The organism is Streptomyces griseoloalbus, from assembly GCA_014650015.1.
GTDB lineage: Bacteria > Actinomycetota > Actinomycetes > Streptomycetales > Streptomycetaceae > Streptomyces > Streptomyces griseoloalbus.
Genome location: BMUD01000025.1, coordinates 1 through 56,703, shown reverse-complemented (window position 1 = coordinate 56,703; position 56,703 = coordinate 1). Strand labels below are relative to the sequence as shown.

Sequence of the window (56,703 nt, the reverse complement as noted above, 5' to 3'; positions counted from 1 at the left end):
GTGGCTTTGTTTTTACGGGGCGGGGCACCATCATTCGCCTACGCGCGGTAAGTTTCTGGCCATGCCACGTGGACGTCACCGTCATTCCCCGCCCCTGCACAGGATGCTGCCCCCGTCGGCGATCGCGGGCGTCTCCCTCGTCTGCGCCCTGGGGCCCTGGGTGTTCACGCAACCGATGGTGCTTCGCGTCCTGGCCGCGGCCGCCGCGGCCACGGCGGTGGCCGGCGCCGTCGTCATGCGGCACTGGGACACCCAGGCGGGCAAACGCGTCGCCGATCTCACGCGCGCGCGTGCGAGTGACGAGTGGCGTTTCGAGGAGCGGGTCGCCGAATTGGAGTCGGACCTCGAGGAGTCGCGCGAGCTGCGGACGAAGCTGGAGCAGCGGCTGCGCGCCAAGCGCGCCGAACTCGCGGGACTGCGCAACGAACACGCGGCGCTGCTGCGGCGGTACGCCGCGGCGGAGGTCGACCGGGCGAGCGCCCTGGAGGAACGCCGGGTGCTCGAGATAGAGGCCGCCGTTCCGGCCCCCGCGCTGCCGGCGGGGCCGTCGACGGCATCCGACGCGGAGGCACCCGCGGGGGCACCCGGGACGGAGACGGTGGCGGCGAGCGGGAACGAGACCGCTGCCCAGGCGGAGCCGACGGCTCCGGCGGTCTTCTCGCCGGAGGGGTCCAAGCTGTACCTGCGGGCCGACGGGGCACTGGCGCGGCTCGCCGGGGACGCCGGGGCAGCCGCGGACGGGAATGCCGGGGACGCCACGGACCAGAACCCCGGGGACGGCGCCGACGCCGTCGGCCCGGCGGAGAAGGCCACCGCCGACCGGGCCGCGCGGACCGCGGACGCCGACCGGGCGGCCGGTGCTGCGGCCGGGGCCGAGCGCTCCCCGAAGCGGAACGGCCCCTCGAAGGGTGACGGCAGCCCCGAGGACGACGGCCCCGAGCCCACGAAGAAGTCCAAGCCAAAGCCGGCGCAGGAGGACGACGCCGAGGGGCGGTCCGAGGCGGTCGGCGATCACGAGCGCACGGCCGCCTCCCCCGCGGCGGACGCTCCCGCGGCCCAGCCCGTGCGGCAGGCCTCCGGACACTTCACCGTGCCCACCGCGGTGGCCGTCGTACCGCCGACCGCGCCCGCACGGCGGCAGGTGTCCGAGGGCGGGTTCGACTTCTTCGGGACGAAGAAGGACACGGGAGGGTCCGGCCTGGACGCCGTCCAGAACGAGGACCTCGCCGATGTCGTCGGCCAGGAGGCGCTCGCGCTGCACAAGGCCGAGGCCGAGGCGGGGTTCAAGCCCGCCGACGAGGACGCGCGCGGCATCGGTCAGGTCATCGACCTGACCGCACACGACGAGACGGAGCACATCGACGTCCAGGGCCTGCGCAGCGCGGCGTCCTGACGGTCCCGGACCACCGGCCACACCCGACGGGGCCCCGCGCACACACCGCGCGGGGCCCCGTCGGCGTTCTTCTCACGCCATCCAGCGGTCCGGGCGGGCGTCCCCGCGGCCCGTGCGGGACCTCTCCGCCTGGGCCCGCAACAGGTCCGCCGCCTCGTCGGCGTCCCGGAGGCGGGCCGTGACCGACTTGTTCGCGCCGGTGTCCACATGCACGTCGGCGACGCCCCGGGCCCGCTGCCAGGGGCCCTGGACCAGCCGTACGCTCTGCACCTTGGCGTGCGGCACCAGGGACAGGCTGCGCCGCAGCAGCCCGTGGCGGGCCGCGAACACCGCGTCGGTGACGGCCAGCCCGTAGCCGCGCCACCACACCGGCACGCACCACCGCGCGCGTCGCGGCGGGCGGCCGATCGCCTCGCGCGGCGGCACACTCACCCCGGGCAGCACCCGCGCGACGACCGACTCGGCGATCTCGCGCGGAGCGACCGGCAGCAGCAGGGAGTTGGACGACCCCGCCACGTCGAGCTCCACGCGTACCCAGCCGCGCCGCCGCCACAGCAGCGGCTCGACGAGCCGCACGGTCTGCACGCGCCCCGGTGGGACCGTCTCGTGCGCCCGGTCCAGCAGCCCGTGGTCGATGCGCAGTCCGTCCGGCGACTCGCCGAGGGTCCAGTCGTACTCGGCGACGAACCGGCCCACACTGCTCGCGCCCGCCGCGCCGAGCAGCGGCACGGCCGCGGCGAGCACGGTCCACAGGCTGTGGGTGGCCATCCACAGCAGCGGCACCACCACGGCGGCGACGAGGAGCCAGCCCCAGGTCGCGCCGGTGAGCACGAGGGAGACGGCGAGGACGCCCGGCGGCACCCGCAGCATCTCCCGGGACGGCGCCTCGCCGACCTCGTGCGCGGTCTCCGGTGCGAAACCCGCCGCCCGCGCGAGGAGCTCCGCGCGCAGCGCCCGCGCCTCGTCGGCGCCCAGGAAGGCGAGCTCGTCCTTCTTGTCGGTCCCTATGACGTCGAGTTTGAGTTTCGCCACGCCCGCGACCCGCGCGAGCAGCGGCTGGGTGACGTCGATGGCCTGGATCCGCTCCAGCCGGATGTGCGCGGTGCGCCGGAACAGCAGTCCGGTACGAATGCGCAGTTCGCTCTCGGTCACCGCGAAGTGGGTGTACCACCAGGTCAGGAATCCGTAGAGGGCGGCGGCCGGGATGAGCACGGCCAGGGCGAGCAGCAGGGTGGTCGTCGTCAGCCGGGCGAGCTGGCGCTGCGCCTGGTCGGGGTCGTGCAGCGCCCACCCGATCAGCACCGCGACGGGCGCCCACGCCCGTCTGAGCGGCGTGACGGGGTGCAGCCGCCGCTCGGTGACGGGCGGCCGCCCGCAGACGCCCTCGTGGACGTCCGGGGACGTCACAGCCCCGCCGATCGGGCCTCGCCGAGCTCCGTGAGCCGGTCGCGCAGCCGTTCCGCCTCGGCCGGCTCGAGGCCGGGGATGGTGGCGTCGGTCGCCGCGGCCGCCGTGTGCAGCTGCACACTGGCCAGCCCGAAGTGCCGTTCGACGGGCCCCGAGGTGACCTCGACCAGCTGCATCCGCCCGTACGGCACCACCGTCTCCTTGCGCCACAGCACGCCCCGGCTGATCAGCAGGTCGTCGGCGCGCTCCGCGTACCGCCAGGACCGCCAGTTCCGCTCCAGCAGCACCCAGCCCCAGATCAGCAGGGCCAGCGGCAGCACCGCGAAGGCGGCCCAGACGGGCCCGGCCAGCAGCCCCGGCACCAGCCCGGTGGCCAGGGTCAGCAGCCCCAGCCACACCGCCAGCATCAGCCGCCGCACCTTCAGCAGCCCCGGCGGCAGCGCGATCCACACCGGCTCGTCCCCCGGGACCACCGGCCCCCGCGTCTGCGCGCCACCGGACGCCTCCGCGTGCCCGCCCGTTCCCGCTGTCCCCGTGTCGTGCGGGCTCCCCGTCTCCATGAGGCCAGCGTACGTAGGAGAGACTGTGTTCATGACTCCTACGACGGAGACCATGGTCGGTATCGGCGGCGCGGCGGAGAGCACCGACATGGTGCTCAACATCGGGCCCCAGCACCCGTCCACGCACGGCGTGCTGCGGCTGAAGCTCCTCCTGGACGGTGAGCGCATCACCCGCGCGGAGCCCGTGATCGGCTATATGCACCGGGGCGCGGAGAAACTGTTCGAGGCCCGCGACTACCGCCAGATCATCATGCTGGCCAACCGCCACGACTGGCTGTCGGCCTTCTCCAACGAGCTGGGCGTGGTCCTCGCCGTGGAGCGGATGCTCGGCATGGAGGTCCCCGAGCGCGCGGTGTGGCTGCGCACGCTCCTCGCGGAGCTGAACCGGGTGCTCAACCACCTGATGTTCCTCGGCTCCTATCCGCTGGAACTCGGCGGCATCACCCCGATCTTCTACGCCTTCCGGGAGCGCGAGGAACTCCAGCACGTCATGGAGGAGGTCTCCGGCGGGCGCATGCACTACATGTTCAACCGCGTGGGCGGCCTCAAGGAGGACCTGCCGGCGGGATGGACCACACGCGCGCGCGGCGCCGTCGCCGATGTGCGCTCCCGCATGGACCGCTTCGACGACCTGGTGCTCGGCAACGAGATCTTCCGGGGCCGCACGCGCGGCGTCGGCGTGCTGTCCCCCGAGGCCGTGCACGGGTACGGCGTGAGCGGGCCGATCGCGCGCGGCTCGGGCGTCGACTTCGACCTGCGCCGCGACGAGCCGTACCTCGCCTACGGCGAACTGGGCGACGTCCTGAAGGTGGTGACCCGCGAGGAGGGCGACTGTCTCGCCCGCTTCGAGTGCCTCCTGGAGCAGACCCACAACGCCCTCGACCTCGCCGAGGCCTGCCTCGACCGGCTCGCCGAGCTGCCCCCGGGCCCGGTCAACCAGCGGCTCCCCAAGGTCCTCAAGGCGCCCGAGGGGCACACGTACGCCTGGACCGAGAACCCGCTCGGCATCAACGGCTACTACCTGGTCAGCAAGGGCGAGAAGACCCCGTACCGGCTGAAGCTGCGCTCGGCGTCCTACAACAACATCCAGGCGCTCACCGAGCTGCTGCCGGGGACGCTGGTCGCGGACATGGTGGCGATCCTGGGGTCGATGTTCTTCGTGGTGGGCGACATCGACAAGTGACCCCGGCCGGGGTCAACCGCCGAGCACGTCGGCGATTCCCACCGGCTGCACCAGCCACCCGAAGTCGCCGAGCCCGCCCGGCGCGGTGAGTTCGGCGGCCTCTCCGGCGCTCGCGAGGGCGCGTACGTACCCGGCGGGGTCGGTGGACGCCAGCGCGAGCGGGGGGCGTGCGCCGCTGAGCCCCAGGGCGCGCAGGGCCTCGCGTTGCGGCAGCAGGCGTGCGCCGGGAAGCGCGCAGGCCGTGGCGCACGCGTCCAGGGCGACATGGGCCGTGAGGTCGCACGACCCGTCCGGCACGGGCGTCGTCTCCCGCCCCTCCCGGAACGCCGTGAGCGTCCCGAACGGCGGGCGCGCGCCGGCCGTGTGCGCGTAGTCCACGGCGACGGCGAGCCCCCGCGCGAGCGTTCCTGCCGCCGCCGCCCAGGCCCGGTCCCGGGGCAGCCCGATCTCCGCGCGCAGCCCCTCCCGCGCCCCCAGCGGCCACCACCGTGCCAGCCACTCGGCCTCCGCGCCCGAGACCGGCTCCCCGAGCCGTTCCGTCCCGTCCGCCCGCACCAGCACCAGCCGGGGTACGCCGGCGGAGTCCACCTCGACGACCTCGACGGGCACGTTGTCCAGCCACTCGTTGGCGAAGAGCAGCCCCGTGATCCGCTCCGGGGGTTCGGTGCGCCACTCGATCCGGTGATCGAGTCCGGCGGGACGCCCGGCGAGGTCGACGGCGCGGGCACGCGCGCGTGCCGCCACGTCGGCGGGCAGCGCGGCGAGCACGCCGGTGACCAGTTCGCCGCGTCCGGCCGCCATGTCCACGAAGTCGAGCACCGCGGGCCGCCCCAGCGCCTCGTCGACCCGGCACAGCAGCCGCGCCACGGCGGCGGCGAACAGCGGGGAGGCGTGCACCGACGTACGGAAGTGCCCGGCCGGACCCTCGGGCCTGCGGTAGAAGCCGTCCGGCCCGTACAGGGCGGCCTCGGCCGCCGCACGCCAGCCGCGCCAGTCGCCTTCCGCGGCCCCTGCCGTCACCGGTTCCACGCGCCCGCCGTCTCCGCTGTCACCCGCCCAGGTTAAGCGGGTGGGGAGGCCGGTCCTCCACCTTGCGGAGTACACGTACCGACCGGGGATCGGCCCTCCGGTTGACCCCTGCACGCATTTCCCTTCCCTACGCTGGGTTACGTGCAGCGCCTCTATGACTTCCTCCGCAGGCACCCGGCATGGGTCGACGGCTTCTGGGCCGCGGTCCTGTTCGGGATTTCGGTGATCGGCGGAGCGAACCTGGAGGAGGCCCAGGGGACGGAACTGCCGGCCCTCGTCGTGCCGGTCATGCTGCTGCTGTCCCTGGTCGCCGCGCTGCGCCGGCGGATGCCCGAGCGGATGCTGATCCTCGGCGTCGCGGTGGGCGCGGGCCAGCTGATCACGGACGTGGCGCCGCTGCCCGCCGACTTCGCCCTGCTGGTGATCGTCTACACGGTCGCGGCGGTCGGTGCCCGCTGGGCCTCCCGCCTCGCGCTGACCGCCGGTCTGTGCGCGGCCCCGCTGGCGCAGTTGCGCTGGCCCAACGACGACACGAGCGCGGCGGGCAACATCGCCATAATGATCTTCCAGGCCGTGCCGTTCGCCCTCGCCTGGGTGCTCGGCGACTCCATCCGCACCCGCCGCGCGTACTTCGCGCAGCTGGAGGAGCGCGCCGCCCGGCTGGAGAAGGAGCGCGAGGCACAGTCCAAGGTCGCGGTCGCCGCCGAACGCGCCCGGATAGCCCGCGAGCTGCACGACGTCGTCGCGCACAACGTGTCGGTGATGGTGGTGCAGGCCGACGGCGCCGCCTACGTCCTCGACGCCGCCCCCGACCAGGCGAAGAAGGCCCTGGAGACCATCTCCTCCACCGGCCGCCAGGCCCTCGCCGAGATGCGCCGCCTGCTCGGCGTGCTGCGCACCGGCGAGCACCAGGAGGCCGGGGAGTACGTGCCGCAGCCGGACGTGCAGCAGATCGAGGACCTCGTCGAGCAGTGCCGGCAGTCCGGACTGCCCGTGGACTTCAGGATCGAGGGCACCCCGCGTCCGCTGCCCAGCGGTGTCGAGCTCACCGCGTACCGCATCGTGCAGGAGGCGCTCACCAACACCCGCAAGCACGGCGGCTCCGACGTGGGTGCCAGTGTGCGCCTGGTGTACTTCGACGACGGGCTGGGCCTGCTCGTGGAGGACGACGGCAAGGGCGCGCCGCACGAGCTGTACGAGGAGGGCGGCTTCGACGGCCAGGGCCACGGCCTGATCGGCATGCGGGAGCGGGTCGGCATGGTCGGCGGCACGCTGGACGCGGGTCCGCGCCCCGGCGGAGGATTCCGCATCAGTGCCCTGCTGCCGCTCAAACAAGCGCATTAGACGTCTACGCGCGCCCTTTGTTGACACCTGTAACGACCTTTGAGACCACCTGCTGAACGGAAGAGGCCCCGATGACGATCCGCGTGATGCTCGTCGACGACCAGGTGCTGCTGCGCACCGGATTCCGGATGGTGCTCGCCGCCCAGCCGGACATGGACGTCGTGGCGGAGGCGGGCAACGGCGTCGAGGCCCTGGAGGCGCTGCGGTCCACCGCCGTCGACGTGGTGCTGATGGACGTCCGTATGCCCAAGCTCGACGGCGTGGAGGCGACCCGCAGGATCTGTGCGGACACCGACCCGCCGAAGGTGCTGATCCTCACCACCTTCGACCTCGACGAGTACGCCTTCTCCGGGCTGAAGGCGGGGGCGTCCGGCTTCATGCTCAAGGACGTGCCGCCGGGCGAACTGCTCGCCGCGATCCGCGCGGTGCACAGCGGCGACGCCGTGGTCGCCCCCTCCACCACCCGCCGGCTCCTGGACCGCTTCGCGCCGATGCTGCCCAGCGCGGGCAAGCAGCCCGCGCACAAGGAACTGGAACGGCTCACCGAGCGCGAGCGGGAGGTCATGGTGCTGGTCGCGCAGGGCCTGTCCAACGGCGAGATCGCGGCCCGGCTGGTGCTCTCCGAGGCGACCGTGAAGACCCACGTGGGCCGCATCCTGACCAAGCTGGGCCTGCGGGACCGGGTGCAGGTGGTCGTCCTCGCCTACGAGACGGGGCTGGTTCGGGCCGGCGGCCACGGCTGAGCGGATGCTCCGGCGCCGGTAGGGTCTGCGCATGCTCCTGTGGATCAACGGCCCCTTCGGGGGCGGCAAGACACAGACCGCACACGAGATACGCCGCCGCCTGCCGGGCAGCGTCATCTGCGACCCGGAGCACGCCGGGTTCGGCCTGCACCGCATGCTGCCGCCCGACCTGCGCGGGGACTTCCAGGACTTGGCGTCCTGGCGGCAGGGCGTCGTCGAGGTCCTCGACCTCGCCCTCACCCGGCGCGACGGCGTGGTGATCGTCCCCATGACCGTCACCGACTCCGGCCACTTCGCGCAGACCGTCGGCCGACTGCGCGAACTCGGCCACGACGTACGCCACTTCACCCTCCTCGCCGAACGCGCGACGGTGCTGCGGCGGCTGCGGGAACGCGAGGTCGGTCACCTTCTCGGGTCCGTCATGGGCAAGGCCGGTCCGCGCCGGGAGAACTGGGCGGTGAAGCAGCTCGACCACTGTCTGGAGCGGCTGGCCGAGCCCGAGTTCGCCGAGCACCTGTGGACCGACCACACGACGGTGCCGAAAACGGCGGACCGCATCGCCGTCCTGGCCGGGCTGACCCTGCGGCCCAACCACGAGGGACGGCTGCGGACCCGGCTGCGGCAGGCGGGCGTCGGCCTGCGGCACATCCGCTTCGACTGAGGCACGCGGGGTGCGCGCTCCCAGGGGACGCACGCGGTGGCCCGGGGGACGCACCTGGCGCGCGCCCTCGGCGGACGGACGCGGGTGCGCGCCTCAGCGCAGGATCCCCTCCAGGAAGTCGCTGCCGAGCCGGGCCACGACCGTCACGTCCAGCTGGTGCAGTACGTACCGCCCGCGGCGGCGCGTGGTGATCAGCCCGGCCTTCTTCAGCACGCTCAGGTGCCGGGATATCTCCGGCGCCGTCACGCCGTGCACCTGGGCCAGCTCGCTGGTGGTGTAGGCGCTGCGGGCGAGATGGCGGCACATGCGCATGCGGACCGGGTGGGACAGCGCGGTCATTCGCAGGGCCAGCTGCTCGACCGTCGGCGGGGCGGCCAGCTCGGGGGAGCCGACCGGGTAGTGCAGCACCGGCTGCCAGCCGTGCCGGTGCAGCACCATCAGGTGCGGCCAGCCGAGGCTCGTCGGGATCAACAGCAGTCCGCCGTCGCCCGTGGCGGTCCGGCCGTCGCCCAGCTTGTCGACGGTGATCCGGTCGCCGGTGCCGTCGAGTGTCACCGCGGGGGACACCGCGGCCAGCGCTTCGGGCAGGCCCTTGTGCCGGAGCAGGTCGGTCTTGAGTCGGGTGTCCGCGGCGAGCTGGTGCCGCAGCCGGGACCACGTCTCGGCGAAGAACGCCTCGTCGCAGTCCTGGAGGAACTGCCGCAGCCAGGCCCTGATCCGCGGCGGGTCGGCCAGCAGCCGCTCGGTGAACAGCACCTGCCGCGGCCCTCGCGCGGCGGCCAGCTCCAGCGAGCGGCGCCGCAGCCCCTCGTCGGTGAGCGGGCCGGGACCCGGCAGGCTGTAGGGGAGGGCGCAGGTGAACTCCAGGGCGGCGTCCACGAACTGCTCGTCCGACAGCTTGTCCAGCAGGTCCAGCTCCTCGGCGAGCGTGGCGCCCGGGAGCGTCCTGCGGCCCGGGATGCCGGCGCTCGGCAGGAACAGGTCCGAGAACGTCGTCCGCCACAGGAAGTCCGCCTCGCACATCCGGTCCGCCAGGTGCGGGTCCAGGCGCGCGGTCACGCCCGTCACCCAGCCCTGGAGCCCCGGGTGGTGCCCCGGCTCGGACAGCGCGTGCAGCGCCATGCCGAGCTCGGCCAGGGGTGAGGGCACGACGGCGGTCCTCTCCGGCCGCAGCCCCGCGATGTCGATGCTCACGCTCATGCCCACATGGTGCACCCCGCCACTGACACCGCGGCCCTCGATTGACGGCCGCGGTCAATCGGCGGGACTTCACGGCGGGGGCGGCGCAACCTGGGGCGGCATGAGCCTCACTCAGCAGTACCTCCTCGACACCTACCGGGCCCGGCAGCACGGCGAGCCGCCCCCGCCCGCGCCGGGCGTGAACGACTGGCAGGTCGTGCGCGAGCTCCGCGACCACGGGCGCCTGCGCGCCGTCCTGGCGGGCCGCCCCGCCCGTGGGCGCCTGCGGAACGCCCTGCGCCGGTGGCTGCGCGGACGCTCGCGGACCGCGTCCTGACCACGCGGCGCATGCGGCCGGCGGGCGCGGCCATCCCGCGCCCGGCCGCGCCGGCGGACGCTCCGCGGTGTCACCTGGCGGCGGCCTGCCCTGCCTGTGGCCGGTGGACGGTGCTGCCTCGCCGGGTCGGCTGACGATCCGCCCTGCCGGGTCGGTTGGCGACTCGTCCCGCCGGGTCGGTCGGCGACTCGCCCTGCCAGGTCGGTCGGCGACTCGCCCTGCCAGGTCGGTTGATGGCCTCGCTCCGTCGGCCGGGCGGCGGCTCCGTGCGGCGGCGGCTCCGCGTGGGCTGCCGCGCCGTCTCCCGGGTCAGCCGCTCCGCGGTCGCCGGGCGGCGGCCTGTGCTGCCGGGTCGGTTGGCGACTCGCCCTGCCGGGTCGGTTGGCGACTCGTCCCGCCGGGTCGGTGGATGGCCTCGCCCCGTCGGCCGGGCGGCGGCTCCGTGCGGCGGCGGCTCCGCGTGGGCTACCGCGCCGTCTCCCGGGTCAGCCGCTCCGCGAACTGCGCTGCGGCCTTCCGTACGTCCTCGGCCGTCCACTCGAGGGCCTCGGCCCGTACGTACACCTCCGTGCAGGCGAGCCCCGGGCCCTTCTGGTGCCAGTGGTTGGCGAAGAGCACGGTCCCCGTCTCCTCGGCCGACCTGATGGCCGCCTCCACGACGACCTCGGCGTCGTACGGCAGCCAGACCTGGAAGTCGTGGGTGTGCGGCACCCCGGGGTGGACGCGGGACCAGGGCAGCCCGGCTGCCGCCAGACCCTCGCGCAGGGCGGTGGCCACCACGCGCGCGTGGGTCACGTACTCCGGCAGCCGGGGCAGTTCCCGGTCCAGGCCGACGAGGGCCGACAGGGCGGTGGGGAACTGCTGGAAGACGTTGCCGCCGTACCGGTGCCGCCAGGCCCTCGCCTCCTCCACCAGCGTCGCCGGACCGGCGAGCGCAGCGCCGCCATAGGCGTTGAGGGACTTGTAGAACGAGACGTAGACGCTGTCCGCGAGGCCCGCGATCTCGTCCAGCGGCCGGCCGAAGTGCTCGGTGCACTCCCACAGCCGGGCCCCGTCGAAGTGCACGACCGCGTCGCGTTCCCGCGCGGCCTCCACCACCTCGGTCAGCTCCTCCCACGTGGGCAGCACGAAACCGGCGTCCCTGAGCGGCAGCTCCAGCATCAGCGTCCCGAAAGGCTCCTCGAAGTCGCGCACCTCGGCGGCGGTGGGCAGCCGGGGTTCGCTCGTGATCCGTACCGGCCGCAACCCGCTGACCTGGCTGAACGCGTTCCGCTCATGCACTTCGGGGTGACTCAGCGCGTGCAGGGCGACGGCCGGGTCGCCGGTGCGGCCCGCCCAGCACCGCAGGGCCACCTGCTGGGCCATCGTGCCGGTCGGGAAGAACGCGGCGGCCTCGGTGCCGAGCAGACCGGCGACGCGCTGCTCCAGGGCCTCCACGACACCGTCGCCGTAGATGTCGGACATCTCGTCGAGGTCGTACACGCCGCCCGCCGCCTCCAGCAGGGCCAGCCGCTCCTTGAGCGGGGCGACGAAGCCCAGGCGCGCGAGCACGCGCGGGGCACGGCGCCAGGCGGCGATCCGCCGTTCGCGCGGCGTGGGGCCCCGCCCGTCGCCCGCCCCGGGCCCGGTCCGCCCGTCGCGCCCCGCCGTGTCCTTCGTGCCGTCCGACGTATCACTCATGCCCGCGATCATCCCCCGCGCCCGTGCGCGCGGGCACCCTCATTTCCGCACGCGTGTGTGCCACGCGACCGCACGGAAACCCACAGCCTGTGGACAACCGACCGCCCCCGGAACCAATCGCGTTAACATGACGAGAAATCGTCCGGTACCCCGAGCGGACTGGAACGGGAAGGCCCCCGTCGCGTGAACACAACCCCACAGCCAGATCCCAGGGACCGCCCCGCGCGGCTCACCGTCGGCGTCGTCGGCGCCGGACGCGTGGGCCCCGCCCTGGCCGCGTCCCTCCAGCTCGCCGGGCACCGTCCGGTGGCCGTCTCCGCCGTCTCCGACACCTCCCGCAGGCGCGCCGAGCAGATGCTCCCGGACGTGCCGGTGCTGCCGCCCGCCGACGTGCTCCAGCGGTCCGAGCTGGTGCTGCTGACGGTCCCGGACGACGCGCTGCCCGAACTGGTGGCCGGGCTCGCCGACACCGGCGCGGTGCGGCCGGGCCAACTGCTCGTGCACACCTCCGGGCGGTACGGCGCGAAGGTGCTCGACCCCGCCCTGCGGGCCGGCGCGCTCCCGCTGGCCCTGCACCCTGCGATGACGTTCACCGGCACCCCCGTCGACGTGCAGCGCCTCGCCGGGTGCTCCTTCGGCGTCACCGCCCCCGACGAGCTGCGGCTGGCCGCCGAGGCCCTCGTCATCGAGATGGGCGGCGAGCCGGAGTGGATCGCCGAGGAGAACCGTCCGCTGTACCACGCGGCCCTCGCCCTCGGCGCCAACCACCTGGTCACCCTGGTCGCCCAGTCCATGGAACTCCTGCGCACCGCCGGCGTCGAGGCGCCCGACCGGATGCTCGGGCCGCTGCTCGGCGCCGCCCTGGACAACGCCCTGCGCTCCGGCGACGCCGCCCTCACCGGCCCGGTCGCGCGCGGCGACGCGGGCACGGTCGCCGCACACGTCAGCGAGTTGCGCCGGCACGCCCCGCAAACCGTCGCCGGCTACCTCGCGATGGCCCGCGCGACCGCCGACCGCGCCCTGGCCCACGGCCTGCTGAAGCCGGAACTCGCCGAGGACCTCCTGGGAGTGCTCGCCGACGGAGCCGACGGAGCCGACGGAGCCGGAAGCGCCCCGGGGGAGAACCGATGAGCGGCACCCACCGACCCCCCGCACACCCCCGCCGTACGAAGCGTGCGTCCCGGAACGGAGCCGCCCGATGACCGCCACCCTGCTGCGCACCGCCGCCGAACTGCACGCACGCGCGCGCACGGGCCGCCGCACCGTCGTGATGACCATGGGCGCCCTGCACGAGGGCCACGCCACGCTGATCCGTACGGCGCGCGCGGTCGCGGGCCCCGACGGCGAGGTCGTGGTCACCGTCTTCGTCAACCCGCTGCAGTTCGGCGCGGGCGAGGACCTGGACCGCTACCCGCGCACCCTGGACGCCGACCTCGAACTCGCCGGGCTGGCGGGCGCCGACACCGTCTTCGCCCCCTCCGTGGACGAGGTCTACCCGGGCGGCGAACCCCAGGTCCGCATCAGCGCCGGGCCCATGGGCGAACGCCTGGAGGGCGCCGCGCGGCCCGGCCACTTCGACGGCATGCTCACGGTCGTCGCCAAGCTGCTGCACCTCACCCGCCCCGACGTCGCCTTCTACGGCCAGAAGGACGCCCAGCAGCTCGCCCTGATCCGCCGCATGGCGCGGGATCTGAACTTCGGCGTCGAGATCGTCGGCGTCCCCACCGTCCGCGAGGAGGACGGGCTCGCCCTGTCCAGCCGCAACCGCTACCTCTCGCCCGGTGAGCGGCGCACCGCCCTCGCCCTGTCCCAGGCCCTGTTCGCGGGCCGCGACCGGCACGCGGCCCAGCAGGCGCTGCGCGCGCGTGCCCAGGAGATCCCCGCCACGCGCGCGCGTGCCGAGGCCCTCAGCGCCATAGGGGAGTCCCGCGCGGCGGCCGACGCGCACGCCGTCGCCACGACCGCCGGCGGCCCGGCCGCCATCCGGGCCGCCGCCCGCCTGGTCCTCGACGAGGCCGCCCGCCTCGACCCGCCGCTCATCCTGGACTACCTGGCGCTGGTCGACCCGGACGACTTCACCGAGATCGGCGACGACTTCACCGGCGAGGCCGTCCTCGCCGTGGCCGCCCGGGTGGGCACCACCCGCCTGATCGACAACATCCCGCTGACCTTCGGAACCTTCGGAGCCGCCGCGTGACCAGCACAGGCATACGACTGCACGCGCCCGCGCCCGGGTGGTCCATCGCCGCGGACGTCGTGGTCGTCGGCTCCGGCGTCGCCGGCCTCACCGCCGCCCTGCGCTGCGAGGCCGCCGGCCTGACGACGGTCGTCGTCACCAAGGCCCGCCTCGACGACGGCTCCACCCGCTGGGCCCAGGGCGGCATCGCCGCGGCCCTCGGCGAGGGCGACACCCCCGAGCAGCACCTGGACGACACCCTGGTCGCCGGCGCGGGCCTGTGCGACGAGGACGCGGTCCGCCTCCTCGTCACCGAGGGCCCCGACGCCGTACGCCGCCTCATCGAGACCGGCGCGCACTTCGACGAGTCGACCGACGGCGGCCTGGAACTCACCCGCGAGGGCGGCCACCACCGCCGCCGCATCGCCCACGCGGGCGGCGACGCCACCGGCGCGGAGATCTCCCGCGCCCTGGTCGAGGCGGTCCGCGCGCGGGGACTGCGCACCATCGAGAACGCCCTCGTCCTGGACCTCCTCACCGACGCCGACGGCCGCACCGCCGGTGTCACCCTGCACGTCATGGGCGAGGGCCAGCACGACGGCGTGGGAGCGGTCCACGCGCCCGCCGTGGTCCTGGCGACCGGCGGCATGGGCCAGGTCTACTCGGCGACCACGAACCCCTCCGTCTCCACGGGCGACGGTGTGGCCCTCGCCCTGCGCGCGGGCGCCGAGGTGAGCGACCTCGAATTCGTCCAGTTCCACCCCACGGTCCTCTTCCTGGGCCCGGACGCGGAGGGCCAGCAGCCCCTGGTCTCCGAAGCGGTCCGCGGCGAGGGCGCCCACCTGGTGGACGCCGACGGCGTGCGCTTCATGGCGGGGCAGCACGAGCTCGCCGAGCTCGCCCCCCGGGACATCGTCGCCAAGGGCATCATGCGCCGCATGCGGGAGCGGGACGCCGAGCACATGTACCTCGACGCCCGGCACTTCGGCGCCGAGATGTGGGAGCACCGCTTCCCCACGATCCTCGCCGCCTGCCGCGCCCACGGCATCGACCCGGTCACCGAGCCCGTCCCGGTCGCCCCGGCCGCCCACTACGCCTCCGGCGGCGTCCGCACCGACTCCCACGGCCGCACCACCGTGCCCGGCCTGTACGCGTGCGGTGAGGTCGCCTGCACCGGCGTGCACGGCGCCAACCGCCTGGCCTCCAACTCCCTCCTCGAAGGCCTGGTCTACGCCGAGCGCATCGCCGCCGACATCGCGCTGAGCGAAAACACCCGCCACGCGCCCGTGCCCCAGCCCCTCCCGCAGTCCGACCGCCCCGCGCACCCCCTCCTCCCCCCGGAGGCCCGCTTCACCATCCAGCGGATCATGACCCGGGGCGCGGGGGTGCTGCGCTCCGAGGCCTCCCTCGCCCAGGCGGCCGACCGGCTCCACCAGCTCCACACCGACGCCCGCGACGCCCTGGACGAGAACGGCAAGACCGCCGAGCCCGGCGTCGACACCTGGGAGGCCACCAACCTCATGTGCGTGGCCAGGGTCCTGGTCGCCGCCGCGCGGCGGCGCGAGGAGACCCGCGGCTGCCACTGGCGCGAGGACCGTCCCGAGCGCGACGACACCGCGTGGCGCCGCCACATCGTCGTACGGCTGAATCCGGACCGCACGCTGGCGGCGCACACCACCGACACCACAGACTTCCCCCCGACCCTCCCCCAGGCCCAGGAGCAGTGACAGCAGTGACCACCCCCGACCTTCCCCTCGTCCCCTCCGGTGGCTGCGGCGACGGCTGCGCCTGCGGAGCGGACACCGACGAGGCATACCTGGAGTGCGGCCTCGACCCCGCACTCGCGCAGCTCCTGGCCGACGCGGGCCTCGACCCCGTGGAGGTCGAGGACATCGCCAACGTCGCCCTCCAGGAGGACCTGGCCCACGGCGTGGACGTGACGACGGTCGCGACCATCCCGGAGGACGCCGTGGCGACCGCCGACTTCACCGCGCGGGAGGCGGGCACCGTGGCGGGCCTCAGGATCGCCGAGGCGGTCATGTCGGTCGTCTGCACGGACGAGCTCGAGGTCGAACGCCACGCGGAGGACGGCGACCGCGTCGAAGCCGGCCAGACACTGCTGTCCATCACGACCCGTACCCGCGACATCCTCACCGCGGAACGCAGCGCCCTGAACCTCCTGTGCCGCCTGTCGGGCATCGCGACCGCCACGCGCGCGTGGGCGGACGTCCTGGAGGGCACCAAGGCCAGGGTCCGCGACACCCGCAAGACCACCCCCGGCCTGCGCAGCCTCGAGAAGTTCGCCGTGCGCTGCGGCGGCGGCGTCAACCACCGCATGTCCCTGTCGGACGCCGCCCTGGTCAAGGACAACCACGTGGTCGCCGCCGGCGGGGTGTCCCAAGCATTCCGGGCGGTACGCGAACGCTTCCCCGACGTCCCGATCGAGGTCGAGGTCGACACGCTGCACCAGCTCCGCGAGGTCCTGGACGCCGGCGCGGACCTGATCCTGCTGGACAACTTCACGCCGGGCGAGTGCGAGGAGGCGGTGGCCCTCGTCGACGGCCGCGCCGCCCTGGAGGCCTCCGGCCGCCTCACGCTCACCAACGCCAAGGCGTACGCCGACACGGGCGTCGACTACCTGGCCGTCGGGGCCCTCACCCACTCCTCGCCGATCCTCGACATCGGCCTCGACCTGCGAGCGGCGGAGTAGGACCGGCCATGCTGCTGACGATCGACGTAGGCAACACACACACCGTCCTGGGCCTCTTCGACGGCGAGGACATCGTCGAACACTGGCGCATCTCCACGGACGCGCGCCGCACGGCCGACGAGCTCGCGGTCCTCCTCCAGGGCCTCATGGGCATGCACCCGCTCCTCGGCGACGAGCTGGGCGACGGCATCGACGGCATCGCGATCTGCGCGACCGTCCCCTCGGTCCTGCACGAACTGCGCGAGGTCACCCGCCGCTACTACGGCGACGTCCCCGCGGTCCTCGTCGAACCGGGCGTCAAGACGGGCGTCCCGATCCTCACCGACAACCCCAAGGAGGTCGGCGCGGACCGCATCATCAACGCGGTCGCCGCGGTCGACCTCTACGGCGGTCCGGCCATCGTCGTCGACTTCGGCACGGCGACGACGTTCGACGCGGTCAGCGCGCGCGGGGAGTACGTCGGTGGCGTCATCGCGCCCGGCATCGAGATCTCCGTCGAGGCACTCGGCGTCCGCGGCGCACAACTGCGCAAGATCGAGGTGGCGCGTCCCCGCAGCGTGATCGGCAAGAACACGGTCGAGGCGATGCAGTCCGGCATCATCTACGGTTTCGCCGGCCAGGTCGACGGCGTCGTCAACCGCATGGCCCGCGAGCTCGCGGACGATCCCGACGACGTGACGGTCATCGCCACGGGTGGGCTGGCGCCCATGGTGCTGGGGGAGAGCTCGGTCATCGACGAGCACGAGCCGTGGCTGACGCTCATCGGACTGCGCCTGGTGTACGAGCGGAACGTGTCGCGGACGTAGACCGCCCGGCGGCGTCGGGATGGGCCGGGGGTGCTCGCGCAGCCCGGCGTGTGCGGGGTGCCGCCGCGCCCACCTCCCCCCCTCTCGGCTTCGCTCGGGCGGGGGGACCCCCATCGCCCCAGCGGCACGACTGCCCGCGGTTGTCGGCAGTGGCTGCCCGCGGTTGGCGCCACGCATGCCCGCGGTTGGCGGCAGTGACAGCCCGCGGTGGGCGGCCGTAGCTGTCCGCGATGGGCGGCGATGGCCGCGTACGGCGCGAAGGGGACGGGGCGGGGGTGTTCGCCCGCAGTGGCCGGCGCGTCCGCACCCCCGCTTCTCAAGTGACCGATTCCGCGCCGGTCCGAGGACGGACACCCCCGACCCGGCCCCGACCCACCCACCACCCACAGGCGCTACACACGCCCCCACCGAACGGAACGCTGCGCCGCAGGCAGACAACCCGCACCCCCACCAAGCCGCCGAACGACGCCGCGCCGCACCCGCACCCCCACCAAGCCGCCGAACGACGCCGCGCCGCACCCGCACCCCCACCAAGCCGCCGAACGACGCCGCGCCGCAAGCGTTCCCCCCACCCGAGTGGCACCCCACGCCACACCCGCCGCCCATACGCGATGTTTGTCTGATTAGCGCGTATCGTCGCAGTATGCCCACGCCCTACGGATCCCGCGGCGGCATGGCGTTCGGCGCCGAGGAGCTGAGCGTGCTCCGCCGCGCTCTCGCCCTCGCCCTGCACCCCACCCCCGCTTCGGCCGACGACATCCAGGACTGCGTCCGCCTCGCCGACTCCCTCGACGAGGCCACGCGGGAAAGTGCCCGGCTGCGCGCCTTCCTCGTGGCCGACCTCGGCCGCTACCGCGCAGCCCTCCCCGGCACCGCCGCCGGCTATCTCACGCTCCTGGAGGAGGCGCTGGGCGCCGGATACCGCCCCCACCCCGACGATCTGGCCGCCCTCCGGGCCCTGCGCGGCAACCCCATCGCCGCCGCCCTCCTGCACGACTGCCGGCGCAGCCACCTCCAGGCCCTCCCCGGAGGGCGCGGAGCCGCTCGCGGGGAGCAGGAGGAGAAGAAGCCCGCCCAGAGGCCACCCGCCACCCCCCAGCCCCACCCCGCCCCGAATCCCGCCCCGAACCCCACCCCGAACCCCACCCCGGCCCCCGCTCCCGCCCCCGGCACCCCCAAGCCCACCCGCCCCATCCCCACACCGGGCGAGGTCTTCCCCCGCCGCAAGCCCACCCCGCGCCCACCGAACCAACACCTGGCCGCGGGCTGACGGCTCCCCCTGGCTACCCTGGATCCATGGACTACGTCTCCGCGCTCCTCCCCCCGGCCGTCATGGCCGTCCTCTTCATCGGCGTGATCCGGGTGATCGTGAAGACCCAGGGCGGCGCCAACAAGACCAAGGAGGACGCCGCCGTCGACGCGGCCCTCGCGCGGGTGGAGGGTGCCCAGCCGCCCACCAAGGCCGACGCCTGACCCCTTCGACAGGCCGCACCAGGGCGTACGACGCGACGTCGTGCGCCCTTTTTTGCCTGTTTGTCAGTCTTGATGCTCGTCCGGCACGCCATTGGCGGGGTTTCCTACTATTATTCTGAGTTGTGCCTCGCCCCTTGGGAGAACTCGAAGACGCGGTCATGACGCGGGTGTGGAAGTGGAACCGCCCGGTGACCGTTCGGGAAGTCCTGGAAGATCTTCAGAAGGAACGGTCCATCGCGTACACCACGGTGATGACCGTTTTGGACAATCTTCATCAGAAGGGCTGGGTGCGCCGAGAGGCGGAAGGCCGGGCCTATCGATATGAGGCGGTCTCCACTCGCGCCGCCTACGCCGCCGCCCTGATGAACGAAGCGTGGTCGCGAAGCGACAACGCCGCCGCCGCGCTCGTCGCCTTCTTCGGCATGATGAGCGAGGAACAGCGCCGGTCCCTCACCGACGCCGTCCGCATCGTCCAGCTCCCGGAAACCCCCGACGAGAACCCCGGCTCCGCAGAGGACCGGAGCGGACGATAGCGTCCGCTCATGTCAGCAGACAGCCCCGAAGTCACCGCAAAAGCCATCACGGTCCGACGGGCCCGCACCAGCGATGTCCCGGCCGTACGCCGCCTCCTTGACGCCTACGTGCGTGGGGGCATCCTGCTCGACAAAGCGACGGTGACGCTTTACGAGGACATCCAGGAGTTCTGGATCGCGGAACGGGACGACAACGCAGAGGTGGTCGGCTGCGGTGCCCTGCACGTGATGTGGGAAGACCTGGCGGAAGTCCGCACTCTCGCCGTGAAGCCCGGCCTGAAGGGTGCCGGCGTCGGACACCGGTTGCTGGAGAAGTTGCTGGAGACCGCCCGCTGGCTCGGTGTTCGCCGCGTTTTCTGTCTGACCTTCGAAGTGGACTTCTTCGGCAAGCACGGCTTCGTGGAGATCGGTGAGACCCCCGTCGACACCGATGTGTACGCGGAGCTGCTGCGTTCCTATGACGAGGGCGTCGCGGAGTTCCTCGGTCTCGAACGAGTGAAACCGAACACCTTGGGCAACAGCCGGATGCTTCTGCATCTGTGATCGTCGGGCGATTCCGGCCCGCACCCCTTGACCCTTGCCTTGCCGCTTGCCCCCGGTGCCCTATGTCCGAAACGCGTATGTTTCCCTGCTGGGTCCGAGCAGCGGGTCTCCGCCAGGGGTTTGTGTTTTTACGGCAAAAGCGGTTTGCTTTCCGACGTAGTGCAGTACTGCATATAACAAGGGACGGCGATACGGCAGACGCCGGCACACCCCGGCCCTCAAGTTATCGATGAAAGGAAATCCGGTGGCACAGAAGGTTCAGGTCCTTCTTGTCGACGACCTCGACGGCGGCGAGGCGGACGAGACCGTGACGTTCGCGTTGGACGGCAAGACGTACGAGATCGATCTCACCACCGCCAATGCGGACAAGCTCCGCGGCCTTCTCGAGCCTTACGTGAAGGGCGGTCGTCGTACCGGAGGCCGTGCTTCGGGCGGGCGCGGAAAGGCGCGTGCTTCCGCCGGTGGCAGCCAGGACACCGCGGCCATCCGCGCCTGGGCGAAGGAGAACGGTTACGAGGTCAACGACCGCGGCCGTGTTCCCGCGTCCATCCGCGAGGCCTACGAGAAGGCCAACGGCTGACCGCCGGCTCGTGTGGCGGCGCACCCGCGCCGCAACCGAACGCGGTGGACCTGCGTGGCCACCGTGCTCACCAGCCGCACGAGATCCGGGGGCCCTCCACCGTCTCCCCGCGCACACCTCGTTCCCATCGCCGACAGGGTCGGCAGCGAGGCCTCGACCTCGCGTCCCGGCTCGGGGGGCCGCAGCCAGACGGCGGCCCCCTGTGAACCGTCACGGCCCAGAGGGAGCGACCGCGTGCCGGAGCCGACGGAACGCGGATCACCCGCCTCGGAGCTCGGGGGGCAGGCCCCGGGCTCACCCACCCCGGAAGCGACCCACCGGGGAGCTTCCATGGAGCCCCCGGCGCCGATGGCCGCCAGGTCCAGTTCCAGCGCGCCCCACTCCAGCCAGTCCAGCAGCCCCGGCAGTTCCTCCGCGCTGCCCGCGGCCACCAGCAGGCGCATCCGGCCGCCCCGCACCGCCACCGGGAACCCCCACCCCGGGAGTCCCGGCCCCGGGCGCGGCCCCAGACGCTCCAGTGCCGCGCGTCCCGCCTCCGCGGGCACGTCCAGCACGTCGAAGCGCACCCCCACCGCCAGGCGCAGTGGATCCCCGGGCACCGTGGGCCACCCCAGAGCGTTCTCGTACCAGTGCCGGACCTCGTCGTCGCCCAGCGTGAGCGGGCGACGGGACAGCGGGACCGGCGGGACCCGGGCGGGGACGGTGCCAACCATGCCCCGCGCAACCGCCGGAAGGCCCCGCTGGTTACGCTGGGTGCCTCGATGGGTACGCAGAGTGTCGAACAAGGGGGCGCGCGGGAGTGCACGGAGGTGCAAGGTTGTTCGCCCGTAGCGGAGGGAACCCGTGCACTCGGCATGGACTGTCCGTAGCAGCGGGTAAGACATCCCTAGTGAGAGGGGGCGACACGCAGGACGGGACGTCTTCCGTTCGCCACGGGCGTACTGGCGAAGGGGGTAAGGGCCTGGCCTGCGGGAACATCGTCTCGCACCATCGGGTTGGAGCAGATGTCGGCGTGAGCGGGGTCAGGAGGCCATCGACGGTGTCGGCAGTTGGAATGAGCGGTCCCCGCTCGCGGGACTAAGCTGCGGAAGGACAGGGAGGGGAAGTTCCCCCCACTGCCTGACCGCTCTGAGGAGCGATTAACGATGTTCGAGAGGTTCACCGACCGCGCGCGGCGGGTTGTCGTCCTGGCTCAGGAAGAAGCCCGGATGCTCAACCACAACTACATCGGCACCGAGCACATCCTCCTGGGCCTGATCCACGAGGGTGAGGGTGTCGCCGCCAAGGCCCTTGAGAGCCTCGGGATTTCGCTCGAGGCGGTCCGCCAGCAGGTGGAGGAGATCATCGGGCAGGGCCAGCAGGCCCCGTCGGGTCACATCCCCTTCACCCCCCGTGCCAAGAAGGTCCTGGAGCTGTCGCTCCGCGAGGCGCTTCAGCTGGGCCACAACTACATCGGCACGGAGCACATCCTGCTCGGCCTGATCCGTGAGGGCGAGGGCGTCGCCGCCCAGGTCCTGGTCAAGCTGGGCGCAGATCTCAACCGGGTGCGGCAGCAGGTGATCCAGCTGCTCTCCGGTTACCAGGGCAAGGAGACCGCCACGGCCGGCGGTCCTGCCGAGGGCACCCCCTCCACGTCCCTGGTCCTCGACCAGTTCGGCCGGAATCTCACCCAGGCCGCTCGTGAGTCCAAGCTCGACCCGGTGATCGGGCGCGAGAAGGAGATCGAGCGGGTCATGCAGGTGCTGTCCCGCCGTACCAAGAACAACCCGGTGCTGATCGGTGAGCCCGGCGTCGGCAAGACCGCCGTCGTCGAGGGCCTCGCCCAGGCCATCGTCAAGGGCGAGGTGCCCGAGACCCTCAAGGACAAGCACCTCTACACCCTGGACCTCGGTGCCCTGGTCGCCGGCTCCCGCTACCGCGGTGACTTCGAGGAGCGCCTGAAGAAGGTGCTCAAGGAGATCCGCACCCGCGGCGACATCATCCTGTTCATCGACGAGCTGCACACGCTGGTCGGTGCGGGTGCCGCCGAGGGCGCCATCGACGCGGCCTCCATCCTGAAGCCGATGCTGGCCCGTGGTGAGCTGCAGACCATCGGTGCCACCACGCTGGACGAGTACCGCAAGCACCTGGAGAAGGACGCGGCCCTGGAGCGCCGCTTCCAGCCCATCCAGGTCGCCGAGCCCTCGCTCCCGCACACCATCGAGATCCTCAAGGGCCTGCGCGACCGTTACGAGGCGCACCACCGCGTCTCCATCACGGACGAGGCGCTGGTCCAGGCCGCCACCCTGGCCGACCGCTACATCTCGGACCGCTTCCTGCCGGACAAGGCGATCGACCTGATCGACGAGGCCGGTTCCCGGATGCGGATCCGCCGGATGACCGCTCCGCCGGACCTGCGCGAGTTCGACGAGAAGATCGCCGGTGTCCGCCGGGACAAGGAGTCCGCGATCGACTCGCAGGACTTCGAGAAGGCCGCCTCCCTGCGCGACAAGGAGAAGCAGCTCCTGGCCGCCAAGGCCAAGCGGGAGAAGGAGTGGAAGGCCGGCGACATGGACGTCGTCGCCGAGGTCGACGGCGAGCTGATCGCCGAGGTCCTCGCCACGGCCACCGGCATCCCGGTCTTCAAGCTCACGGAAGAGGAGTCCAGCCGTCTGCTCCGCATGGAGGACGAGCTGCACAAGCGGGTCATCGGCCAGAACGACGCCGTCAAGGCGCTGTCCAAGGCGATCCGCCGTACTCGTGCGGGTCTGAAGGACCCGAAGCGTCCGGGTGGTTCGTTCATCTTCGCCGGTCCGTCCGGTGTCGGTAAGACCGAGCTGTCCAGGGCCCTGGCCGAGTTCCTCTTCGGTGACGAGGACGCGCTGATCTCCCTCGACATGTCGGAGTTCAGCGAGAAGCACACGGTGTCGCGTCTCTTCGGTTCGCCCCCCGGTTACGTGGGCTACGAGGAGGGCGGTCAGCTGACGGAGAAGGTGCGCCGCAAGCCGTTCTCGGTCGTCCTCTTCGACGAGGTCGAGAAGGCCCACCCGGACATCTTCAACTCGCTGCTGCAGATCCTGGAGGACGGTCGCCTGACCGACTCCCAGGGCCGGGTCGTGGACTTCAAGAACACGGTCATCATCATGACGACCAACCTCGGCACCCGGGACATCTCCAAGGGCTTCAACCTGGGCTTCGCCGCCCAGGGCGACACGAAGACCAACTACGAGCGCATGAAGAACAAGGTCTCGGACGAGCTCAAGCAGCACTTCCGGCCCGAGTTCCTCAACCGCGTCGACGACGTGGTGGTCTTCCCGCAGCTCACGCAGGCCGACATCCTGAAGATCGTCGACCTGATGATCGACAAGGTGGACGAGCGCCTCAAGGACCGGGACATGGGCATCGAGCTCTCCTCGTCCGCCAAGGAGCTGCTGTCCAAGAGGGGCTACGACCCCGTCCTGGGCGCCCGGCCGCTGCGCCGGACCATCCAGCGGGAGATCGAGGACTCGCTGTCGGAGAAGATCCTCTTCGGCGAGCTGCGTCCGGGTCACATCGTGGTCGTGGACACCGAGGGCGAGGGCGAGTCCCAGACCTTCACCTTCCGCGGTGAGGAGAAGTCGGCCCTGCCCGACGTCCCGCCGATCGAGCAGGCGGCCGGTGGCCCCGGCCCGAACCTGAGCAAGGACGCGTAGCCGCCGCGTCCGGTTCGAACGGAAAAAGGGTCTGCCCCGGGACACACGTCCCGGGGCAGACCCTTTTTCCGTCGGTCCGGTTTTCGCCGGTCCGGTCCGGCCGGTTCAGGACAGCCGGCCGTCGTAGTCCGGCAGCTTGTACGTCTTCTCGGCGTGGCCGCCCAACAGGTCGGTCGCGCTGTTACCGATGTTGGCGATGATCGTGTAGCCCTTGGACTCGATGTCGACGCGCTGCGCGGTCTTGTACTCGGCCACGTTCCGGAAGAGGTCGAAGAAGCCGCGCACGTACAGGCCGGCGGACTCGTACCCCGCCTGGTCGAGGTTGTACGCGGTGGGCGCGTGGATGATGCCCGGGCGGGCGGTCACGAAGAAGACGGCGACACCGCGCTCCTGGGCGTATGCGGCGGCCTCCAGGACCGGCTTGTTCGCGGGCTGCGGGTAGCTGAAGCCGAAGTCGGTCTCCAGCGCGGTGTTGTCGATGTCGAGGACGATCGCGGGCTTCTCGCCCGGCCGGGTGTCCGCGATCCGCTGCTTCAGGTACGGCAGGGCCTGGTCCATGACCGCCTGGCAGTCCCGCTGCCAGGTGTCGTAGTCGACGTCCGCCGCCGCGGCGGTCGTCGCTGCCCGGAAGGTGGGTGCGGCGGAGGGGGCCGCTGCCTCGGCCGGGGCGGCCAGGGCCACCAGGGCGGCCGCGGAGACGGCGGTGACCGATGCGCGGCGGAGCCAGGGGCGTCTGTTCGTCATGTCGTGGGGGGTCCTCTCACGTCCGTAACGCTGCCAACGTGTCGTGTGCATGTTCGTCTGCGAGGGTGACGCGAGGTGAACCGTAGGGTTACCGGGCGGTAGGCGCATAGAGGCCTGCGCCACATTTATGGAATGTCAGAATTGACGCCCCGGTGACATGGCGAACAGGCGATTTGTCCGGTACTAGCCGGAATAGTGGCGGGCTCGTTGAAACCAAAACGGACATTTAGCGCAAAGCTCTGATCGATCGGCCTCAAATGGGGCTTTCGTCCCGTTCGAGCGCTCTGTCAAGAGACGTGCATCTCACTCCAGAAGTACGAACTTCTGTCGTAGATAGGCCCTTTGTGCCTTTCTGGGTGGAGGGGTTACCAAGGAATGGCCACAGCGGCGAGGACCTGTTTCGCCGGTGGCTTTCCTCTGTCCCCTCCCTTACGAGGTTTCGATGTCCCAGCGCGTCACGTCCCGTTCCTCCCGTACGTCCCTGATCCGCACCCGTGCGGCCGTGCTGGCCGCCGGCCTGGGGGCCTCGGTCGTGATGGGGGCCGGGGTCGCGGCCGCCGCCGACACCACGGCCGCATCCGGCGTCGCCAGTGCCGTCGAGGCGCAGGCCGCCGCCCAGGCCGAGGCCGCGAAGGCTCAGGCCGCCCAGGCCGAGAAGGCTGCCGAGGCGAAGAAGGCCGCTCAGGTCGTGAAGGCCGCCCAGGTGAAGAAGGCCGCTCAGGCGGCCGCCAAGAAGAAGGCGTCCTGGGTCGACCCGGTGAGGAGCTACAAGCTCTCCGCGAGCTTCGCCCAGAACGGCGGCATGTGGGCGAGCAAGCACAGCGGTCAGGACTTCGCCGTTCCGATCGGCACCCCGGTCATGGCCACCCACGGCGGCACCGTCGTCAAGGCCGGCGGCAACGGCGCCGGCGACGGTCCCGCGTACGGCAACGCCGTCGTGATCAAGCACGGCAACAAGACGTACTCCCAGTACGCCCACCTGTCGTCGGTCAACGTGCAGGTCGGCCAGATCGTCAAGACCGGCCAGAAGATCGCCCTGTCCGGCAACACCGGCAACTCCAGCGGTCCGCACCTGCACTTCGAGATCCGTACGACCCCGAACTACGGCTCGGCCGTGGACCCGGTCAAGTTCCTGCGCGCCCAGGGTGTGCAGGTCTGACCCGGACGGACAAGGGCGCCTCCAGGGCCTGTCTGACAATTCGCGTCGTCGCCCGCAGGGAGGCAGGCGGGAAGCGTCAGACATGCCCTAGCTAGGCGCCCCCGGCTCCCCGGTGGGCCTGGGTGATCAGATCGATGGCGACCTCGAGGACGGCCTTGCGCTTCTCCTCGGGGTCGCTTTCGACGTCCTGCAGGACGTGCATCCCGGCGTGCATGGTGAACAGGGCGCTGACGCAGCGCACCTGGTCGACCAGCTCGGCGTCCGGGTCCATGAGGATGTCCCGCAGCCCGAGCATGCGGGTCTTGAACATCTCGCCGATGCGCAGCTCGCGGATCGTGGCCTGGTTCTCCTGCATGAAGCGGAAGAGCGGGGCCGCGCCCATGAGCGCCTCGCTGTAACGGCGGATGATCTCCTGCTTGGTCTCCAGGGTGTGCGGCTGCTGCCGCCCCCAGGCGATCAGCTCCTCCATCGGCCGGGAGAGATCCTCGAAGATGCCGACGAGGATCTCCTCCTTCGTCTTGAAGTGGTAGTACAGCGCCGCCTTGGTGACGTCCAGGTGCTCGGCGATCTCGCGCAGCGAGGTCTTCTCGTAGCCCTGCTCGGCGAAGAGTTCGAGCGCCACGTCCTGGATGCGCTGGCGGGTGTTCCCGCGGCGCCGCTGTTTGGTGCCGTCCATGGTGCCGCCCATCCTCCTACTCGACCCGCCCTTGACAAAAACTTACTTGACGCCCGGCTAGTTGCGCGACTAGCTTCCCACTGTAGTGAACTAGCCGGGCGGCAAGTAAGTAGCGGTGGCCACACGCGGTGGCCGGGGGAGTGACAGGCATGGCGGAGACACTGGCGGCGGGGGCCGCGGAGACGGACGGCGGCAAACAGCCGAGGAGTGTGCGGGTGGTCCTGCTCGCACTCATGATCGCGATGATGCTCGCGATGCTCGACAACATGATCATCGGTACGGCGATGCCGACGATCGTGGGCGAGCTGGGCGGACTGGAGCACCTGTCCTGGGTCGTCACCGCCTACACCCTGGCGACCGCGGCCTCGACCCCGGTCTGGGGCAAGCTCGGTGACATGTACGGGCGCAAGGGCTCCTTCCTCACGTCCATCGTGATCTTCCTGATCGGCTCCGCGCTCAGCGGCATGGCCCAGAACATGGGCGAGCTGATCGGCTTCCGCGCGGTGCAGGGCCTGGGCGCCGGCGGTCTGATGGTCGGTGTCATGGCGATCATCGGCGACCTCATCCCGCCCCGGGAGCGCGGCAAGTACCAGGGCATGATGGCCGCCGTGATGGCGCTGGCGATGATCGGCGGACCCCTGGTCGGCGGCACCATCACCGACAACTGGGGCTGGCGCTGGGCCTTCTACATCAACCTGCCGCTCGGCGCGATCGCGCTGGCCGCCGTGGGTGCCGTACTGCACCTGCCGAAGAAGCGCTCCAAGGCGGGCATCGACTACCTCGGGGTCGCGCTGCTGACCGTCGGGATCACCGCCATCGTGCTGGTCACCACCTGGGGCGGCACGGAGTACGCCTGGACCTCCGCGCGGATCATGGAGCTGATCGGCCTCGGTGTCGCGTCCCTCGTCGGCTTCGTGTTCTGGCAGACCAGGGCGGCCGAGCCGGTGCTGCCGCTGCACATCTTCCGCAGCCGCAACTTCACGCTGATGTCCGTCATCGGCTTCGTCACCGGCTTCGTGATGTTCGGCGCCACGCTCTTCCTGCCGCTGTACCAGCAGTCCGTGCAGGGCGCCTCCGCCACCAACTCCGGTCTGCTGCTCCTGCCGATGCTCGGCGCGATGCTGGTCACCTCGATGGTCGCGGGCCGGGTGACGACCAACACCGGCCGGTACAAGATCTTCCCGGTCCTCGGCAGCGTGCTGATGATCGTCGGTCTGTATCTGCTGTCCACGATGGACACCGGGACCTCCCGGTTCACCTCCGGTGTCTTCATGGCCGTGGTCGGTCTCGGCATGGGATGCCTGATGCAGATCACCATGCTGGTCGCGCAGAACAGCGTGGAGATGAAGGACATGGGCGTGGCGTCCTCGTCCACCACCCTCTTCCGCACCCTCGGCTCGTCCTTCGGCGTCGCGATCATGGGCGCGCTGTTCAACAACCGGGTCCAGGACATCATGGCCGAGCGGGCCGGCGCCCTGGGCTCCGAGGTGACCGAGCGGTCCGCCCAGCTGGACGCGGCGAGCCTGGCGAAGCTGCCGGAGGCGGCACGCGAGGCCTACCAGTACGCGGTGTCCTCCGGGACGCACTCGGCGTTCCTCCTGGGCGCGGTGATCGCGGTGCTCTCGCTGGCGGCGGCCGTGTTCGTGAAGGAGGTCCCGCTGAAGGGCGCGGGCCCCGAGAAGAAGGACACCGACGACGGCGCGCCGACAGCGGCGGTGACCGAGCCGGTCTGACGCCGGCCGGCGTCACGAAGGCCCCCGAAGACGTACGCGTCTTCCGGGGGCCTTCCGCATACGCCGGGCGGGACCCGGTGTCAGCCCCCGTGCCACCATCGGTCGCATGGACAAGGCGCGTCAGCTGAGGCCGGCCAAGGACGCGACGGACTGAGGGCGGCCTCGACATGGACAAGGACTGGTCCGGCTGAGGGACCCCAAGCGCCCGTAGCGCCCCCGGCAGCCCGGCCGAGCACCGTCGGCGCGCCCCGCCCGTAGCGTCCCGGCAGCCCGGCCGAGCACCGTCGGCGCGCCCCGCCCGTAGCGTCCCGGCAGCCCGGCCGAGCACCGTCGGCGCCCCGGCCGTAGTGCCCCGGCAGCCCGGCCGAGCACCGTCGGCGCCCCGGCCGTAGTGCCCCGGCAGCCCGGCCGAGCACCGTCGGCGCCCCGGCCGTAGTGCCCCGGCCCCTGGCTGAGCACCGTCGGCGCCCCGGCCGTAGCGCCCCGGCCCCCGGCCGAGCACCGCCGGCCCCCCGGCTACTGCGGCAGTATCGGATAACTGCCGGTGTTCGTCGGCGCGTGCTCCGGCAGCCACAGTACGGCGACGGCGCCCTCGGCCGGTTCGTGGTCCGGTGCGCCCGCCCGCCGTACGTTGCGGAAGGTCAGCCGAGCGCCCAGGACCCGGGCCTGCCCCGCCGCGATGGTCAGGCCCAGCCCGTGACCCCGGCCGGCCCGGTCCGCGCTGCCGGTGCGGAACCGGCTCGGTCCGTCGGCGAGCAGGTCCTCGGGGAAGCCGGGCCCGTGGTCGCGGACCCGGATGACCCGGCCCTCGACGGTGACCTCGATGGGTGGCCTGCCGTGCCGTGCGGCGTTGGCGAGCAGGTTGAACAGCACGCGCTCCAGACGCCGCGGGTCGGTGGTGACCTCCGACTCGTGCACCACCCGCACGGTGACGTCCGGGTCCTTCGCGGCCACCCGGCGGGCGACGAACTCGCCGAGCAGGATGTCCTGCAGCTCGGCCCGCTCGGAGGCGCTGTCCAGCCGGGCCACCTCCAGGACGTCCTCGACGAGGGTGCGCATCGCCTTGGCCCGGTCCAGTACCAGCTCCGTCGGCCGGCCCGGCGGCAGCAGCTCGGCGGCGGTCAGCAGACCGGTCACCGGGGTGCGCAGTTCGTGCGCGATGTCGGCGGTGACCCGGCGTTCGGCCTCCAGCCGCTGCCGCAGCGCGTCCGCCATGGCGTCCACCGCGCTGGCCAGGTCGTCGGTCTCGTCCCGCACCACCCCGCCGATGGCCTCGCGCACCCGGACGTCGGTCTCGCCCTTGGCGACCCGGTTGGCGGCGCTGGCCGCCTTGCGCAGCCGGCGCGACAGATGCCCGCCGATGAGCACGCCGAGCGCGCTGCCGCCCAGGACGACCGCGATGGAGCCGATCACCAGCGCCTGGTCGAGGTCCTTGAGGATGTCCGAGCTGCGGTCGGTGAAACCGGAGTGCAGGGACATCACCTGCCCGTTCTTCAGCGGTACGGCCGCCCAGACGTCCGGCGCCCCGCCCCGGTCGGCCACATAGGTCGCCCGCCGGCCCGCCTCGACCTTCTCCCGCAGCTCCTTCGGCAGCTCCGCATCGTCGATCTTGGTGTTGGGGAAGTTCAGCCGCCCGGACAGCTCGTAGTTGCGCTGGGCGATCATGATGCGCTCGTCGGCGAGGTCACGCGCGTTGTCCAGCATCGACACCCGGGCCGCGTTGTGCACCACCAGGCTCAGCGCGAGCGCCACCAGCGCCCCGACCAGCGCGATGGCCGCACTGAGCTTCCACCTCAGACCCGTACCGATGCCCACCCGGTCGACGCACGCCGCCACCAGGCGCCGGAAGTACCCCCGCATCCGCTTGCTCAGGCCTTCAACTTGTAGCCGAAGCCGCGGACCGTCTCTATACGGTCCTGGCCGATCTTCGTCCGCAGCCGCTGCACATGGACGTCGACGACCCGGGTGTCACCGCCCCAGCCGTAGTCCCACACCCGTTCGAGCAACTGGTCGCGGGAGAGCACGGTGCCCGGCGCCGCGGAGAACTCCAGCAGCAGCCGCATCTCGGTCGGCGTCAGCGCCACCGGCTGCCCGGCCCTGCGCACCTCCATGCCCTCGGTGTCGATCTCCAGTTCGCCGAAGGCCAGCACGCCCCCGTTGTCCGGGGCGGCCTGCTCCCCGCGGCCGCCGGCCGCCCGCCCGAAGCGGCGCAGCACCGCGCGGATACGGGCCACCAGGACCGCACCGTCGAACGGCTTGGTCACGTAGTCGTCGGCGCCCGCCTCCAGCCCCAGCACCACGTCGATGGAGTCGGCACGCGCCGACAGCATGATCACCGGCACCATCGACTCGTCCCGGATGCGCCGGCACAGGCTGACCCCGTCGAGGCCGGGCACCATGACGTCGAGGAGCGCGATGTCCGGCCGGTCGGAGCGGAACGCCTCCAGGCCCGACAGCCCGTCGGGCATCGCGGTGACCACGAAGCCGTCCCGCTCCAGGGCGAGCTGGGTGGCCTCGCGGATGACGTCGTCGTCCTCGACGAACAGGACGTGGGTCTGGTCTGCCATCCCGGTGCTCTCTCCGTCCTCGTGTTCTCTCGGTCCATCAGACGGACGCGTGGACCGTGCGGTGGGTTCACACCCGTTCATCGGCCGAGGTGCTCCCGCCGGTTCAGGCTGTGAGCCATGTCTCAGCTGTCGGGCATCGGCGCCGGCTCCGCGCCGGCCACCTGCCCGTAGTCGTTGTGCGTGCGGTACTTCTCGGCGAACCGGCCGGCGGCCCAGCGGTACGTGATCACGTTCTCGCCGGACGGACTCGACACCGGGTCGCCCCGGTCGTACACCTGCTTGGTCACCACGAGGTCCCCGCGGTCGATCTCCGCGTACACCGGGGGCTCCTCGGCCGTGAACACGTTCACGTAGGCACCGCCCTGGTCGCGGTACACATACGAGCCGATACCCACCGCGTCCCCGCAGGTCAGCACGTTGACGACGACGTCGTCGACGGACCCCTGGGTGAGGCTGCCGTAACTCACGTCGACCGGGTACTCGTCGGCGACGCACGGCTTGAGCTCCCGCTTGACCTCCGCCGAGACCTCCGGGTCCGCCTTGACCAGCCGGACCGCGTCCACCCGGTCGGGCGGCCGCGAGGGCGAAACCGACGGCGCGGCGGGGCTCGCCACCGAGTCCGCGTGCGCCGGCCCCTCGTCCCGCGTCCCGGTGCCGCCCGTGCCGCAGCCGGCGACGAACAGCACGACGGCGGCGAGCACGGCCGCCGCCGTCATCACCGCCCGGGCGGTGGTGCGGGCCCGTGCGGGCCCCGCGCCGGTCAGGCCGCGCAACGCTCCCGCTCCTCACGCTCCAGCGCGCGTGCGTCCAGATCGCGCGCCTGAAGCTCCTCGCGGAGCCGGGCGAGCGCCCGGTGCAGCGTGCTCTTGACCGTTCCGGCCGACATACCGAGGGCGGCGGCCGTCTCCTCCGTGGACATCTGCTCCCAGTGTCGCAGCACCACGACACTGCGCTGCTTCGGGGCGAGCACCTTCAGCACGTCCATCAGCAGGGCGCGGTCCGCGTGCTGCTCGGTGGAGTCGTCCACGCAGGCGTCCGGGAGCTGCTCGGTGGGCACCTCCTCCAGCTTGCGGGCCCGCCACCACTCCGTCCGCGTATTGATCATGACCCGGCGCAGATAGGCGTCGGCCAGCCGCTTGTCCTCGATGGTCTCCCAGCGGCCGTACGTCCGGACGAGCGCGGTCTGCAGCAGGTCCTGCGCGTCCACGGGGTCCGGGACCAGACGGCGGGCGCTGCGCAGCAGCGCGTCCTGCCGGGTGCGGACGTACTCCTCGAACTCGAGCACCTCGCCCTGCGCCATGTCCTGCGCCATGGTGAACCGCCTCCCGCTCCCCGTTCCGGCGCGCCCTCGCGGGCCGGATCGCCCTGCCTGTGGTCCGTGGTCGTCGTGCCCTCGGTGGGTACGCGATCGAAGGTACGGAGGCGTTGTCACGGCACTGTCCGAAGCAGCCTGCGGCCAGCCCTCGGCTGTCCGTCGGTTGTGTAACGGACGGAGGAACGGGGGGCCGCGGAGGACCGATTGGCGGGACTGTGGGGTGATTCGACCGTTCGCGGCCGAGGCCCGGGAGCGTGGGGCCGGCCGTGCGTCAGGTCAGCGGCAGCCGGTACAGGCCGCCGGGCAGCGGTTCCACCAGCCCGTCGGCCACCAGACCGTCCAGGGCGCGGGCGCGCTGCACCGGTTCGTGCCACACCCGGTCCAGCGCGGTCTGCGGCACCGGCCCGTGCGCCTCCCGCAGTACGGCCAGCAGCCGCCCGCGGACCTGACGGTCCGTGCCCGCGTAGGTCTGGCCGCGGCGCGGCGGACCCTCGTGGGCCGGCTTGCCCGCCAGCCGCCAGGCACACTGCGCGGCGATCGGACAGCGGTGGCACGACTCGTTCTTCGCCGTGCACACCAGCGCACCCAGCTCCATGGAGGCGGCGGCCCACCGCGCGGCGGTCGACGTGTCCTCGGGCAGCAGCGCACGGGCGAGCCGCCGTTCGGCGGCGGTGGTGGCGTTCGGCGGGTACTGCACGCCGGTGACCGCGCGGGCGAACACCCGGCGGACATTGGTGTCCAGCACCGCGTGCCGCTGCCCGTACGCGAACGACGCCACGGCCGCCGCCGTGTACTCGCCGATGCCGGGCAGCGCCAGCAGCTGGGCGTGGTCGGCCGGTACGTCGCCGCCGTGCCGCTCCGTTATGGCGACGGCGGCGCCGTGCAGACGGAGCGCGCGGCGCGGGTAGCCGAGCCGGCCCCAGGCGCGGACGGCCTCACCGGGCGCCTCCGCGGCGAGGTCGGCGGGGCGCGGCCAGCGGGCCAGCCACTGCTCGTAGACGGGCAGCACCCGGTTCACCGGGGTCTGCTGGAGCATGAACTCACTGACCATCACCCCCCACGCACCGGCTTCCGGGCGCCGCCACGGCAGGTCCCGGGCGTGCTCGTCGAACCAGTCGATGACGGGGGAGTGCAGCGGCTCACCGGGAGCACGCTCGGACGCGGAATCGGCGGCGTTGCCGTACGGGGGCTTCGTGGGAGCAGTCATGACCCGTCGATCCTGCCACGCCGGGCCCCGCCTGCGGGGGGACCGCCACGGCGGAGGACGGGGGAACAGGAAGCATCCCGGGGGATGACGGGCACCTGACGATCGGCAGCAGTGCCGCCCGGACGTCCGCTTGTAGCGTCGAGGGCATGGAACGTGCTCGCCTCGCCGCGCTCGGCAGGGGCTGCCTGCTCTGGGCGGCCCTCGCCGGGCCGGCGCTCACCGCGGACCGGCTCGGGCTGAACGAGCCGCGGGCCCTCTGGCAGCAGGCGGCCGGAGTGGGGCTGCTCGCCGCCGCCACGGCCGTGTCCCGGCGGCAGCCCCTGGCGGCCTTCGGGCTGACTGCCGCACTGAGCCTCGCCGCCACCCCGGCGCTGTTCAGCGTGTCCTACGGCCCGGCGCTCGGCGTGTTCGCGCTGCTGCTCGGGTTGCGGGCGGACCGCACCGTCCCGGCGGCGCTGTGCTTCGCCGCCGTCGGCTGTGCCGGCACCGCGCGGATCGCGGTCGCCGGCGTCGACCCGGCCCCCGAGTGGCTGGTGCTGACCGGCACCCTCCTCTTCGGCTGTGTCCTGCCCTGGCTCGGCGGACGCTACTGGCGGCAGAGCCGCGAGCTCACCGCGGCGGGCTGGCTGCGGGCGGCCCGCCTGGAGGAGGAACAGCGGCTCACCGAGGAACGCGCCCGGCTGCGCGAGCGGGCCAGGATCGCCCAGGACATGCACGACTCGCTGGGCCACGAGCTGAGCCTGATCGCCCTGCGCGCGGGCGCCCTCCAGGTCGCCCCCGACCTCCCGGGCCACCACCGGGCCGCCGCGGCCGACCTGCGCGCGGCGGCGGCCGACGCCACGGACCGGCTGCACCGCATCATCGGCGTCCTGCGGGAGGACGACGACGAGTCCGTGCCGCTCGCCCCGGCCGGCGAGAACGTCGCACAACTCGTCGCCCGCGCCGCCGAGTCGGGGCTGCCGGTGCGCTGGGAGCCCGGTCGGAACGCGACCGTGGAACCCGGCGGGGTCGCCGGGCGGCTGCTGCACCGGGTGACCAGGGAGGCGCTGACCAACGCGGCGCGGCACGCACCGGGCGCACCCGTCGTCGTGGCGGTGACGGGGGACGACCAACGGGGAGCGACCGTCACCGTCACCAACGGACGGCCCGCCGTGCGGAGTTCCCCGCCCCCCGGAGGCGGTTCCGGCCTGCTCGGGCTGCGGGCCGCCGTCACCGCGGTCGGCGGTACTTTCGAGGCGGGCCCGCACGCCGACGGGTACCGGGTCCGGGCGTACGTCCCGGCCCGGGAGGCAGCGGCCGCCCGGCCGCCGGACACGCCGTCCGCGCCCTTCACCCACGCCCGCCGCCGGGTCGCCGCCGGTCTCGGCGCCGCCGCCTGCGCGGGGGTGGTCCTGGTCGGTTCGGGCCTCGGCTGGTACGCGTACACCGAGACGCACTCGGTGCTGGAGCCCGCCGCGTACGCGGGACTGCGCCTGGGCACGCCGGCCGGCGAGGTCGCGCGGGTGCTGCCGGACCGGGACGTCCGGGACCCGCCGTCGGAGCGCGCGCCCGCGTCGCCCGAGGGCACCGGCTGCCGCTACTACCGCGCGAGCGGTGAGCTCTTCGTCTCCGTCGACCACTTCCGGCTCTGCTTCGACGACGAGGACCGCCTGGCCGCCAAGGATGTGATCCCGCGCGTCGGCCTGTCCGGCGAAGGGCGGGACGAAGAGGAGGAGTTCGCACCGTGATCAGGGTCCTGCTGGCCGACGACGAGGCGATGGTGCGCGCCGGGGTGCGCGCCATCCTGGGGAGCAGTGGGGCGACGGAGGTCGTCGCCGAGGCGGGCGACGGGCGCGAGGCCGTCGGGCTGGCACAGGCGCACCGCCCCGATGTGGCGCTGCTCGACATCCGCATGCCCCGTCTGGACGGGCTCGCGGCGGCCGAGGAGATCGTCCGCACCGTCCCCGGTACGGCCGTGGCCATGCTCACCACCTTCTCCGAACGCGCCTACGTGGCCCGCGCCCTCGGCGGCGGCGCCACCGGCTTCCTGCTCAAGTCCGGTGACCCGTACGAACTCATCGCGGGTGTAAGGGCGGTGGCGGGCGGCGCGGCCTTCCTGTCGCCCAAGGTGGCCCGGTACGTCATCGAGGGCCTGGGCGGAGCCGACGGCGGCGGGCGGCTCGCCCGGGAGGCGGCGGCGCACGCGCGCGTGGCGGTGCTGAGCCCGCGCGAACGCGAGGTGCTCTCCCTGGTCGGGGCCGGGCTGTCCAACCCGGAGATCGCCGCCCGGCTGCATCTCGTCGAGGGCACCGTGAAGGCGTACGTCAGTGCGGTCCTCGACCGGCTCGGCGTGCGCAATCGCGTACAGGCGGCGATCGTCGCCCATGAGGCGGGCCTGGTGGCGACCTGAGCCCGCTCGACGGCGCCGGTGCGTGGCGTAAGGCGGTCCTCGGCGCCGGTGCGTGGGCACGGCGGTCAACGGCGCCGGAGCGTGGCGTACGGCGGTACGGGCCGCCCGGCGACGGGTTCCGGTCCCGGTCCGGTGAGCCACCGCACGGCGGGCGCCGAGGAGGCGCGCAGTGCCGTCGCGAGCCGCGTCGCCGGGCGCGTGCCCAGTCGTACGACGGCGAAGGCGAGGACCGCGCCGAGCAGCAGCCCCGCCGCCACGTCGTGCGGGTAGTGCACGCCGACGAACACCCGGGAGAAGGCCGTCAGCAGGGCCAGCGGGGCGGTCAGCCGGACGAGCGCACGCCGGACCAGGACCAGGGCGAGGGCCGAGGCGCCCGCGATCGTGGCGTGGTTGCTCGGGAACGACCAGTCGCCGTGCGGTGGACACTCCGCGAGGGACGGGGCCGCGCCGGCGACCGCACGGCACGGCCGTTCCTCCGTCACCCCGGACTTGAGTACCTCACTGCACACATACGCCACAGCCGTGGCCAGAGGTGCAAGGACCGCGATCGCGAACGCGCGGGTGTCGGCGCGCCGTGCCCGCCACCAGCCGGCCACGAACAGCGCGACGAAGACCAGCAGTCCGGCCTCCGTCCCGATCTCGGCCGTGTGCTGTATCCACGTCGGGGTGTCGTGCGCGTAGTCGGTGATGTCGCGGTAGAGCCCGCTGTCCACGAAGTCCATGGTCACGGACCGTAGGCGAGGCGCCGGAACGGTCACACCCTGCGATCGTCGTGTGCCGTACCTGACGAAAGACAGGGGTGGCGGGGCGGTTTCCGGGATGATGATCCGGAAAAGTTGTGGCTCGGAGCGGCGGGTGGGACAAGCGAACGCTCCGATCTCTCGTACAGTTTGCGCCGTGGGATCTCTGCGCAATCCGGTCGGGCCGCTTCCCTCCACCATCTACTGGCGACGGAGGGCCGTACTGCTGTCTGTGCTGGCCCTGTTGGCGTTGTTGATCACCTGGGTGGTCGTCTCGGGCGGCGGGGGCGGCAACGACGGTGAGAACGGGGCCAACGGCAAGAATCCCGCGCCGTCCATCACCCCGGGACCGTCGAGTTCGGGACCGGCGATCAGTCAGGCGCCGGGTGGGCGGGACGAGTCGGAGGACGGCGGATCGGGCGGTTCCGACGGACCGTCGTCCGGGGCGGGTTCCGGGGCGGGTGACGACGGGGCCAACGGCGACCCGGCGGACACCGGCGGCGCCGGCGGATCGGGCGGATCGGGCGGTGCCGGGGGCGGCGCGGGCGGCGGCTCCGAGGGCGGTACGTCGGCAGGGGTCGGCGCGGGTGACGCGCTGCCTGCCGGATCCGGGTCCGCACTGCCCAACTGCACCGCGGACGCGGTCAAGTTCAGCCTGCGCAGTGCCCGCAACACCTACGAGCCCGGGCAGACACCCACGTTCCTGCTCACCGCGCGGAACATCTCCGGCAGTGACTGCAAGGTCGATCTCGGCCCGGGCAGCGCGGTGTTGACGATCACTCAGGCCGACAGCGACGACGTGTACTGGGCGTCGAAGGACTGCCCGAAGGGTGCACGGAGCCTGATGTTCCGGGTACCTGCCGAGGACAGCATCACCTACACCGCGAAGTGGGACCGCAAGCCGAGCGCGCCGCAGTGCGCGACGCCCGGTGCGGGGTCGGCCGGTGCGGGGACCTACCTGGTGGAGGCGAAGGCTCCGGGGTTCGCGAAGGTGCAGACGTCCTTCGTGCTGGAGCGGGACTGAGCCGGAGCCGGACGCGGAACCGGCCCCGGTCCCGGCCGGTCCGGGCCCGGCGGCCGGTCGGGTCTCAGACGTACCGTTCGAGGATCGAGCTCTCCGCCAGCCGTGACAGGCCCTCGCGGACGCTGCGGGCCCGCGCCTCGCCGACGCCGTCCACGGTCTGCAGATCGTCCACGCTGGCGGCGAGCAGCTTCTGCAGTCCGCCGAAATGGTCCACCAGACGGTCGATGATCGCGCCCGGCAGCCTCGGCACCTTGGCCAGCAGCCGGAACCCGCGCGGGGACACCGCCGAGTCCAGGGTCTCCGGGGAGCCCGTGTAGCCGAGGGCGCGGGCCACGGTCGGCAGCTCCAGCAGCTCCGCGTGGGTGAGCGCGTCCAGCTCGTGCAGGGCCTCGTCCACCGTGCGGGAACGCTTGGCGGTGGGCTCGGGGACGTAGTCCCGGACGACCAGCTCGCGTTCCGGTTCCACGCCCGCGATCAACTCGTCCAGCTGGAGGGCGAGGAGACGGCCGTCGGTGCCCAGTTCGACCACGTATTCGGCGATTTCGGTGGCGATGCGGCGTACCATCTCCAGCCGCTGTGCGACCGCCGAGACGTCCCGGACGGTCACCAGGTCCTCGATCTCCAGCGCCGACAGCGTGCCCGCGACCTCGTCGAGGCGGAGCTTGTAGCGCTCCAGCGTGGCGAGTGCCTGGTTGGCGCGGGACAGGATCGCCGCCGAGTCCTCCAGGACCCGGCGGTTGCCGTCGACGTAGAGGGCGATCAGGCGCATCGACTGGGAGACCGAGACGACCGGGAAGCCGACCTGCTTGGAGACCCGGTCGGCGGTGCGGTGCCGGGTGCCGGTCTCCTCGGTGGGGATGGTCGGGTCCGGCACCAGCTGGACGCCCGCGCGCAGGATCTTGGACAGGTCGGACGACAGCACGATGCCGCCGTCCAGCTTGCACAGCTCCCGCAGCCGGGTCGCGGTGAACTCGACGTCCAGCACGAAGCCGCCGCTGCACAGCGCCTCGACGGTCTTGTCGGAACCGAGCACGATGAGGCCGCCGGTGTTGCCGCGGAGCACGCGCTCCAGGCCGTCACGCAGGGCGGTGCCGGGTGCCACGGCGCTCAGCGAGGCGCGCATCAGGCCATCGGAACCGGCACTCCCACCGGACTTTCCGGGAGCTCCTGCCCGGTCGTTGGCTGCCACTGCACTCCTCCGGTCGCAGGTTCTGGGGCCCCCGCGGTTCGTACGGACGGGCGAGACCTGGGCAAAGTCTACCGGCGGTCCTCCTCCTCCCGTGGGGCCTCTCGGCGACGGGAGCGCGGAAGGACCCGCAGCGCGTCGCCTATGTCCGCCACTTCCAGGACCTTCATGCCCGCCGGGACCTTGCCCGGATCGCCCGGTACCAGCGCGTGTGTGAAGCCCAGGCGGTGCGCCTCGGCGAGCCTGCGCTGCACGCCCGTGACCCGTCTCACCTCGCCGGCGAGGCCGACCTCGCCGATCGCGACCAGGTTCTTGGGCAGCGGCGTATCGCTCGCCGCCGAGGCCAGCGCGAGCGCGACGGCCAGGTCCGCGGCCGGTTCGGACAGCTTCACCCCGCCGACCGTCGCGGAGTAAATGTCCCGTTTACCCAAAGCGCTGATGCGGCCGCGCTGTTCCAGCACCGCCAGCATCATCGAGACGCGCGACGTCTCCAGACCGGAGGTGGTGCGCCGGGGGGAGGGGATCTGCGAGTCGACCGTGAGCGCCTGCACTTCGGCGACCAGGGGGCGGCGGCCCTCCAGGGTCACCGTCAGACAGGTCCCCGGCACCGGCTCGGCGCGGCGGGTCAGGAACAGCCCGCTGGGGTCGGCGAGGCCGATGATGCCCTCGTCGTGCAGTTCGAAGCAGCCGACCTCGTCCGTCGTGCCGTAGCGGTTCTTGACGCCGCGCACCAGACGCAGGCGGGCGTGCCGGTCGCCCTCGAAGTGCAGGACCACGTCCACCAGGTGCTCCAGCAGGCGCGGCCCGGCGATCGCGCCGTCCTTGGTGACATGGCCCACGAGGAGGGTCGACATCCCGCGCTCCTTGGACGCCCGGATCAGCGCGCCGGCCACCTCGCGGACCTGGGCCATGCCGCCCGGGGCACCGTCGATCTCCGGGGACGCCACCGTCTGCACCGAGTCCATGATCAGAAGGGACGGCTTGACCGCGTCCAAGTGGCCGAGCACGGCGGACAGATCCGTCTCGGCGGCGAGGTACAGGTGGTCGTCGATGGCGTGGATGCGGTCGGCGCGCAGCCGGACCTGACTCGCCGACTCCTCCCCGGTGACGTAGAGCGTGCGGTGCTCCTCGCTGGCCGACTTGGCGGCCACGTCGAGCAGCAGCGTGGACTTGCCCACGCCCGGCTCGCCCGCGACCAGCACCACCGCGCCGGGCACCAGTCCGCCGCCGAGCACCCGGTCCAGCTCGGGCACCCCGGTGGAGCGGGCGGTGGCCTGGCGGCCGTCGACCTGGCCGATGGGCAGGGCGGAGGTGGTGACCCGCCCGGGTGCCGTCGTACGGACCGCGGGCGCGCCGTACTCCTCGACCGTCCCCCAGGCCTGGCACTCGGGGCAGCGGCCGAGCCACTTGGCCGTCTGCCAGCCGCACTCGGTGCAGCGGTAGGACGGGCGGTCCTTGGTGGTCTTGGTACGGGCAGCCATGCGCAAAAGGTAGCGGTACGGTCCGACAACGGCTCCGCCACGCCCTCGCCCGTCGCACCGGGCCGGGCGCATCAGGCCCGTCCGGCGCTCGGGGACGGGGCCGTCCGGGCCGAAGCGGGCCGCGGGCGGCAGTCCCGGCATCAGGGCCGCTCACGGGCGCCGAAAGGTTCCTGTCCCCGATTGAGGGATCGTTTCACCCGTACGGATTAAAACTGCCCAGGGCTCCGGAAGGGGCCGCCCCGGGCCGCCTACGGTCGCCGAATGATGAGCAGTGGCCCGCAGACCTCGACCCGTATGACCGGAGCACGCCGGGCGCACCGGGAGGTGCGCGACCGCGGGGCCGCGCGCACGCTGGCACAGCGGCCGGCCACCCGTTACGAGCCGTATCTGGACGGCCTGTTCACCTACTGCCTGTCCGTGCTGTGCGACCACGACGCGGCGACCGCCGCCCTGGCCGACGTCCTGACCCTCGCGGAACGCCGCGGCCGGCACGTCCCCGACGAGCCCGGGGACCGCCGTGCCTGGCTGTACGCGCTGGCCCGCTGGGCGTGTCTGCGCAAGCTGGCCGAGGCCAGGCAGAAACGTCAGGCCACCCACGCCGTGGGCCGCGCCGACCGGCAGCGCACGGCACGGACCGCCACCGCCCCGGCCGTCTCCGAGGAGGTCCAGGAGCGGCGCCGGCGCGAACTGGCGCTGCTGGCCTGGCCCGAGGCCGCCGGCACCACCCCGGAGCAGCGCGAGGCCCTCGAACTCGCCGTGCGCCACCATCTGACCCCTTCGGAGGTCGCCGCCGTGCTCGGCATGGAGCCGGCCGCCGCGCGTGAGCTGCTCGCGGCCGCGGCCTGTGAGGTGGAACGCACCCGCGCGGCGCTCGCCGTCGTGGAGACCGGTGCCTGTACGGGCGTGGCGCATCTCACCGGCGACCACCGGCTGGTGCTCAGCACGACCCTGCGCCGTGAGCTCGTCCGGCACGTCGACGACTGCCCGCGCTGCCGCCGTACCGCCGAGCGGGCCATCCCCGGACGCTGGCCAGGCACCAGCGTCACGCCGGACGCCCTGCCCCTCCTCCCGGCGCCCGGCGCGGCCCTGCGCGCCGCCATGGCGCACCATCCCCCCGCCCGCGGCGCCGCGCCACGCTTCGACCGGCGTGGTTTCCCGGTGGACCCCAAGGACCGCGTCGCGCGGCGGGACCGTCTGCGCGCGCGTGCCGTCACGACGACGGTCGTCGCCACCGTCATCGCCGCGCCGGTGCTCGCGCTGTGGGCGGCCTACCGCGCCACCCCCGTGGGCGAGGCCCAGGACGGCCGCTCGGCCTCCGCGCGGGAGGACGGCGCAACCGTCGACCTCGACGGCGTGGGGGCGGGCGGCGGCTACGAGAACACCGGCAACGCCGGCACCCGGCCCGGCTCCCGCTTCGACGAGGACGGCCGCGCGGATGTGTCCGTGGAGGTCGTCGGTGTCGCCGGAGCCGGCCGCAAGGGCGCCGCCGCGATGGCCGTCACGGCCGACCACAGGGGTGACACCACGCTGATCACGCTGACCGCGACGGGTCACGCGCCGGTCCGCTGGTCCGCGTCGACGGGAGACGGCTGGCTGTATCTCAGCCGGTCCGCGGGCACGCTCGCCCCCGGCGAGTCGGTGACGATCCGGGTGTACGTCGACCAGTTGCGCGAGCCGTCCGGTCGCTGGAGCGCGACCGTGGCGGTCTCGCCCGCCGGTTCCGTCGTGACCATCGACGGTTACGGCACGGCCCCCGGCCCCTCCGTCCCGGGCGGCGGCCCGTCCACCGGTCACCCCGGCAGTCCGGGCACCCCGCACCCGGGCACCCCGAGCGGTCCTCCTCCGTCGCCGTCCGACCCGGATCCGACGCCCACGACACCGGCGCCCCCGGGGCCCACGCCCGGCGATCCGCCGTCCTCGCCCGGCCCGGAGCCCTCGACCGGCGGTCCGACGCCCACCGGCCCGACGCCCTCCGAGCAGGTGGGGACCGGCCCGCAGGACTCGTCCTCGCCCGCCGGCGGCGGCGCCCCGAGCCCGGCCGCGTCGTAGACCGCGGCCGGGCCGGGTCAGGCGGGATCCGCCGGATGCGGTGCCAGCAGCGGCAGCTGTGAGGCCAGCCGTTCCTCGCACAGCTCGACCAGACGGTCGTAGCCGGCCTTGCCCATCAGCTCGGTCAGCTCCGCGCGGTAGGAGACGTACACCGGGTCCCCGGCGCCGTGCGCCGAGGTGGCCGAGGTGCACCACCAGTGCAGGTCGTGGCCGCCCGGACCCCAGCCGCGCCGGTCGTACTCACCGATCGACACCTGCAGCACGCGTGTGTCGTCGGGCCGGTCGATCCAGTCGTAGGTCCGCCGGACCGGCAGCTGCCAGCACACGTCCGGCTTGGTCTCCAGCGGCTCGCGGCCCTCCTTGAGGGCGAGGATGTGCAGCGAGCAGCCCATGCCGCCCGCGAAACCCGGCCGGTTCTGGAAGATGCACGAGCCCTGGAACGGGCGGGTCTGACGGTCGCCGTCCTCGTCCTCGGAGATCCAGCCGTTACGGGTGCCCTCCGCGTGGTGCTGCCAGATGTCCGGCGTGAGCCTCGCCACATGCTCGGCCACCCGCTTCTCGTCGTCCTCGTCCGAGAAGTGGGCTCCCAGGGTGCAGCAGCCGTCGTCCGCGCGGCCCGCCTGGATGCCTTGGCAGCCGCTGCCGAAGATGCAGTTCCAGCGAGAGGTCAGCCATGTCAGGTCGCAGCGGAAGACCTGCTCGTCGTCCGCCGGATCGGGAAACTCCACCCACGCGCGGGCGAAGTCGAGCCCCTTCTCGTCGTCCACCGGCGCCTTCCCCGGTTGCTGCGGTGCTGTCACCCGCGAAGAACCCTCGGCCAGTCCGGCCTTCTTGTCCTTCTTAGCCTTCTTGTCCGGCTTTTCGTCCTTCGCCTTTTTCGTCTTTGGCACACGTCCAGGGTAAGTCGCCCACGCCCCGGGCGGGACCGGCTCCGCCACCGCGGACGGGGTATCGCACCGCGCTGCGGGCAGTAGCGTTCCGTACATGAGACTCGGTGTCCTCGACGTGGGTTCGAACACGGTGCACCTGCTGGTGGTGGACGCGCATCCCGGCGCGCGCCCGCTGCCCGCCCACTCGCACAAGGCGGAACTGCGCCTCGCCCAGCTCCTCGACGCCGGCGGAGCCATCGACTCCGGCGGGGTGGACAGGTTGATCGCGGTCGTCCACGAGGCGCTCCGGGCCGCCGAGGACAAAGGGGTCGAGGAGCTGCTGCCGTTCGCGACGTCCGCGGTGCGCGAGGCGCGCAACGCCGATGACGTCCTCGCGCGCGTGCGCGAGGAGACCGGGGTCGAGCTGCAGGTCCTCAGCGGCGCGGAGGAGGCCCGGCTCACCTTTCTCGCCGCCCGCCGCTGGTTCGGCTGGTCGGCCGGGAAACTGCTCGCGATCGACATCGGCGGCGGCTCCCTGGAGATCGCCTACGGCCTGGACGAGGAGCCCGACGCCGCGGTGTCCCTGCCGCTGGGCGCCGGCCGTCTCACCGCCGGCTGGCTGCCCGGCGACCCGCCCGAGACGGACGAGGTCCGCGCGCTGCGCCGGCACGTGCGCACCGAGATAGCCCGTACGGTCGGGGAGTTCAGCCGCTTCGGCGCGCCCGACCACGTGGTGGCCACCTCCAAGACCTTCAAGCAGCTCGCCCGCATCGCGGGCGCCGCCCGCTCCGCCGACGGCCTGTACGTCCAGCGCGAGCTGAAACGGGAGTCCCTGGAGGCCTGGGTGCCCAGGCTCGCCGCCATGACCGCCGCCGAGCGCACCGAACTGCCCGGCGTCTCCGAGGCCCGCGCGGGCCAGCTGCTCGCCGGGGCCCTGGTCGCGGAGGGCGCGATGGACCTGTTCGGCGTCGAACGCCTGGAGATCTGCCCCTGGGCCCTCAGGGAGGGCGTGATCCTGCGCCGCCTGGACCACATGGGACCGGCGTAGCCCCGCGCGGGCGCCCGCGTTCGCGCCCGCGGTCCCGCGCGGGAACCCCCCCCGGCGAGGTACCGCGGATCCCCTGAACCGGTTAGCTCGATCACACGGGGCCGCCCGGACGGTGCGGCGCGGGGCGCGTCCTCGCGGGCGTTGTGCTGCGGACATGCGGTTTCCGGGGCGAGGAGTGGTCCTGGCCGAAGCCGGTCGTCCGCGGGCCGCCCGCCGGAGGCACGCCGTACGCTGTCCCTCGTGGCAGAACCAGCGGTGCGCGTCCCGGATGCGAAGGTCGCGCTGTCTACGGCCTCCGTCTATCCGGAGTCGACGGCGACGGCCTTCGAGATCGCCGCGCGCCTCGGGTACGACGGCGTCGAGGTCATGGTGTGGACCGACCCGGTCAGTCAGGACATCGAGGCGCTGCGCAGACTCAGCGACTACCACCAGATCCCCATCCTCGCCGTGCACGCCCCGTGTCTGCTCATCACGCAGCGCGTGTGGTCCACCGACCCCTGGACCAAGCTCCAGCGGGCGCAGGCCGCCGCGGAGAAGCTCGGCGCCGGCACGGTCGTCGTCCATCCCCCCTTCCGCTGGCAGCGGCAGTACGCGCGCGACTTCGTGGACGGCATCTGGCGGATGGCGAACGAGACGGATGTGCGCTTCGCCGTGGAGAACATGTACCCCTGGCGGTATCGCGACCGCGAGATGCTCGCGTACGCCCCCGACTGGGACGTCACCAAAGAGGACTACCGCCACTTCACGATCGACCTCAGCCACGCCTCGACCGCCCGCACCGACGCCCTGCAGATGATCGACCGCATGGGCGACCGCCTCGGCCATGTCCACCTCGCCGACGGCCGGGGCTCGGCCAAGGACGAGCACCTCGTGCCGGGCCGCGGCGACCAGCCCTGCGCGGAGGTACTGGAGCGCCTCGCGCTGAGCGGCTTCGACGGTCATGTCGTGATCGAGGTCAACACCCGCCGCGCCATGTCCGGCGCGGAGCGCGAGGCCGATCTGGCCGAGGCCCTGGCGTTCACCCGCCTGCATCTGGCCTCCTCCGCGGTGCGGGTGCGGCGGCGGTGACCGGCGTCACCGCGAGCGACGGCCCGGACGCCTCCGCGCCGGGCGACGGCACAGCCCGGCGCCGCGGCCGCCCGCCCCGTACGGAATCCGCCGGCACCCGTGACCGCATCCTCGGAGCGGCCCGCGAGGAGTTCTCCGCGCGGGGATACGAGAAGACCTCCGTCCGGGGAATCGCCAAGTCGGCCGGGGTGGACTCCGCCCTGGTGCACCACTACTTCGGCACCAAGGAGCAGGTGTTCGAGGCCGCCGTCGAAGGCGCCTTCGCACCGGTGCTCGCCGCGCGGGACACGGTTCTCGACGCCCCGCTCGACGAGGTGGGCGAGCGGATGACCCGCATGATCATCGGACTCTGGGAGAACCCGGTCACCCGGGCCCCGCTGCTCGCGATCGTCCGCTCCGCCGTGAACAACGAGACCGCGGCCGGTGTCTTCCGCCGCCTGGTCGCCAGCCAGCTGCTGCGTCGGATCGCCGGGCAGATCGACTCGCCGGACGCGGAGCTGCGCGCCGAGCTCGCCGCCGCCCAGCTGGTCGGGATGGCGATGATCCGTTACGTGATCAGGGTGGAGCCGCTGGCCTCGGCGGATCCCGAGCAGATCATCAGGCGGGTGGCGCCGGTGGTGCAGGGACACCTCACCGGACCCTGACCCTTCCCGGACCGGGCTCTGACCCTTGCCGGACTGGACCCTGACCCTTCCCGGACTGGACCCTGACCCTTCCCGCACTGGGCCCTGACCCTTGCCGGACCGGACCCTGACCCTTCCCTCACCGGACCCTGCACCGATCCCTCACCGGACCCTGCACCGAGACATCCGTCCCGAAATCCGGACACCCCGTCCCGCCCTCTGGATGACCGGCGTACGCTCGATCCAGTCAGAACTCTCTGACCGACACTCCCTGAGGTCTGAAGGAGCGAGCGACGATGCCCGAGCTGAGGTCCCGCACAGTCACCCACGGCCGCAACATGGCGGGCGCCCGCGCCCTTATGCGCGCCTCCGGTGTACCGGGTGCGGACATCGGCCGCAAGCCGATCATCGCGGTCGCCAACAGCTTCACGGAGTTCGTCCCCGGCCACACCCACCTCGCCCCGGTCGGCCGGATCGTCAGCGAGGCGGTGACCGCGGCCGGCGGCATCCCGCGCGAGTTCAACACGATCGCCGTCGACGACGGCATCGCGATGGGCCACGGCGGCATGCTCTACAGCCTGCCCTCCCGCGACCTGATCGCGGACAGCGTGGAGTACATGGTCGAGGCGCACCGCGCGGACGCCCTGATCTGCATCTCCAACTGCGACAAGATCACCCCGGGCATGCTCAACGCCGCCCTGCGGCTGAACATCCCCACGGTCTTCGTCTCGGGCGGCCCCATGGAGTCCGGCCGCGCCACCCTGGTCGACGGCACGGTCCGCACCCTGGACCTGGTCGACGCCATGGTCGAGGCGGCCAACGACAAGGTCTCCGACGCGGACGTCCTCCGCATCGAGGAGAACGCCTGTCCGACCTGCGGTTCCTGCTCCGGCATGTTCACCGCCAACTCGATGAACTGCCTCACCGAGGCCATCGGCCTCTCCCTGCCCGGCAACGGCTCGGTCCTGGCCACCCACACCGCCCGCAAGGCGCTCTACGAGAACGCCGCGCGTACGGTCATGGACCTCACCCGCCGCTACTACGAGCAGGACGACGACACGGTCCTGCCCCGCAGCATCGCCACCGCCGCGGCCTTCGAGAACGCCATGGCCCTCGACATCGCCATGGGCGGCTCGACCAACACGATCCTGCACCTGCTGGCCGCCGCCCAGGAGGCGGAGGTCCCCTTCGGCCTCGCCGAGATGGACGCCCTCTCGCGCCGGGTGCCCTGCCTGGCGAAGGTGGCCCCCAACGTCGGCAAGGACCGCACGTACTACATGGAGGACGTGCACCGCGCGGGAGGCATCCCCGCCCTGCTCGGCGAGCTGCACCGCGCGGGACTGCTCAACGAGGACGTCCACTCGGTCCACAGCCCGTCCCTGGCGGACTGGCTGAAGACCTGGGACATCCGCGGCGGCTCCCCCTCCCCGGAGGCGGTGGAGCTGTGGCACGCGGCCCCCGGCTGCGTCCGCTCGGCGGAGGCCTTCTCCCAGTCCGAGCGCTGGGACTCCCTGGACGAGGACGCCGAGGGCGGCTGCATCCGCTCCGCCGAACACGCCTACTCCAAGGACGGCGGTCTGGCCGTGCTGCGCGGCAACCTCGCCGTCGACGGCTGCGTCGTCAAGACGGCCGGCGTCGACGAGTCCATCTGGACCTTCGAGGGCCCGGCGGTCGTCTGCGAGTCGCAGGACGAGGCCGTCGAGAAGATCCTCACCCAGCAGGTCAAGGAGGGCGACGTCGTCGTCATCCGCTACGAGGGCCCCAAGGGCGGCCCCGGCATGCAGGAGATGCTCTACCCGACCTCGTACCTGAAGAGCCGCGGCCTCGGAAAGGCCTGCGCCCTGATCACCGACGGCCGCTTCTCCGGCGGCACGTCCGGCCTGTCCATCGGTCACGCCTCCCCGGAGGCGGCCTCGGGCGGCACCATCGCCCTGGTCGAGGACGGCGACCGCATCCGGATCGACATCCCGAACCGCTCCATCGAGCTGCTCGTGGACGACGCCGAGCTCACCCGCCGCGAGCAGGCCCTCAACGGCGTGTACGCCCCGAAGAACCGCGACCGCAAGGTGTCGGCCGCCCTGAAGGCGTACGCGGCGATGGCCACCAGCGCGGACAAGGGCGCGGTGCGCGACGTGACGAAGCTGGGCTGAGGCCCGCCCGGCCGTCGAAGGGCCGCCTCCGCGTCGCGCGGGGGCGGCCCTTCGCGCTACCAGCCCGCCGGGTCCCGCCCGTCCACGGCGAACACGGTCCCGTCCGGCGCGCAGGCGTAGACGTGTCCGCCCGCGAGCACCGGCTGGGGCAGCGCGGCGACGACCCGGCCGGCCTGTCCCAGCCGGGGCGGCGTCTGCCCGAGCAGCCGTCCCGTCGAGGCGTCCACGGCGAGCAGCCGGCCGTCGGGGGCGGTGACGTACACATGACGGCCGTCGGAGACCGGGGCGGAACCCCGGACGATGCCGGTCTCCAGGTGCCACACCCGCTTCCGCTTCGTCATGTCGACGGCCTCCAGCGCGCCGCCCTGGGCCAGCAGGTGGACGACGTCACCGCGCACGGTGGCCCGGACGTCCTGGCGCGGAACGGACAACGGGACCCGCGTCGACGCGCCGGAGCCGGGGGTGTAGCGGACGAGGGCGACCGTGTCCTCGCTCAACGGGTCGTTGGCGAGGAAGTACACGGCTCCCGCATGGACGCCGACGGGCTTCAGCGCCCCGCCCAGCCGCACATCCCACCGCACCTCGCCCGTTCCCGGGTCGACCGCGGTGACCCGGGTGCGCTTCCCGTCGGACGAACGGCTCGTCGCATAGGCCGACCGCGCCTCGCCGAACGAGTCGAGGGACGCGCTGCCGTGCCCCGGAAACCCGCGGCTCCATTCCGACGTGCCCGAGGCGCCGTCCACACCGGTGACCGTGCCGTCCGCACCGGTCAGCAACAGCATGTCGCCCGCGTCCAGGACCGAACCGCCCGCGGGCATGTCCCGCTGCCAGACGTCCCGGCCCGACAGGGGATCCAGCGCCTTGAGCAGCGGACCGCCGCTCGGGTACGGCAGCACATGCCCGCCGGAGACAGCCGGAGGCCGGTCGGCCGCAGGGTCCGAGGCGGGCCGCCGCCACAGGAGGTCGCCGTCGGACGGGTCCAGGGCGAAGACCACCCCGCGCTGCGCACAGAGCAACGCGCCCGCGCCGTGCGCACAGTGCGGTACGCCGCCGCTCGTGGACACCGGCTCCGCCGCCCAGCCGTCGAACGCCGGTGCGGTGCGGGGGGAGGGCCGGCCGGGCGCATCCGTCACCGGTCCGGTGTGCTGAAGCGCGGCGACGACCCCGGAGAGGACGGCCACGAGCACCGCGCCGCCCACCAGCACGGCGCGTCTACCCGGACGGCTTCGTCGCCCGGACGCAGGTGACGATGGCGGTGACGATGGCGGTGACGATGGCGGTGACGACGGCGGTGACGACGGCTGTTCGGGCTCGCGGCCGAAGGACGCCACCGCGTCCACCACCTCGGCCGTCCGCTGCCTCGGTATGAACGCCTGGGTGTCGTACGAGGCCGCCACCGACCGCAGGCCGCTCATCAACTCGTCCGGCGTCGGCCGGTCCTCGGGCTCCTTGGCGAGGCAGCGCCGCACGAGCTCCGCCAGCTCCTCGGGGATGCCGGTCAGATCGGGTTCGTCGTGCACCACCTGGTAGGCGACGACGTACGGGCTGTCGGAGTCGAACGGTCCGCGCCCGGTCGCCGCGTGCACCAGTACGGATCCCAGCGCGAAGATGTCCGCGGCCGGACCCACCTCGCGCGGGCGCCGGAACTGCTCGGGTGCCATGAAGGGCGGCGTACCGATCAACTTGCCGGTCTCGGTCCGCAGTTCGCTGTCCTTCGGCCGGGAGATGCCGAAGTCGATGACCTTCGGCCCGTCGTCGGCGAGCAGCACGTTGCTCGGCTTCAGATCCCGGTGCACCACCCCGACCCGGTGGATGTCACGCAGCGCCTCCGCCAGTCCGGCCATCAGCCGACGGAGTTGCGCGGGGGGCATCGGGCCATTCCGTTTCACCTGGTCGGCGAGCGTCGGTCCGGGGATGAAAAGGGTGGCCATCCAGGGCCGTCCGGCCTCCGGATCGGCGTCGACGACGGGGGCGGTGAACGCACCGCTGACCTTTCGCGCCGCTGCCACCTCCTGCCGGAAGCGGCCCCTGAACTCGGGATCCCGCGCGAACTCCGCGTGTACGACCTTCACCGCGAGCTTCAGCCCGGAGGTGCTGCGGGCCAGGTGCACCACGCCCATCCCACCGGAGCCGAGCTGCGACTCCAGTCGGTAGTGCCCGGCATATTCTGGAAGTTCCGCTTCCGCGCCCGCTCCGGCGTCCTGCTGTGGCGCCATGGGACCACCCCCGTGCTGTTCGTCCGCGCGCGCGACCCACGGAGCCTAGTCGATGACTCGTACGGGACCGAGGCGGCTTGCTAGCCTCCGCGTGCGAGTCGTGAACTCGTGTTTCATCACGTGACGCAGGGGAATGAACGTGACCCCATCGCAGTCATGGGGTCCAACGGGGGGAGTTCTGCATGTCTGTTGACCGCGTCGAAGAGGTCGGACCGGCCGAGCGGGTCGAAGAGGTCGAGCCCGGCACACAGGAAGCCGTCACGACCGCGGAGTCCACGGCCGTCCGCTACTACCCGGTCGCGCCGGGCGTCCGCCTGAACGTCCGCAGTGGTCCCGGTACGCAGTACAACATCGTGCGGGTCCTGGCCGAGGGCGCCCGCGTCCCGATCTACTGCCAGACACCGGGCACCACGGTGACGGGCCCGTACGGCACGTCGAACATCTGGGACAACGTCAGCAACGGCGAGTACGCCGCGGACGCGTACGTGTACACCGGCCGCGACGGTTACGTGGCCTCCCGCTGCCTCTGACCGGCTGCGGCACCACGGGGACGCGCCCGTACGGCACGTCGCCCGTCCGAGGTTCCGGTCCGGCGCCTCGCGCCGAGCCCGATCCCACCCGGAGCCCGCGGTACGCCCGGAGCCATAATCGACGCGTGAGCGCAGAGAACGGCACCCCGGACAGCACCGCGGGCTCCCCGGCGACCCCCGGGACCCCCGTGGGCCCCCGGCCCGAGCCCATCCGCTTCTTCGGCACCACATGGGTCGACCACTCCGGCGGCTACACCGCCCGCCGCGTCGGCGTCGCCCTCGGCTCCCTCGCCGCCGCGGCCGCCTCCTGCTTCGTCCTGCGCATCGCCTATCAGGGCCTTCGGATCGCCGAGATCGGCAGCTTCGTCACCCTCCTGATGGTCGTGATGTTCGCGATCTGCAGCGCCCTGGCCTTCCGGCACACCTGGTCCGCCTTCACCACCCGCCCCGACCCCGCCCGCCAGGCCTCCCTCCGCGGCCTCCTGGCCATCGGCTTCGTCGGCTGCCTCGTCGCCTACTTCTTCCGCTCCCTCACCGAGGCCCCGGGCGAGAAGCTCCACCGCGCGGAGTACGAGACCGCGCGCGAGCAGTACGAGAAGCGCACCACCCGCCGCTCCGGCAACCCGTCGAAGAAGCGCCGCCGCTCCTGACGCGAGCGCCCTCCACCCAAAGCCCCCTGCGCGGCACGGCAGCCCCCTGCGCGGCACGACCGTATGGCCACACCGAGGGCCACCCCGTCCGCCGACCGGATCGCGCACACCCTGCGCGTCCACTCCTTCAACGCCGCCGCCGCCCAGTACGCCGCCGGCCGCCCCTCGTACCCGCCCGCCCTCTTCGACACGATCGAGGAGCTGACCGGCCGTCCCCTCGCCGGCTCCCGGGTGGTGGACGTCGGCGCCGGTACGGGCATGGCGACCGCCCGTCCGCACGCGCGCGGCGCCGAGGTGATCGCCGTCGAGCCCGGGGACGGCATGGCGGCCGAGTTCCGCCGCACCCTCCCCGACGTGCCGATCGTCCGGGGCGACGGCGACGCCCTCCCGCCGGCCGGCCACTGCGCCGACCTCCTCACCTACGCCCAGGCCTGGCACTGGACCGACCCCGCGAAGGCTGTCCCGGAGGTGCTCCGGGTCCTGCGGCCGGGCGGAACGCCGGCGCTGTGGTGGAACACCGACGCGCTGGACGTGCCCTGGATCGCGCAGGCGGCGGAACGCGGCGACCGGCACTTCGGACTGGACCTCTCCGCCGAGAAACGCAACGTCAACGCCCGCGTCGCCGACCCCACGGGCCGCCTCGACCTCGTCCGCCGCCAGATCCGCTGAAGCCGCCGCGTGCCGCTCGCCACGCACCTGGCCAACCTCGGCAGCCGTTCCGTCTTCCTGACCCAGGGCGAGGAACGCACCGCGGCCTACCTCGCCGAGGAGCGGCAGCACCTCCTGGCCCTCTTCCCGGACGGAATCGTCGAGAAGACCTACGACGTCGTCCTCCTCCTGGCGAGCACACCGTCGACCTCGACTGCTTGACGTGCCGCCGGGCCCGGGAGGAGTATTCATCGCATGATGAATTATTCCTCCCGGCCACCGGAGGAACCGGCAGTCCACGCCCAGGACCTCACCGTCGTCCGAGGCCCCCGCACCGTCCTGAGGGGCCTCGACTTCACCGTCCCGGGCGGCCGGATCACCGGCCTCCTCGGCCCCTCCGGCTGCGGAAAGTCGACCCTGATGCGGGCCGTCGTCGGCACCCAGGCCAAGGTCACCGGCACCCTCGACGTCCTCGGCCGGCCCGCCGGCCACCCCGCCCTGCGCACCCGCATCGGCTACGTCACCCAGGCCCCCTCGGTCTACGACGACCTGACCGTCCGCCAGAACCTCGACTACTTCGCCGCGATCCTCGACCCCGGCCGCGCGTCGGCCGACCGCCGCCACGAGAAGGTCACCCGGGCCATCGCCGACGTCGACCTCACCACCCACGCCGACGCCCTCGCCGGCAACCTCTCCGGCGGCCAGCGCAGCCGCGTCTCCCTCGCCGTGGCCCTCCTCGGCACCCCCGAACTCCTCGTCCTCGACGAACCCACGGTCGGCCTCGACCCGGTCCTGCGCCGCGACCTGTGGAACCTCTTCCACACCCTCGCCGCCGAACGCGGCACGACGCTGCTGATCTCCTCCCACGTCATGGACGAGGCCGAGCGCTGCGACCGCCTCCTGCTCATGCGCGCGGGCGAGATCCTCGCCGACGACACCCCCGACGCCCTCCGCGCCCGCACCGGCTCCGAGACCGTCGAGGCGGCCTTCCTGCACCTGGTGGACGCGGCGATCACGGCAGGCCGTACGAAGGAGACCACCCGATGAGCACCCCCCGCCCGGCGACGATCACCCCCGCCCCGGCCGGCGCCCCGAGCCTCTCCCGCACCACCGCCACCGCCGCCCGGGTCCTGCGCCAGCTCCGCCACGACCCGCGCACCATCGCGCTGATGATCCTCATCCCGTGCGTGATGCTGTTCCTGCTCCGCTACGTCTTCGACGGCAGCCCGCGCACCTTCGACACCATCGGCGCGTCACTCCTCGGGATCTTCCCGCTGATCACGATGTTCCTGGTCACCTCGATCGCCACCCTGCGCGAACGCACCTCCGGCACCCTCGAACGCCTCCTCGCCCTGCCCCTCGGCAAAGGCGACCTCATCGCGGGCTACGCCCTCGCCTTCGGCACCCTCGCGATCATCCAGTCGGCCCTCGCCACCGGCCTCGCCGTCTGGGTCCTGGACCTCGACGTCACCGGCAGCCCCTGGCTGCTCCTCCTGGTCGCCCTGCTCGACGCACTCCTCGGCACGGCCCTCGGCCTCTTCGTCTCGGCCTTCGCGGCCTCCGAATTCCAGGCGGTCCAGTTCATGCCGGCGGTGATCTTCCCCCAGCTCCTCCTCTGCGGCCTCTTCGCCCCGCGCGACACCATGCACCCCGTCCTGGAGACCATCTCCGACGTCCTCCCCATGTCCTACGCCGTCGACGGCATGAACGAGGTTCTCACCCACACCGACATGACCGCCGCCTTCGTACGCGACGCCCTGATCGTCGCCGGCTGCGCCCTGCTGGTGCTGGGTCTCGGCGCGGCGACCCTCCGACGCCGGACGGCATGACGCCGGCCGACCCGCCATCCCGCCCACCGGACACCACCCGCCCCCCGGCGCCCACGGGTGCGAGGATGAACCAGGACGACGCACACCCCGGAGGGCACCCCCAGCCATGACGCAGAAAGTCGCAGTCCTCGGCACCGGCAAGATCGGCGAAGCCCTGCTCAGCGGAATGATCCGCGCCGGCTGGGCCCCCGCCGACCTCCTGGTCACCGCCCGCCGCCAGGAACGAGCCGAGGAACTCCGCGCCCGCCACGGCGTCACCCCGGTCTCCAACCAGGAAGCCGCCAAGACCGCCGACACCCTGATCCTCACGGTCAAGCCGCAGGACATGGGCACCCTCCTCGACGAACTCGCCCCGCACGTCCCCGCCGACCGCCTGGTCGTCAGCGGCGCCGCCGGCATCCCGACCTCCTACTTCGAGGACCGCCTCGCCGAGGGCACCCCCGTGGTCCGCGTCATGACCAACACCCCCGCCCTCGTCGACGAGGCCATGTCGGTCATCTCCGCCGGCAGCCACGCCACCGCCGACCACCTCGCCCACGCCGAGGAGATCTTCGGCGCCGTCGGCAAGACGCTCCGCGTCCCCGAGTCCCAGCAGGACGCCTGCACCGCCCTCTCCGGCTCCGGCCCGGCGTACTTCTTCTACCTGGTCGAAGCCATGACCGACGCCGGCATCCTCCTCGGCCTGCCCCGCGACAAGGCCCACGACCTGATCGTCCAGTCCGCGATCGGCGCCGCCACCATGCTCCGCGACAGCGGCGAACACCCGGTCAAGCTCCGCGAGAACGTCACCTCACCCGCGGGCACCACCATCAGCGCCATCCGCGAACTGGAGAACCACGGCGTACGGGCCGCCCTCATCGCCGCCCTCGAAGCCGCCCGCGACCGCAGCCGCGAACTCGCCTCCGGCACCAAGGACTGATCCGGGCCGTCGTCTCCACGCACATGTTGGTCCGGTCCACGCACCGGACACCGGCCACCAAGCTGGGAGATCCCCGCCCCGTTCAACCAGGCCTCCAGATCGGGCGAGCCGTGGAACGCCGAGTTCACGCCCTTCGTCACCGAGCAGCTCGGCCCCCGTGCCCCCTTCCCGCGCCGCGCATCGCCGCGGCACAGCGGCTTCTCGAACGCACCGACAATGCCGATGCCCGAGGTCGCCCGCAGAGCCGGGTTCGGCAGCGAGGTCAAGATGCGCCGGCACTTCGCATCGCGCCTCGCCACCAGCCCCCGCGCCTACCCGGCCGCGTTCAGCACGCGCGCCTCGGTGTCAGAGCTCGCCGGCAGCAACCCGATCGCCCGATAAGCGGCATCCACGGTCGGCCGCGCCATGCCCCGCGCCCGCTCCGCACCATCCCGCAGCACCCCCTCCACATGGCCGGGATCCGCGCACAACTCCTTGTGCCTTTCCTGTACGGGCCTCAGGACCTCCACCACAGCCTCCGCCGTGTCTGCCTTCAAAGCTCCGTACGACTCGTATGCACCGGCCAACGCCTCCGGGTTCCCACCCGTGCACGCCGCGAGGATCTCCAGCAGATTCGCCACCCCCGGCCGGGACTCCCTGTCGTACACGACCTCCCGGCCGCTGTCGGTCACCGCCCGCATGACCTTCTTCCGCACCACGTCCGGCTCGTCGAGCAGGTAGACGATCCCCGGTCCCGTGTCGTCGCTCTTGCCCATCTTCGCCAGCGGCTCCTGCAGATTCATCACCCGCGCCGCCACCGTCGGATGCGTGGCCCGCGGCACCACGAACGCGTGCCCGTACCGCTGGTTGAAACGCACCGCGAGATCCCGCGTCAGCTCCACGTGCTGCGCCTGGTCGTCCCCGACCGGCACTTCGTCGGCCCCGTACGCCAGGATGTCCGCCGCCATCAGCACCGGATACGTCAGCAGCGACAGCCGCACGCTCCCGCCCCGCCGCTGCTCCCGGGCCGCCTTCTCCTTGTACTGGATCATCCGCCGCATCTCGCCGTCCGTGGCCACGCACTCGAGCAGATACGACAGCCGCGCGTGCTCGTCCACATGGCTCTGGACGAACACCGTGCACAACCGGGGATCCAGCCCGGCCGCCAGCAGCAAGGTCGCCGCCTGCCGGCTCAGCCTGCGTACCCGCGCCGGATCGTGGTCCACGGTCAGCGCGTGCAGATCGACGACACAGAACAGCGCCTCCGCCCGGTGCTGGTCGACGGCGGCCCACTGCCGCATGGCTCCCAGGTAGTTCCCCAGCGTCAGATGCCCGGTCGGCTTGACCCCACTGAAGACCCTTGTCATCTCTCCTCCGTCTCCTGGTCGAGACCGCCGTCCCCGGCCGGCCGCCCCCGGAGTCCTGGAGGGAAACGAAAAACGGCCGCCGAGGCGGCGGCCGTGGAGCGCATACGCAAGGACGGCCGCCGTCAGGCGGCCCACCAGAACTGGCTGTGCGTACGCGTCGTCATACGGACCAGACTAGCTTCCGGTGGGCTTCGAGGCAGCGAGTTGACACACCCCGGACGGAACCGTACTGTTCTCCGAGTTGTCCGACGTGAGCGCCGACTCCGGTCGGTCCCCGGACAACCATTCCGCACGTACCATCACTGCTCGACGACAGTCGTCTGTCTGCCGTCATGTCATTGGCATGCGTATTCGCGAAATGAGGAATCCGCGCCCGAAAGGGCGCAGGGCCCCCGATTAGCTCGGGAGCCGGGAATCCGCTAAAGTCTCACTCGTCGGAACGGCCCAGCGGCCGGAAAGACAAACCCCGCTGACTGGGGGTCAGGCCGAGAAAAGGATCTGATAGAGTCGGAAACGCAAGACCGAAGGG

51 protein-coding genes and 2 pseudogenes are annotated in these 56,703 nt (G+C 72.6%); 34 read left to right on the top strand and 19 right to left on the bottom strand.

Translation table 11 applies throughout. The features are described from left to right. Positions 1-61: 61 nt before the first annotated feature. A complete protein-coding gene (locus IE178_RS29195) occupies positions 62-1,393 on the top strand; it encodes a hypothetical protein (protein ID WP_193514380.1) in 1,332 nt (443 codons plus the stop codon). A gap of 72 nt (positions 1,394-1,465) precedes the next feature. Here IE178_RS29195 and IE178_RS29190 read toward each other — a convergent pair whose 3' ends face one another. Continuing rightward, the gene (locus IE178_RS29190; protein ID WP_193514379.1) at positions 1,466-2,800 is read right to left on the bottom strand and encodes a PH domain-containing protein; all 1,335 of its coding nucleotides are present in this window, start codon (positions 2,798-2,800) and stop codon (positions 1,466-1,468) included. Then, complete coding sequence (locus IE178_RS29185; RefSeq protein WP_193514378.1) at positions 2,797-3,360, bottom strand: PH domain-containing protein; 564 nt, start codon at positions 3,358-3,360, stop codon at positions 2,797-2,799. The genes IE178_RS29190 and IE178_RS29185 overlap by 4 nt, the downstream gene beginning before the upstream one ends. A gap of 31 nt (positions 3,361-3,391) precedes the next feature. Between IE178_RS29185 and IE178_RS29180 the strand changes: the two genes are divergently transcribed. Then, entirely contained in the window at positions 3,392-4,543 is a 1,152-nt protein-coding gene (locus IE178_RS29180) for an NADH-quinone oxidoreductase subunit D (protein WP_184765114.1), read from the top strand. Between the two features lie 12 nt (positions 4,544-4,555). On the opposite strand, the gene IE178_RS29175 is transcribed toward IE178_RS29180, so the two are convergent. Then, positions 4,556-5,572, bottom strand: a complete 1,017-nt coding sequence (locus IE178_RS29175; RefSeq protein ID WP_193514377.1) for an SAM-dependent methyltransferase — start codon at positions 5,570-5,572, stop codon at positions 4,556-4,558. Between the two features lie 141 nt (positions 5,573-5,713). Here IE178_RS29175 and IE178_RS29170 point away from each other — a divergent pair, with 141 nt between their 5' ends. The 3 genes from IE178_RS29170 to IE178_RS29160 all read left to right on the top strand — a co-directional run bounded on the left by IE178_RS29170 (position 5,714) and on the right by IE178_RS29160 (position 8,320). Then, the gene (locus tag IE178_RS29170) at positions 5,714-6,916 is read left to right on the top strand and encodes a sensor histidine kinase (RefSeq protein WP_193514376.1); all 1,203 of its coding nucleotides are present in this window, start codon (positions 5,714-5,716) and stop codon (positions 6,914-6,916) included. Positions 6,917-6,987: 71 nt separating this feature from the next. Beyond that, the gene (locus tag IE178_RS29165; protein ID WP_184765117.1) at positions 6,988-7,659 is read left to right on the top strand and encodes a response regulator; all 672 of its coding nucleotides are present in this window, start codon (positions 6,988-6,990) and stop codon (positions 7,657-7,659) included. Positions 7,660-7,690: 31 nt separating this feature from the next. Beyond that, the gene (locus tag IE178_RS29160; protein ID WP_193514375.1) at positions 7,691-8,320 is read left to right on the top strand and encodes an AAA family ATPase; all 630 of its coding nucleotides are present in this window, start codon (positions 7,691-7,693) and stop codon (positions 8,318-8,320) included. A 93-nt stretch (positions 8,321-8,413) separates the two neighbouring features. Here IE178_RS29160 and IE178_RS29155 read toward each other — a convergent pair whose 3' ends face one another. Next, complete coding sequence (locus tag IE178_RS29155) at positions 8,414-9,520, bottom strand: DUF5937 family protein (protein WP_184765119.1); 1,107 nt, start codon at positions 9,518-9,520, stop codon at positions 8,414-8,416. A gap of 100 nt (positions 9,521-9,620) precedes the next feature. On the opposite strand from IE178_RS29155, the gene IE178_RS29150 reads away from it, so the two are divergent. Beyond that, on the top strand, positions 9,621-9,836 hold the full coding sequence (locus tag IE178_RS29150; protein WP_193514374.1) for a hypothetical protein: 216 nt from the start codon (positions 9,621-9,623) through the stop codon (positions 9,834-9,836). Between the two features lie 465 nt (positions 9,837-10,301). On the opposite strand, the gene IE178_RS29145 is transcribed toward IE178_RS29150, so the two are convergent. After that, positions 10,302-11,528: a threonine aldolase family protein gene (locus tag IE178_RS29145; RefSeq protein ID WP_193514373.1), complete on the bottom strand. Its 1,227-nt coding sequence runs from the start codon at positions 11,526-11,528 to the stop codon at positions 10,302-10,304. 171 nt (positions 11,529-11,699) lie between these two features. On the opposite strand from IE178_RS29145, the gene IE178_RS29140 reads away from it, so the two are divergent. The 10 genes from IE178_RS29140 to IE178_RS29095 all read left to right on the top strand — a co-directional run bounded on the left by IE178_RS29140 (position 11,700) and on the right by IE178_RS29095 (position 20,337). Further along, the gene (locus tag IE178_RS29140) at positions 11,700-12,647 is read left to right on the top strand and encodes a Rossmann-like and DUF2520 domain-containing protein (protein ID WP_184765122.1); all 948 of its coding nucleotides are present in this window, start codon (positions 11,700-11,702) and stop codon (positions 12,645-12,647) included. Positions 12,648-12,714: 67 nt separating this feature from the next. Continuing rightward, positions 12,715-13,713 carry a pantoate--beta-alanine ligase gene (gene panC / locus IE178_RS29135; protein WP_193514372.1) on the top strand — a complete coding sequence of 333 codons (999 nt, stop codon included), beginning with the start codon at positions 12,715-12,717 and terminating at the stop codon, positions 13,711-13,713. Continuing rightward, positions 13,710-15,419, top strand: coding sequence for an L-aspartate oxidase (locus tag IE178_RS29130; RefSeq protein ID WP_193514371.1), 1,710 nt, complete (start codon positions 13,710-13,712; stop codon positions 15,417-15,419). Before panC ends, IE178_RS29130 begins: the two co-directional genes overlap by 4 nt. 5 nt (positions 15,420-15,424) lie before the next feature. Beyond that, positions 15,425-16,402, top strand: coding sequence for a carboxylating nicotinate-nucleotide diphosphorylase (nadC, locus tag IE178_RS29125; RefSeq protein ID WP_193514406.1), 978 nt, complete (start codon positions 15,425-15,427; stop codon positions 16,400-16,402). A gap of 8 nt (positions 16,403-16,410) precedes the next feature. After that, positions 16,411-17,208, top strand: a complete 798-nt coding sequence (locus IE178_RS29120) for a type III pantothenate kinase (RefSeq protein ID WP_184765126.1) — start codon at positions 16,411-16,413, stop codon at positions 17,206-17,208. 643 nt (positions 17,209-17,851) lie between these two features. Next, positions 17,852-18,478 (top strand): hypothetical protein, encoded by a 627-nt coding sequence (locus IE178_RS29115; protein ID WP_318280310.1) that lies wholly within the window; start codon positions 17,852-17,854, stop codon positions 18,476-18,478. A gap of 26 nt (positions 18,479-18,504) precedes the next feature. Beyond that, entirely contained in the window at positions 18,505-18,681 is a 177-nt protein-coding gene (locus tag IE178_RS29110; protein WP_193514370.1) for a hypothetical protein, read from the top strand. Between the two features lie 134 nt (positions 18,682-18,815). After that, the gene (locus tag IE178_RS29105; RefSeq protein WP_221492932.1) at positions 18,816-19,214 is read left to right on the top strand and encodes a BlaI/MecI/CopY family transcriptional regulator; all 399 of its coding nucleotides are present in this window, start codon (positions 18,816-18,818) and stop codon (positions 19,212-19,214) included. A gap of 9 nt (positions 19,215-19,223) precedes the next feature. Next, on the top strand, positions 19,224-19,757 hold the full coding sequence (locus IE178_RS29100; protein ID WP_184766626.1) for an amino-acid N-acetyltransferase: 534 nt from the start codon (positions 19,224-19,226) through the stop codon (positions 19,755-19,757). Positions 19,758-20,001: 244 nt separating this feature from the next. Continuing rightward, positions 20,002-20,337 (top strand): histone-like nucleoid-structuring protein Lsr2, encoded by a 336-nt coding sequence (locus IE178_RS29095; protein ID WP_184766625.1) that lies wholly within the window; start codon positions 20,002-20,004, stop codon positions 20,335-20,337. On the opposite strand, the gene IE178_RS29090 is transcribed toward IE178_RS29095, so the two are convergent. Further along, positions 20,316-21,050: an SCO3374 family protein gene (locus IE178_RS29090; protein WP_193514369.1), complete on the bottom strand. Its 735-nt coding sequence runs from the start codon at positions 21,048-21,050 to the stop codon at positions 20,316-20,318. The genes IE178_RS29095 and IE178_RS29090 overlap by 22 nt on opposite strands. 432 nt (positions 21,051-21,482) lie before the next feature. Between IE178_RS29090 and IE178_RS29085 the strand changes: the two genes are divergently transcribed. Continuing rightward, positions 21,483-24,008 (top strand): ATP-dependent Clp protease ATP-binding subunit, encoded by a 2,526-nt coding sequence (locus IE178_RS29085; protein WP_184766623.1) that lies wholly within the window; start codon positions 21,483-21,485, stop codon positions 24,006-24,008. 105 nt (positions 24,009-24,113) lie between these two features. On the opposite strand, the gene IE178_RS29080 is transcribed toward IE178_RS29085, so the two are convergent. Beyond that, entirely contained in the window at positions 24,114-24,752 is a 639-nt protein-coding gene (locus IE178_RS29080) for an HAD family acid phosphatase (RefSeq protein WP_193514368.1), read from the bottom strand. Between the two features lie 442 nt (positions 24,753-25,194). On the opposite strand from IE178_RS29080, the gene IE178_RS29075 reads away from it, so the two are divergent. Then, on the top strand, positions 25,195-25,911 hold the full coding sequence (locus IE178_RS29075; protein WP_184766621.1) for a M23 family metallopeptidase: 717 nt from the start codon (positions 25,195-25,197) through the stop codon (positions 25,909-25,911). A 91-nt stretch (positions 25,912-26,002) separates the two neighbouring features. Here IE178_RS29075 and IE178_RS29070 read toward each other — a convergent pair whose 3' ends face one another. After that, a complete protein-coding gene (locus tag IE178_RS29070) occupies positions 26,003-26,599 on the bottom strand; it encodes a TetR/AcrR family transcriptional regulator (protein WP_193514367.1) in 597 nt (198 codons plus the stop codon). Positions 26,600-26,736: 137 nt separating this feature from the next. Between IE178_RS29070 and IE178_RS29065 the strand changes: the two genes are divergently transcribed. Next, positions 26,737-28,320, top strand: a complete 1,584-nt coding sequence (locus IE178_RS29065; RefSeq protein ID WP_193514366.1) for an MDR family MFS transporter — start codon at positions 26,737-26,739, stop codon at positions 28,318-28,320. A 516-nt stretch (positions 28,321-28,836) separates the two neighbouring features. Here the strand turns inward: IE178_RS29065 and cseC are convergent. From cseC to IE178_RS29040, 5 genes are all read right to left on the bottom strand, one after another. Next, the gene (gene cseC / locus IE178_RS29060; RefSeq protein ID WP_184766618.1) at positions 28,837-30,180 is read right to left on the bottom strand and encodes a two-component system sensor histidine kinase CseC; all 1,344 of its coding nucleotides are present in this window, start codon (positions 30,178-30,180) and stop codon (positions 28,837-28,839) included. Positions 30,181-30,188: 8 nt separating this feature from the next. Beyond that, positions 30,189-30,887 carry a two-component system response regulator CseB gene (gene cseB / locus IE178_RS29055; protein WP_184766617.1) on the bottom strand — a complete coding sequence of 233 codons (699 nt, stop codon included), beginning with the start codon at positions 30,885-30,887 and terminating at the stop codon, positions 30,189-30,191. 122 nt (positions 30,888-31,009) lie between these two features. Continuing rightward, positions 31,010-31,660, bottom strand: coding sequence for a hypothetical protein (locus IE178_RS29050; RefSeq protein WP_184766616.1), 651 nt, complete (start codon positions 31,658-31,660; stop codon positions 31,010-31,012). Continuing rightward, on the bottom strand, positions 31,648-32,187 hold the full coding sequence (locus tag IE178_RS29045; RefSeq protein WP_184766629.1) for a SigE family RNA polymerase sigma factor: 540 nt from the start codon (positions 32,185-32,187) through the stop codon (positions 31,648-31,650). Before IE178_RS29045 ends, IE178_RS29050 begins: the two co-directional genes overlap by 13 nt. 286 nt (positions 32,188-32,473) lie before the next feature. Then, a complete protein-coding gene (locus IE178_RS29040; protein WP_184766615.1) occupies positions 32,474-33,409 on the bottom strand; it encodes an HhH-GPD family protein in 936 nt (311 codons plus the stop codon). A gap of 146 nt (positions 33,410-33,555) precedes the next feature. Between IE178_RS29040 and IE178_RS29035 the strand changes: the two genes are divergently transcribed. Together IE178_RS29035 and IE178_RS29030 are read left to right on the top strand one after the other, a co-directional pair. Continuing rightward, positions 33,556-35,136 (top strand): sensor histidine kinase, encoded by a 1,581-nt coding sequence (locus IE178_RS29035; RefSeq protein ID WP_193514365.1) that lies wholly within the window; start codon positions 33,556-33,558, stop codon positions 35,134-35,136. After that, positions 35,133-35,798: a response regulator transcription factor gene (locus tag IE178_RS29030; RefSeq protein WP_193514364.1), complete on the top strand. Its 666-nt coding sequence runs from the start codon at positions 35,133-35,135 to the stop codon at positions 35,796-35,798. Before IE178_RS29035 ends, IE178_RS29030 begins: the two co-directional genes overlap by 4 nt. Before the next feature lie 65 nt (positions 35,799-35,863). Here the strand turns inward: IE178_RS29030 and IE178_RS29025 are convergent, their stop codons facing one another. Continuing rightward, on the bottom strand, positions 35,864-36,520 hold the full coding sequence (locus IE178_RS29025; RefSeq protein ID WP_193514363.1) for a phosphatase PAP2 family protein: 657 nt from the start codon (positions 36,518-36,520) through the stop codon (positions 35,864-35,866). Between the two features lie 175 nt (positions 36,521-36,695). On the opposite strand from IE178_RS29025, the gene IE178_RS29020 reads away from it, so the two are divergent. Then, on the top strand, positions 36,696-37,562 hold the full coding sequence (locus tag IE178_RS29020; RefSeq protein WP_193514362.1) for a hypothetical protein: 867 nt from the start codon (positions 36,696-36,698) through the stop codon (positions 37,560-37,562). A 64-nt stretch (positions 37,563-37,626) separates the two neighbouring features. Here the strand turns inward: IE178_RS29020 and disA are convergent, their stop codons facing one another. Further along, on the bottom strand, positions 37,627-38,751 hold the full coding sequence (gene disA / locus IE178_RS29015) for a DNA integrity scanning diadenylate cyclase DisA (protein ID WP_184766610.1): 1,125 nt from the start codon (positions 38,749-38,751) through the stop codon (positions 37,627-37,629). 68 nt (positions 38,752-38,819) lie between these two features. Beyond that, entirely contained in the window at positions 38,820-40,229 is a 1,410-nt protein-coding gene (gene radA / locus IE178_RS29010) for a DNA repair protein RadA (RefSeq protein WP_184766609.1), read from the bottom strand. Between the two features lie 261 nt (positions 40,230-40,490). Between radA and IE178_RS29005 the strand changes: the two genes are divergently transcribed. Then, positions 40,491-42,278, top strand: coding sequence for a BACON domain-containing protein (locus IE178_RS29005; RefSeq protein ID WP_193514361.1), 1,788 nt, complete (start codon positions 40,491-40,493; stop codon positions 42,276-42,278). A gap of 17 nt (positions 42,279-42,295) precedes the next feature. Here the strand turns inward: IE178_RS29005 and IE178_RS29000 are convergent, their stop codons facing one another. Next, positions 42,296-43,168, bottom strand: coding sequence for a DUF3109 family protein (locus IE178_RS29000; protein ID WP_193514360.1), 873 nt, complete (start codon positions 43,166-43,168; stop codon positions 42,296-42,298). Between the two features lie 94 nt (positions 43,169-43,262). Between IE178_RS29000 and IE178_RS28995 the strand changes: the two genes are divergently transcribed. The 4 genes from IE178_RS28995 to ilvD all read left to right on the top strand — a co-directional run bounded on the left by IE178_RS28995 (position 43,263) and on the right by ilvD (position 48,036). Further along, a complete protein-coding gene (locus tag IE178_RS28995; protein ID WP_184766606.1) occupies positions 43,263-44,195 on the top strand; it encodes a Ppx/GppA family phosphatase in 933 nt (310 codons plus the stop codon). 240 nt (positions 44,196-44,435) lie between these two features. Beyond that, positions 44,436-45,263: a sugar phosphate isomerase/epimerase family protein gene (locus IE178_RS28990; protein ID WP_184766605.1), complete on the top strand. Its 828-nt coding sequence runs from the start codon at positions 44,436-44,438 to the stop codon at positions 45,261-45,263. After that, positions 45,260-45,907, top strand: coding sequence for a TetR/AcrR family transcriptional regulator (locus IE178_RS28985; RefSeq protein WP_193514359.1), 648 nt, complete (start codon positions 45,260-45,262; stop codon positions 45,905-45,907). The genes IE178_RS28990 and IE178_RS28985 overlap by 4 nt, the downstream gene beginning before the upstream one ends. A gap of 275 nt (positions 45,908-46,182) precedes the next feature. After that, positions 46,183-48,036 carry a dihydroxy-acid dehydratase gene (gene ilvD / locus IE178_RS28980; RefSeq protein WP_193514358.1) on the top strand — a complete coding sequence of 618 codons (1,854 nt, stop codon included), beginning with the start codon at positions 46,183-46,185 and terminating at the stop codon, positions 48,034-48,036. 56 nt (positions 48,037-48,092) lie between these two features. Here ilvD and IE178_RS28975 read toward each other — a convergent pair whose 3' ends face one another. Further along, on the bottom strand, positions 48,093-50,252 hold the full coding sequence (locus IE178_RS28975; protein ID WP_193514357.1) for a serine/threonine-protein kinase: 2,160 nt from the start codon (positions 50,250-50,252) through the stop codon (positions 48,093-48,095). A gap of 182 nt (positions 50,253-50,434) precedes the next feature. Here IE178_RS28975 and IE178_RS28970 point away from each other — a divergent pair, with 182 nt between their 5' ends. The 7 genes and pseudogenes from IE178_RS28970 to IE178_RS36325 all read left to right on the top strand — a co-directional run. Further along, on the top strand, positions 50,435-50,782 hold the full coding sequence (locus IE178_RS28970; protein ID WP_184766601.1) for an SH3 domain-containing protein: 348 nt from the start codon (positions 50,435-50,437) through the stop codon (positions 50,780-50,782). A 125-nt stretch (positions 50,783-50,907) separates the two neighbouring features. After that, positions 50,908-51,432 carry an EamA/RhaT family transporter gene (locus IE178_RS28965; RefSeq protein ID WP_193514356.1) on the top strand — a complete coding sequence of 175 codons (525 nt, stop codon included), beginning with the start codon at positions 50,908-50,910 and terminating at the stop codon, positions 51,430-51,432. 63 nt (positions 51,433-51,495) lie between these two features. Continuing rightward, positions 51,496-52,302 (top strand): annotated as a pseudogene (locus tag IE178_RS28960) (class I SAM-dependent methyltransferase). A 33-nt stretch (positions 52,303-52,335) separates the two neighbouring features. Continuing rightward, complete coding sequence (locus IE178_RS28955; protein WP_184766598.1) at positions 52,336-53,127, top strand: ABC transporter ATP-binding protein; 792 nt, start codon at positions 52,336-52,338, stop codon at positions 53,125-53,127. Next, positions 53,124-53,909, top strand: coding sequence for an ABC transporter permease (locus IE178_RS28950; RefSeq protein WP_193514355.1), 786 nt, complete (start codon positions 53,124-53,126; stop codon positions 53,907-53,909). The genes IE178_RS28955 and IE178_RS28950 overlap by 4 nt, the downstream gene beginning before the upstream one ends. A 106-nt stretch (positions 53,910-54,015) precedes the next feature. After that, positions 54,016-54,828, top strand: coding sequence for a pyrroline-5-carboxylate reductase (proC, locus tag IE178_RS28945; protein WP_184766596.1), 813 nt, complete (start codon positions 54,016-54,018; stop codon positions 54,826-54,828). Positions 54,829-55,004: 176 nt separating this feature from the next. Further along, positions 55,005-55,209 (top strand): annotated as a pseudogene (locus tag IE178_RS36325) (helix-turn-helix domain-containing protein); the annotation flags it as partial. Here the strand turns inward: IE178_RS36325 and trpS are convergent. After that, on the bottom strand, positions 55,140-56,174 hold the full coding sequence (trpS, locus tag IE178_RS28940; protein ID WP_193514354.1) for a tryptophan--tRNA ligase: 1,035 nt from the start codon (positions 56,172-56,174) through the stop codon (positions 55,140-55,142). The pseudogene IE178_RS36325 and the gene trpS sit on opposite strands and share 70 nt — an antisense overlap. Positions 56,175-56,703: the final 529 nt, after the last annotated feature.

Coding starts and splice junctions, on each gene's coding strand:
- IE178_RS29195 (WP_193514380.1), top strand. CDS start 62: ATGCCACGTGGACGTCACCGTCATTCCCCGCCCCTGCACAGGATGCTG.
- IE178_RS29185 (WP_193514378.1), bottom strand. CDS start 3,360: ATGGAGACGGGGAGCCCGCACGACACGGGGACAGCGGGAACGGGCGGG.
- IE178_RS29180 (WP_184765114.1), top strand. CDS start 3,392: ATGACTCCTACGACGGAGACCATGGTCGGTATCGGCGGCGCGGCGGAG.
- IE178_RS29165 (WP_184765117.1), top strand. CDS start 6,988: ATGACGATCCGCGTGATGCTCGTCGACGACCAGGTGCTGCTGCGCACC.
- IE178_RS29160 (WP_193514375.1), top strand. CDS start 7,691: ATGCTCCTGTGGATCAACGGCCCCTTCGGGGGCGGCAAGACACAGACC.
- IE178_RS29155 (WP_184765119.1), bottom strand. CDS start 9,520: ATGAGCGTGAGCATCGACATCGCGGGGCTGCGGCCGGAGAGGACCGCC.
- IE178_RS29150 (WP_193514374.1), top strand. CDS start 9,621: ATGAGCCTCACTCAGCAGTACCTCCTCGACACCTACCGGGCCCGGCAG.
- IE178_RS29145 (WP_193514373.1), bottom strand. CDS start 11,528: ATGATCGCGGGCATGAGTGATACGTCGGACGGCACGAAGGACACGGCG.
- panC (WP_193514372.1), top strand. CDS start 12,715: ATGACCGCCACCCTGCTGCGCACCGCCGCCGAACTGCACGCACGCGCG.
- IE178_RS29120 (WP_184765126.1), top strand. CDS start 16,411: ATGCTGCTGACGATCGACGTAGGCAACACACACACCGTCCTGGGCCTC.
- IE178_RS29115 (WP_318280310.1), top strand. CDS start 17,852: ATGCCCACGCCCTACGGATCCCGCGGCGGCATGGCGTTCGGCGCCGAG.
- IE178_RS29110 (WP_193514370.1), top strand. CDS start 18,505: ATGGACTACGTCTCCGCGCTCCTCCCCCCGGCCGTCATGGCCGTCCTC.
- IE178_RS29100 (WP_184766626.1), top strand. CDS start 19,224: ATGTCAGCAGACAGCCCCGAAGTCACCGCAAAAGCCATCACGGTCCGA.
- IE178_RS29090 (WP_193514369.1), bottom strand. CDS start 21,050: ATGGTTGGCACCGTCCCCGCCCGGGTCCCGCCGGTCCCGCTGTCCCGT.
- IE178_RS29085 (WP_184766623.1), top strand. CDS start 21,483: ATGTTCGAGAGGTTCACCGACCGCGCGCGGCGGGTTGTCGTCCTGGCT.
- IE178_RS29080 (WP_193514368.1), bottom strand. CDS start 24,752: ATGACGAACAGACGCCCCTGGCTCCGCCGCGCATCGGTCACCGCCGTC.
- IE178_RS29075 (WP_184766621.1), top strand. CDS start 25,195: ATGTCCCAGCGCGTCACGTCCCGTTCCTCCCGTACGTCCCTGATCCGC.
- IE178_RS29070 (WP_193514367.1), bottom strand. CDS start 26,599: ATGGGCGGCACCATGGACGGCACCAAACAGCGGCGCCGCGGGAACACC.
- IE178_RS29065 (WP_193514366.1), top strand. CDS start 26,737: ATGGCGGAGACACTGGCGGCGGGGGCCGCGGAGACGGACGGCGGCAAA.
- cseC (WP_184766618.1), bottom strand. CDS start 30,180: ATGCGGGGGTACTTCCGGCGCCTGGTGGCGGCGTGCGTCGACCGGGTG.
- cseB (WP_184766617.1), bottom strand. CDS start 30,887: ATGGCAGACCAGACCCACGTCCTGTTCGTCGAGGACGACGACGTCATC.
- IE178_RS29045 (WP_184766629.1), bottom strand. CDS start 32,187: ATGGCGCAGGGCGAGGTGCTCGAGTTCGAGGAGTACGTCCGCACCCGG.
- IE178_RS29040 (WP_184766615.1), bottom strand. CDS start 33,409: ATGACTGCTCCCACGAAGCCCCCGTACGGCAACGCCGCCGATTCCGCG.
- IE178_RS29035 (WP_193514365.1), top strand. CDS start 33,556: ATGGAACGTGCTCGCCTCGCCGCGCTCGGCAGGGGCTGCCTGCTCTGG.
- IE178_RS29025 (WP_193514363.1), bottom strand. CDS start 36,520: ATGGACTTCGTGGACAGCGGGCTCTACCGCGACATCACCGACTACGCG.
- radA (WP_184766609.1), bottom strand. CDS start 40,229: ATGGCTGCCCGTACCAAGACCACCAAGGACCGCCCGTCCTACCGCTGC.
- IE178_RS29005 (WP_193514361.1), top strand. CDS start 40,491: ATGATGAGCAGTGGCCCGCAGACCTCGACCCGTATGACCGGAGCACGC.
- IE178_RS28995 (WP_184766606.1), top strand. CDS start 43,263: ATGAGACTCGGTGTCCTCGACGTGGGTTCGAACACGGTGCACCTGCTG.
- ilvD (WP_193514358.1), top strand. CDS start 46,183: ATGCCCGAGCTGAGGTCCCGCACAGTCACCCACGGCCGCAACATGGCG.
- IE178_RS28975 (WP_193514357.1), bottom strand. CDS start 50,252: ATGGCGCCACAGCAGGACGCCGGAGCGGGCGCGGAAGCGGAACTTCCA.
- IE178_RS28970 (WP_184766601.1), top strand. CDS start 50,435: ATGTCTGTTGACCGCGTCGAAGAGGTCGGACCGGCCGAGCGGGTCGAA.
- IE178_RS28955 (WP_184766598.1), top strand. CDS start 52,336: ATGATGAATTATTCCTCCCGGCCACCGGAGGAACCGGCAGTCCACGCC.
- IE178_RS28950 (WP_193514355.1), top strand. CDS start 53,124: ATGAGCACCCCCCGCCCGGCGACGATCACCCCCGCCCCGGCCGGCGCC.
- proC (WP_184766596.1), top strand. CDS start 54,016: ATGACGCAGAAAGTCGCAGTCCTCGGCACCGGCAAGATCGGCGAAGCC.
- trpS (WP_193514354.1), bottom strand. CDS start 56,174: ATGACAAGGGTCTTCAGTGGGGTCAAGCCGACCGGGCATCTGACGCTG.